58 protein-coding genes (1 of these 58 running past the window's edge) are annotated in these 57671 nt (G+C 39.3%); 32 read left to right on the top strand and 26 right to left on the bottom strand.

The window, feature by feature from the left end; all coding sequences use genetic code 11:
* Positions 1 to 212 precede the first annotated feature (212 nt).
* Positions 213 to 1118 (bottom strand): HD-GYP domain-containing protein, encoded by a 906-nt coding sequence (locus FXW34_RS19820; protein WP_147535791.1) that lies wholly within the window; start codon positions 1116 to 1118, stop codon positions 213 to 215.
* A gap of 507 nt (positions 1119 to 1625) precedes the next feature.
* A complete protein-coding gene (locus FXW34_RS19825; RefSeq protein ID WP_147535792.1) occupies positions 1626 to 2015 on the bottom strand; it encodes a thiol-disulfide oxidoreductase DCC family protein in 390 nt (129 codons plus the stop codon).
* 204 nt (positions 2016 to 2219) lie between these two features.
* Between FXW34_RS19825 and FXW34_RS19830 the strand changes: the two genes are divergently transcribed.
* The 7 genes from FXW34_RS19830 (at position 2220) to FXW34_RS19860 (ending at position 8388) form a co-directional block, all read left to right on the top strand.
* Positions 2220 to 3092 (top strand): YitT family protein, encoded by an 873-nt coding sequence (locus FXW34_RS19830; protein ID WP_147535793.1) that lies wholly within the window; start codon positions 2220 to 2222, stop codon positions 3090 to 3092.
* Positions 3093 to 3273: 181 nt separating this feature from the next.
* A complete protein-coding gene (locus FXW34_RS19835; protein WP_147535794.1) occupies positions 3274 to 4140 on the top strand; it encodes a sugar diacid recognition domain-containing protein in 867 nt (288 codons plus the stop codon).
* A gap of 375 nt (positions 4141 to 4515) precedes the next feature.
* Complete coding sequence (locus FXW34_RS19840) at positions 4516 to 5118, top strand: transposase (protein ID WP_246141229.1); 603 nt, start codon at positions 4516 to 4518, stop codon at positions 5116 to 5118.
* A gap of 147 nt (positions 5119 to 5265) precedes the next feature.
* Complete coding sequence (locus tag FXW34_RS19845) at positions 5266 to 6045, top strand: TIM barrel protein (protein ID WP_147535795.1); 780 nt, start codon at positions 5266 to 5268, stop codon at positions 6043 to 6045.
* 141 nt (positions 6046 to 6186) lie between these two features.
* Positions 6187 to 6753: a hypothetical protein gene (locus FXW34_RS19850; protein WP_147535796.1), complete on the top strand. Its 567-nt coding sequence runs from the start codon at positions 6187 to 6189 to the stop codon at positions 6751 to 6753.
* A 295-nt stretch (positions 6754 to 7048) separates the two neighbouring features.
* Entirely contained in the window at positions 7049 to 7744 is a 696-nt protein-coding gene (locus FXW34_RS19855; protein ID WP_147535797.1) for a cell wall anchor protein, read from the top strand.
* A gap of 14 nt (positions 7745 to 7758) precedes the next feature.
* Positions 7759 to 8388, top strand: coding sequence for a class D sortase (locus FXW34_RS19860; RefSeq protein ID WP_147535798.1), 630 nt, complete (start codon positions 7759 to 7761; stop codon positions 8386 to 8388).
* 198 nt (positions 8389 to 8586) lie between these two features.
* Here the strand turns inward: FXW34_RS19860 and FXW34_RS19865 are convergent, their stop codons facing one another.
* Together FXW34_RS19865 and FXW34_RS19870 are read right to left on the bottom strand one after the other, a co-directional pair.
* A complete protein-coding gene (locus FXW34_RS19865; protein WP_187119042.1) occupies positions 8587 to 9609 on the bottom strand; it encodes an LCP family protein in 1023 nt (340 codons plus the stop codon).
* Positions 9610 to 9750: 141 nt separating this feature from the next.
* The gene (locus FXW34_RS19870) at positions 9751 to 10863 is read right to left on the bottom strand and encodes a diguanylate cyclase (protein ID WP_147535799.1); all 1113 of its coding nucleotides are present in this window, start codon (positions 10861 to 10863) and stop codon (positions 9751 to 9753) included.
* Between the two features lie 205 nt (positions 10864 to 11068).
* On the opposite strand from FXW34_RS19870, the gene ilvB reads away from it, so the two are divergent.
* Positions 11069 to 12796, top strand: coding sequence for a biosynthetic-type acetolactate synthase large subunit (ilvB, locus tag FXW34_RS19875; RefSeq protein WP_246141230.1), 1728 nt, complete (start codon positions 11069 to 11071; stop codon positions 12794 to 12796).
* An 18-nt stretch (positions 12797 to 12814) separates the two neighbouring features.
* Here ilvB and FXW34_RS19880 read toward each other — a convergent pair whose 3' ends face one another.
* A complete protein-coding gene (locus tag FXW34_RS19880) occupies positions 12815 to 14509 on the bottom strand; it encodes a hypothetical protein (RefSeq protein ID WP_147535800.1) in 1695 nt (564 codons plus the stop codon).
* Positions 14510 to 14745: 236 nt separating this feature from the next.
* Positions 14746 to 15090 (bottom strand): PilZ domain-containing protein, encoded by a 345-nt coding sequence (locus FXW34_RS19885; protein WP_187119044.1) that lies wholly within the window; start codon positions 15088 to 15090, stop codon positions 14746 to 14748.
* A gap of 249 nt (positions 15091 to 15339) precedes the next feature.
* Here FXW34_RS19885 and FXW34_RS19890 point away from each other — a divergent pair, with 249 nt between their 5' ends.
* Entirely contained in the window at positions 15340 to 15591 is a 252-nt protein-coding gene (locus FXW34_RS19890; protein WP_147535802.1) for a hypothetical protein, read from the top strand.
* Positions 15592 to 15719: 128 nt separating this feature from the next.
* Here the strand turns inward: FXW34_RS19890 and FXW34_RS19895 are convergent, their stop codons facing one another.
* Positions 15720 to 16673, bottom strand: a complete 954-nt coding sequence (locus tag FXW34_RS19895) for an HD-GYP domain-containing protein (protein WP_147535803.1) — start codon at positions 16671 to 16673, stop codon at positions 15720 to 15722.
* Between the two features lie 689 nt (positions 16674 to 17362).
* Between FXW34_RS19895 and FXW34_RS19900 the strand changes: the two genes are divergently transcribed.
* The 3 genes from FXW34_RS19900 (at position 17363) to FXW34_RS19905 (ending at position 18971) form a co-directional block, all read left to right on the top strand.
* Positions 17363 to 17746, top strand: coding sequence for a hypothetical protein (locus tag FXW34_RS19900; RefSeq protein WP_147535804.1), 384 nt, complete (start codon positions 17363 to 17365; stop codon positions 17744 to 17746).
* Between the two features lie 11 nt (positions 17747 to 17757).
* The gene (locus FXW34_RS23095; RefSeq protein WP_187119045.1) at positions 17758 to 17907 is read left to right on the top strand and encodes a hypothetical protein; all 150 of its coding nucleotides are present in this window, start codon (positions 17758 to 17760) and stop codon (positions 17905 to 17907) included.
* Between the two features lie 608 nt (positions 17908 to 18515).
* Positions 18516 to 18971: a hypothetical protein gene (locus tag FXW34_RS19905; RefSeq protein ID WP_147535805.1), complete on the top strand. Its 456-nt coding sequence runs from the start codon at positions 18516 to 18518 to the stop codon at positions 18969 to 18971.
* 323 nt (positions 18972 to 19294) lie between these two features.
* On the opposite strand, the gene FXW34_RS19910 is transcribed toward FXW34_RS19905, so the two are convergent.
* From FXW34_RS19910 to FXW34_RS19920, 3 genes are all read right to left on the bottom strand, one after another.
* Entirely contained in the window at positions 19295 to 19552 is a 258-nt protein-coding gene (locus tag FXW34_RS19910; RefSeq protein WP_147535806.1) for a DUF7662 domain-containing protein, read from the bottom strand.
* 101 nt (positions 19553 to 19653) lie between these two features.
* Positions 19654 to 20409, bottom strand: coding sequence for a YwaF family protein (locus FXW34_RS19915; RefSeq protein ID WP_147535807.1), 756 nt, complete (start codon positions 20407 to 20409; stop codon positions 19654 to 19656).
* Between the two features lie 285 nt (positions 20410 to 20694).
* Positions 20695 to 21072, bottom strand: coding sequence for a BC1872 family protein (locus tag FXW34_RS19920; RefSeq protein WP_342780882.1), 378 nt, complete (start codon positions 21070 to 21072; stop codon positions 20695 to 20697).
* 245 nt (positions 21073 to 21317) lie between these two features.
* On the opposite strand from FXW34_RS19920, the gene hprK reads away from it, so the two are divergent.
* Positions 21318 to 22235, top strand: coding sequence for an HPr(Ser) kinase/phosphatase (gene hprK, locus FXW34_RS19925; RefSeq protein ID WP_147535808.1), 918 nt, complete (start codon positions 21318 to 21320; stop codon positions 22233 to 22235).
* Between the two features lie 78 nt (positions 22236 to 22313).
* On the opposite strand, the gene FXW34_RS19930 is transcribed toward hprK, so the two are convergent.
* The 3 genes from FXW34_RS19930 to FXW34_RS19940 form a co-directional block, all read right to left on the bottom strand.
* Positions 22314 to 22907 carry a DUF2238 domain-containing protein gene (locus FXW34_RS19930; protein WP_147535809.1) on the bottom strand — a complete coding sequence of 198 codons (594 nt, stop codon included), beginning with the start codon at positions 22905 to 22907 and terminating at the stop codon, positions 22314 to 22316.
* 336 nt (positions 22908 to 23243) lie between these two features.
* Entirely contained in the window at positions 23244 to 24338 is a 1095-nt protein-coding gene (locus tag FXW34_RS19935) for a putative glycoside hydrolase (protein ID WP_425457453.1), read from the bottom strand.
* Between the two features lie 846 nt (positions 24339 to 25184).
* Positions 25185 to 26093 (bottom strand): nuclease-related domain-containing protein, encoded by a 909-nt coding sequence (locus FXW34_RS19940; protein WP_147535810.1) that lies wholly within the window; start codon positions 26091 to 26093, stop codon positions 25185 to 25187.
* 184 nt (positions 26094 to 26277) lie between these two features.
* Between FXW34_RS19940 and galE the strand changes: the two genes are divergently transcribed.
* From galE to FXW34_RS19965, 4 genes are all read left to right on the top strand, one after another.
* On the top strand, positions 26278 to 27288 hold the full coding sequence (galE, locus tag FXW34_RS19945) for a UDP-glucose 4-epimerase GalE (protein ID WP_147535811.1): 1011 nt from the start codon (positions 26278 to 26280) through the stop codon (positions 27286 to 27288).
* A gap of 581 nt (positions 27289 to 27869) precedes the next feature.
* Positions 27870 to 28085, top strand: a complete 216-nt coding sequence (locus FXW34_RS19955) for a FeoA family protein (RefSeq protein WP_147535813.1) — start codon at positions 27870 to 27872, stop codon at positions 28083 to 28085.
* 174 nt (positions 28086 to 28259) lie between these two features.
* Positions 28260 to 30206 carry a ferrous iron transport protein B gene (gene feoB, locus FXW34_RS19960; protein ID WP_147535814.1) on the top strand — a complete coding sequence of 649 codons (1947 nt, stop codon included), beginning with the start codon at positions 28260 to 28262 and terminating at the stop codon, positions 30204 to 30206.
* Positions 30203 to 30343, top strand: a complete 141-nt coding sequence (locus FXW34_RS19965; protein WP_187119046.1) for a FeoB-associated Cys-rich membrane protein — start codon at positions 30203 to 30205, stop codon at positions 30341 to 30343. The genes feoB and FXW34_RS19965 overlap by 4 nt, the downstream gene beginning before the upstream one ends.
* A 1269-nt stretch (positions 30344 to 31612) precedes the next feature.
* On the opposite strand, the gene FXW34_RS19970 is transcribed toward FXW34_RS19965, so the two are convergent.
* Complete coding sequence (locus FXW34_RS19970; protein ID WP_246141232.1) at positions 31613 to 32227, bottom strand: glucosaminidase domain-containing protein; 615 nt, start codon at positions 32225 to 32227, stop codon at positions 31613 to 31615.
* A 318-nt stretch (positions 32228 to 32545) separates the two neighbouring features.
* Here FXW34_RS19970 and FXW34_RS19975 point away from each other — a divergent pair, with 318 nt between their 5' ends.
* Positions 32546 to 33232, top strand: a complete 687-nt coding sequence (locus FXW34_RS19975; protein ID WP_147535817.1) for a TVP38/TMEM64 family protein — start codon at positions 32546 to 32548, stop codon at positions 33230 to 33232.
* 15 nt (positions 33233 to 33247) lie between these two features.
* Here FXW34_RS19975 and FXW34_RS19980 read toward each other — a convergent pair whose 3' ends face one another.
* The 4 genes from FXW34_RS19980 to FXW34_RS19995 form a co-directional block, all read right to left on the bottom strand.
* A complete protein-coding gene (locus FXW34_RS19980; protein ID WP_147535818.1) occupies positions 33248 to 34348 on the bottom strand; it encodes a GerAB/ArcD/ProY family transporter in 1101 nt (366 codons plus the stop codon).
* Positions 34349 to 34497: 149 nt separating this feature from the next.
* On the bottom strand, positions 34498 to 34905 hold the full coding sequence (locus FXW34_RS19985) for a DUF5655 domain-containing protein (RefSeq protein ID WP_147535819.1): 408 nt from the start codon (positions 34903 to 34905) through the stop codon (positions 34498 to 34500).
* A gap of 138 nt (positions 34906 to 35043) precedes the next feature.
* Entirely contained in the window at positions 35044 to 35607 is a 564-nt protein-coding gene (locus FXW34_RS19990) for an endolytic transglycosylase MltG (protein ID WP_147535820.1), read from the bottom strand.
* Positions 35597 to 35971, bottom strand: a complete 375-nt coding sequence (locus FXW34_RS19995) for a hypothetical protein (RefSeq protein WP_246141234.1) — start codon at positions 35969 to 35971, stop codon at positions 35597 to 35599. The genes FXW34_RS19990 and FXW34_RS19995 overlap by 11 nt, the downstream gene beginning before the upstream one ends.
* Positions 35972 to 36256: 285 nt before the next feature.
* Here FXW34_RS19995 and FXW34_RS20000 point away from each other — a divergent pair, with 285 nt between their 5' ends.
* Both FXW34_RS20000 and FXW34_RS20005 read left to right on the top strand, forming a co-directional pair.
* Positions 36257 to 36550, top strand: a complete 294-nt coding sequence (locus FXW34_RS20000; protein WP_147535821.1) for a hypothetical protein — start codon at positions 36257 to 36259, stop codon at positions 36548 to 36550.
* A gap of 223 nt (positions 36551 to 36773) precedes the next feature.
* Complete coding sequence (locus FXW34_RS20005) at positions 36774 to 37217, top strand: hypothetical protein (RefSeq protein WP_147535822.1); 444 nt, start codon at positions 36774 to 36776, stop codon at positions 37215 to 37217.
* A gap of 91 nt (positions 37218 to 37308) precedes the next feature.
* Here FXW34_RS20005 and FXW34_RS20010 read toward each other — a convergent pair whose 3' ends face one another.
* Positions 37309 to 37755 (bottom strand): DUF6376 family protein, encoded by a 447-nt coding sequence (locus tag FXW34_RS20010; protein WP_147535823.1) that lies wholly within the window; start codon positions 37753 to 37755, stop codon positions 37309 to 37311.
* Positions 37756 to 37933: 178 nt separating this feature from the next.
* Between FXW34_RS20010 and FXW34_RS23100 the strand changes: the two genes are divergently transcribed.
* A complete protein-coding gene (locus FXW34_RS23100; RefSeq protein ID WP_187119047.1) occupies positions 37934 to 38089 on the top strand; it encodes a hypothetical protein in 156 nt (51 codons plus the stop codon).
* Between the two features lie 579 nt (positions 38090 to 38668).
* Here FXW34_RS23100 and FXW34_RS20015 read toward each other — a convergent pair.
* Positions 38669 to 38959 carry a c-type cytochrome gene (locus tag FXW34_RS20015; RefSeq protein WP_147535824.1) on the bottom strand — a complete coding sequence of 97 codons (291 nt, stop codon included), beginning with the start codon at positions 38957 to 38959 and terminating at the stop codon, positions 38669 to 38671.
* 311 nt (positions 38960 to 39270) lie between these two features.
* On the opposite strand from FXW34_RS20015, the gene FXW34_RS20020 reads away from it, so the two are divergent.
* Positions 39271 to 40455, top strand: a complete 1185-nt coding sequence (locus FXW34_RS20020; protein WP_147535825.1) for an SGNH/GDSL hydrolase family protein — start codon at positions 39271 to 39273, stop codon at positions 40453 to 40455.
* Between the two features lie 174 nt (positions 40456 to 40629).
* Here FXW34_RS20020 and FXW34_RS20025 read toward each other — a convergent pair whose 3' ends face one another.
* The gene (locus tag FXW34_RS20025; protein ID WP_147535826.1) at positions 40630 to 41613 is read right to left on the bottom strand and encodes a response regulator; all 984 of its coding nucleotides are present in this window, start codon (positions 41611 to 41613) and stop codon (positions 40630 to 40632) included.
* Positions 41614 to 41621: 8 nt separating this feature from the next.
* The gene (locus FXW34_RS20030) at positions 41622 to 42893 is read right to left on the bottom strand and encodes a sensor histidine kinase (protein ID WP_147535827.1); all 1272 of its coding nucleotides are present in this window, start codon (positions 42891 to 42893) and stop codon (positions 41622 to 41624) included.
* 361 nt (positions 42894 to 43254) lie between these two features.
* Here FXW34_RS20030 and FXW34_RS20035 point away from each other — a divergent pair, with 361 nt between their 5' ends.
* From FXW34_RS20035 to sdhB, 5 genes are all read left to right on the top strand, one after another.
* Positions 43255 to 44568 carry an anaerobic C4-dicarboxylate transporter family protein gene (locus tag FXW34_RS20035; RefSeq protein WP_147535828.1) on the top strand — a complete coding sequence of 438 codons (1314 nt, stop codon included), beginning with the start codon at positions 43255 to 43257 and terminating at the stop codon, positions 44566 to 44568.
* A 285-nt stretch (positions 44569 to 44853) separates the two neighbouring features.
* A complete protein-coding gene (aspA, locus tag FXW34_RS20040) occupies positions 44854 to 46311 on the top strand; it encodes an aspartate ammonia-lyase (protein ID WP_425457454.1) in 1458 nt (485 codons plus the stop codon).
* A gap of 201 nt (positions 46312 to 46512) precedes the next feature.
* A complete protein-coding gene (locus FXW34_RS20045; RefSeq protein ID WP_147535830.1) occupies positions 46513 to 47127 on the top strand; it encodes a succinate dehydrogenase cytochrome b558 subunit in 615 nt (204 codons plus the stop codon).
* Between the two features lie 53 nt (positions 47128 to 47180).
* Positions 47181 to 48944, top strand: a complete 1764-nt coding sequence (gene sdhA, locus FXW34_RS20050; protein ID WP_147535831.1) for a succinate dehydrogenase flavoprotein subunit — start codon at positions 47181 to 47183, stop codon at positions 48942 to 48944.
* A 2-nt stretch (positions 48945 to 48946) separates the two neighbouring features.
* Positions 48947 to 49699, top strand: coding sequence for a succinate dehydrogenase iron-sulfur subunit (gene sdhB / locus FXW34_RS20055; RefSeq protein WP_147535832.1), 753 nt, complete (start codon positions 48947 to 48949; stop codon positions 49697 to 49699).
* A gap of 55 nt (positions 49700 to 49754) precedes the next feature.
* On the opposite strand, the gene FXW34_RS20060 is transcribed toward sdhB, so the two are convergent.
* Entirely contained in the window at positions 49755 to 49943 is a 189-nt protein-coding gene (locus tag FXW34_RS20060; protein ID WP_147535833.1) for a YgaP family membrane protein, read from the bottom strand.
* Positions 49944 to 50024: 81 nt separating this feature from the next.
* Complete coding sequence (locus FXW34_RS20065) at positions 50025 to 50678, bottom strand: Crp/Fnr family transcriptional regulator (protein ID WP_147535834.1); 654 nt, start codon at positions 50676 to 50678, stop codon at positions 50025 to 50027.
* 176 nt (positions 50679 to 50854) lie between these two features.
* Between FXW34_RS20065 and FXW34_RS20070 the strand changes: the two genes are divergently transcribed.
* Positions 50855 to 51331: a CBO0543 family protein gene (locus FXW34_RS20070; protein ID WP_147535835.1), complete on the top strand. Its 477-nt coding sequence runs from the start codon at positions 50855 to 50857 to the stop codon at positions 51329 to 51331.
* 44 nt (positions 51332 to 51375) lie between these two features.
* Here the strand turns inward: FXW34_RS20070 and FXW34_RS20075 are convergent, their stop codons facing one another.
* Positions 51376 to 51669, bottom strand: a complete 294-nt coding sequence (locus FXW34_RS20075; RefSeq protein WP_147535836.1) for a c-type cytochrome — start codon at positions 51667 to 51669, stop codon at positions 51376 to 51378.
* 247 nt (positions 51670 to 51916) lie between these two features.
* Positions 51917 to 52414: a 2-oxo-4-hydroxy-4-carboxy-5-ureidoimidazoline decarboxylase gene (uraD, locus tag FXW34_RS20080; protein ID WP_147535837.1), complete on the bottom strand. Its 498-nt coding sequence runs from the start codon at positions 52412 to 52414 to the stop codon at positions 51917 to 51919.
* Between the two features lie 248 nt (positions 52415 to 52662).
* Here uraD and FXW34_RS20085 point away from each other — a divergent pair, with 248 nt between their 5' ends.
* From FXW34_RS20085 to FXW34_RS20100, 4 genes are all read left to right on the top strand, one after another.
* Entirely contained in the window at positions 52663 to 54144 is a 1482-nt protein-coding gene (locus tag FXW34_RS20085; RefSeq protein ID WP_147535838.1) for an LPXTG cell wall anchor domain-containing protein, read from the top strand.
* Positions 54145 to 54389: 245 nt separating this feature from the next.
* Positions 54390 to 56177, top strand: a complete 1788-nt coding sequence (locus tag FXW34_RS20090; RefSeq protein ID WP_147535839.1) for a hypothetical protein — start codon at positions 54390 to 54392, stop codon at positions 56175 to 56177.
* 165 nt (positions 56178 to 56342) lie between these two features.
* Positions 56343 to 56855 (top strand): hypothetical protein, encoded by a 513-nt coding sequence (locus tag FXW34_RS20095; RefSeq protein ID WP_147535840.1) that lies wholly within the window; start codon positions 56343 to 56345, stop codon positions 56853 to 56855.
* A gap of 240 nt (positions 56856 to 57095) precedes the next feature.
* Positions 57096 to 57671: the 5' portion of a dicarboxylate/amino acid:cation symporter gene (locus FXW34_RS20100; RefSeq protein ID WP_147535853.1), read on the top strand. It continues 699 nt past the right edge of the window; 576 of the gene's 1275 nt are visible here — the first part of the coding sequence; the start codon lies at positions 57096 to 57098; its stop codon lies off the right edge, out of view.

Below are 57671 nucleotides of genomic sequence, written 5' to 3' on the forward strand. Positions count from 1 at the left end.
AGGAGCTCTAAAATAATTTCTGTGATGGTTGAACCTTCCTAAAAATGGAAAATGGGGGTTTTACTTAAAATCGGTCTTTTTTAAAGAAAAAGGGTGGTTGACTTATTTACCATTATACGCTGTCACCACCCGAATTTTCTTGTTTCACAGGTTCATGATGATGTTTCACGAAAAAACTGTTAATCAAACGTTTGATTAACAGTTTTTTTCGTTTAAGGTTGGTTTTTGCTGTTGCTGTTGCATTTAATTAGTGCTCGCAGGAATACGTCAGCAAGGTCGGGGTCAAATTGTTTTCCTTTATTTTTCTCAATTTCCAGAATGGCTTCATTAAACAGCTTGTGCTTTTTATAAACGCGAGTCGAGGTCATTGCATCAAATGAATCTGCGAGGGCCATAATTCTTGCTGAAATGGGGATTTGTTCTCCTTTTAGCCCATTTGGATAACCTTTCCCATCATACCGTTCATGATGGGATTGGACCATATCTAGTATTCCGTCGTTTTTGAAGGAGGTAATGTATTTCAATGTCTCATAGCCAATGTTAGTATGTAACTTGATATAAGCATATTCCTCATCTGTTAATTTACCGGGCTTGTTTAATATAGATTCTGGGATGCCAATCTTCCCAATATCGTGTAGTAATCCACCACAATATATGTCATCGCATTGTTTTTTGGAAAGCTTCATTTCTTTGGCGATTGTGAGGGCATAATTCGCAACATTTTCTGAGTGGTTTCCTGTGTAGTGATCGCGAGAATCTAGTGATTTTGCTAGGGAGAGGATAAACTCCTTTTTTTGTTGCTGCAGCGCTAAATGCTGTCGCACCACTTCACTCGAAATATACGTGACAACTAAGTAAACAAACAATCGTATAGCGATTGCGCTTAAATTATCATATTCACCGCTAAGCATAATTCGAATGAACACTCCAACCGTAGTAATAAGAAACAAAACCCACTTTGGTTTGTCTGAGAAACCAATACCTAGGAATATCACCGTTAATATAAAGAGCGAATTAAATTCAGTCTCAAAATAGGTTAATAGGGGAACAGCGAAAAAGAAAATTATAGATAGAATTCGAAATACCTTTTGGCTTTCAGCCGAAAAATGTAAATTCATACCCAACCATCCTCACTCTATAAATCTATTTCACAAAAACAAAAATAGCAAAAAAGCGACCATATACTATACAGTTTAGCATAAAAGTGCCTGTCACCACCCGAATTTTATCGAATTATGTCGAATAATCACATTTTATTAAATTGGGAGTTTTATCTTTGAAGTAAATATAATATTGTGATAATATTGTGTTAACAAAAAGTTCACTTGTTTTACACATAAAAGACAAATTAAAATATTGATTTTGTTGTTTGGTATAGATGAGTGGCGTTGTTAAACTTTGTTTGATAAGAGGGCCGGAAAGCCCTTTTTCCGAAAATCGAATAATCTTGGGAACTTCGATTTTCATATTTCGTGTTTTACAATTTTCTTGTTTTATTTGTTTTTTTGATTCACCTTTTTGAAAACCTCTCTATTACTTGAGTTGGCCATATGGTCAACTTCTTTTTTTGTTTATCTCACCTATTGGGCAATAAGCCCTCCATTACCATTGATGGTAGCTTCACTTTACAAAAATCGTTTTCTTATTTCTGGGGAAGGTATCTCGCAAATTTCTTTTTTGCCAAACCATTTATATCTGTTATTCGCGATAATTGTGTAAAGATAGTCTCTAAATGGCTTCGGGACAATAAGGAGCATATAGAGTATCTTCCATGCGCCTATTAGGTTTTTGCACACTAAAAGGGCGGCTGTTGATTTAATGTAGCAACGATTATCCTTAATAAGAACAAAACTATTTATGTTTTTTGGCAACTTATACGCATTAAGTAATTCTTTCCCGATATCACTTTGTAACGAAGCAAATACGAAGATGCCCTTTGGATCCCTATTAATAATGAAGCGAACAATGGAGTCGCAAAAATTACACGCGCCATCAAATAAAATAATTTTTTGCATCGGTGCCTGTCACCACCCGAATTTTGTCGATTTATGTTCGTTTTTGGGGTTGCGGTTGAGGGACTGTGTTTGTTTTACTAATAAGTAAGATTTTTATTATAATTTATTTTGTGCATTTTTATTAATGTTAAAATAGATTAGATGTGTTTGTTGGGGATAGAAGTTATGAACGTACGAAAACTGGTTTGAAATGAGGAGATTATTATGAGTACGATTGCAAAACAAAAGACTAGTAAGATTAAATTTGCTTCTAAAGCATTACTAGTAATCATCGGTGCCTTTATAACAGCATATGGCCTAGAAGCGGTATTAATCCCAAATAATGTATCAGATGGTGGTGTCACTGGCCTAAGTATCGTAGGTTCACAACTGAGTGACCTTCCACTAGGAGCGCTTATCGCTGTTTTGAATATACCTTTCATCTTTTTAGGATATAAGCAAATAGGAAGGTCTTTTGCTATTTTTTCAGTGATCGGGATTATATCACTAGCAGTTGGTACGATGCTTATGCACCATATACCAACTATTATTGAGGGAGATACCTTATTAATCACTGTTGTAGGCGGAATTATCATCGGTTTTGGAATGGGTTTGGCATTGCGTAATGGCGGAGCGTTAGATGGAATTGATATGTTGGCAGTTCTGCTTTCACGTAAATTACCTTTTGGGACAAGTGATCTTATTTTATTTTTGAACATGTTTGTGTTTATAGTTGTATCGTTTGTATTTGGACTTCAAGGTGCTATTTTATCAGGAATGGCTTACTTTATCGCATCAAAAGTCATCCATATTGTTGAGGAAGGTTTAAGCGGTTCTAAGACATTTAAAATTATCACTAAAGAACCTGAATTAATGGTTGAAGTGATTCGTGAACGTTTAGGTCGTGGCGCGACATACAACGAGGTTCTAGGCGGGTATTCAAACGAGAAATTTAGAGAAATCAGTTGCGTCATTAACCGTCTAGAAGAAAGTAAAATGAAAGAAATCATCGCTGAAATTGACCCCAATGCATTCATTACAATCTACGACGTAGCAGAAGTAAGAGGCGGAAGCTTCAAAAAGCAAAATATCCACTAAGGTGCCTGTCACGCCCCGAATTTTGTCGAATTTGTTATAGTGCCTGTCACGCCCCGAATTTTCGGTATTTTATTGTGATTTTCATCATAATCAAATACACAGAACTTTAGTAGAATGGTGAAATGTATAACTGTTTTTATTTTTCACAAAACATGTTCTTTATGGGGTGAGAATTTAAGAAATGGAAGGTTTATTGACAGCTGAGTTTGCACAACATATTTGCCAAATTGTTAGTGAAGAAACTGGATACCGCTTGATTTTTGTAGATAAAGAAGGCACCATTTTTGCTGCATATGATCAAGAACGAATCGGTGATTTTCATTCAGTTGGAAAAAAGGTAATGGACGGGCTTGTTGATGAAGGCGTTGTAACAACCGAAGAAGCTGCCGTGCTTAAAGAGAAGTTGGGGGATAAAGCACCTCGAGCAGGCATTAACATGCCGGTTGTTTATAACGGAAAACGCTTAGCAAATTTAGGCGTTGGCGGGGATCCAGACGCTATTCGTCCTATTTTAGGCTTAACTCGTAGAACCATTTCTTTGTACCTCGAAAATAAAGAGATGCTTGACCATCTGACGGGAACGATAGAGGGCATAAACCGGAATTTACAAGAAATGTTAACGAAAACTGAAGAAGTGATGATTGATGCTAAAGAGGTTGAAAAGCTGTCAGTTGTAACGCAAAATACTACAGAAGCTTCTATTGAAAAGGTAAAAAGCATGGAAGAAGTCATCAAAATTCTAAAACAAGTTGGCTTGCAAAGTAAAATCCTTGGTTTGAACGCTGGAATTGAGGCTGTAAGGGTAGGACAGGCTGGACAAGGCTTTGCGGTTGTAGCAAGGGAAATTGGCAAGCTTGCCACGGAAAGCGAGACTTCGATTGTTCACGTTTCAGGAATTCTCAAAGAAATTCAAGATATTTTCCAAACTATTCAGGACCAAGTTAAAGCAAATAGTAACATTATCGAAAAACAAACAAGCTCCATGCTCGAAATGGAAAAACTCATCGGTGTCGTAGAAAAAGCCATGGCCGGACTAATGATTAAATAGGGTGCCTGTCACCGCCCGAATTTTGTCGAATATTTTTTGGGGGAGGGGCTGTTTTCTCCCTCATTTTTTTGTTTTAAGCAGGATTTTCCCACTTTTTTATCGAAAAGATATTATTATTAAGAAATAATAATAGCCACAAAGTATCATATGCCGCAGTCTTCTTTCTTCTCCTGTTATTTCTATTCTCCCTTTTGGCTTTCCATTTAACTAAGCATTTTACAAACTTCCTTGAGTCTTACACCTTCTGAATCTTGATTTTTCTAGCTAGCTATCTAATCAAAATAATATAAAAAAGAAAGAATAGGTGGTATGTTTATGTTTGCCGATGTATTATGTGATTCTTGCGCTCAATTTAGAATGGGGAGGGGATGGTAGATGCCACGGAAGAAAGTAATTTGGGAACCTGATCGATTTTTTCATATTACAAGTCGCGGTAATCGTCGCGAGCCGCTATTTCGATGTTCTTCTGATTTTGAGACGTTTTTCTATATTCTTGACCAACTCCATGAGAAAACTCCGTTTGAACTTGCCGCGTATTGTTTAATGACCAATCATTTCCACATGCAAATGCGCTCCACAGAGGTTCCAATCTCTAAGCTAATGTCCCATATTAATAAAAGGTACGCAAATTATTTTAATAATAAATATGAGTTGACCGGTCATGTTTATGAGAAGCGTTATAGTGGTAGGCTCATTCGGGATGAAGAGGGGATGTTAAAGGTTAGTCGCTATATTCATATGAACCCGATTGAGGCAAATATCGTAAGTCACCCGCAATTATATCCCTACAGCAGCTATCACTTCTATATGGACCCTGAATTGCCCCAGCCTCCTTACTTGAACATTCACGCGGTACTAAACCTTTATACAGGTACAATCGAAGAAAAAGTATGGAAGTATTTCGAGGAGGTGCCTGTCACCACCCGAAATTTGTCGAATATTGAGCAGGTTTGCCTGGAGACTCAGGACAACCCGTAAAACCCGTAAAACCCGTAAAACCCGTAAAACCCGTAAAACCTGCAAAACTCTACGCTCCTTCCGCACCTCGAATAATCTTTTCGGCATATTCATCACGATACTTGTATAGGAATCAAAGATAATAAATTTCTTTGAGGGGCGTCTTAAATGAAAAATATTCGCTTGAAATCAGCGTTGCAGGCTGACCAAATTGCTGATCGGCTAAAATACAGACCAGAAATTTTAGAAATCCAACTTAATGAAGAGGATTTATACTGCCCTCAGGTAGTTGTTGACTATATTAGGGATTTCAAGTCGCGGGGGATCAAAGTATATCTCCATCATCCGACTCGATTCCGGGGGCGGTACATGGACATCATTAGTTCCAGCAGGGAAATGCGGGATTATTATGATTGGTCAAGTAAAGAAATCGCGAGCATTTGTAAACAGGAGCAAGTAAAATGCATTATCCATTGTCACTATGCCCAATCGGAGAGTAGCTTGTATAGTGGTCGTGCGGAAAGGCTTGCTTTGAGAAAAAGAGTGGAAGGGATTCTCGCTATTTGTGATAGGTCATTTCTGTGGGAAGACACAATTAGAGGGATATTTTCAGCGGAAAATCCGTATTTATTTTCTGAGATTGTTGGGCCATTAGACTTGTCTCTTAATATTGATATTAGTCATTCATTTATTGCCTTAAGGGGGAGCAATGCGCGATTAAGAAGGCATTTGGATATATTTGCGCCGCATGCTCGTTATTATCATATTGTTGATTCTAAAGGACAGAATCATGACGGACTCCCATTAGGTCAAGGGAGGATTGATTGGGAAATGGTGAAATCATACGTTGGCGACACTGATTTTATTTTTGAAATCGACCTGAAGTGCTCTGACTACAAAGATTGTATACCAATGATAGAAAGTGCAGAGTACTGGAACCGAATCTAAAATGCCAAACGCGGTGCCTGTCACCGCCCGAAATTTGTCGATAATTTTGCGCATTTTTAGGGATTATATGCTATAATACCTTGGGTTTTAAAAATTATAAAATTTGGAATTTTCAACAAAAATTGGGGATTGGGAATGTAAATGACTAAATACGAGCTTCACTATGTAATAAACGAAATATTAGACATTACTATGAAATACGATGAGATGATGAAAAAGGCTAGGGATGTCCGGTATCGATATCGTGACACATATGTTAAAAGATCATTACTATTTATTATTATTTTGGTTTATCTCTGGGGTACCAAGTACCATTCATTTTCAGGTGATTTAATTCTGCAAAGTCTTTGTTTAACAGGGATTATTGGTTTACCTTTATATTGTCTATATAGAGTTTGGGCTTCATGGAAAAGACGAGAATCTCAGAAACAATCAGAAGATCTTAAAGCTAAAGCGAAAATTTACTTAGAAGAGTCTCTTGAAAATGCTATGCTCCCTAAGATTTACTGTGAAACTAAGATATTAAGGAAATTTCTATTTTATATAGAAGGTCATCTTGCTGAGAACCTCAAAGATTGTGCCAATTTGTATCATAGTGAAAAACAGTATGAAAAATTACATATAGAAATAGAATACATAAAATGGCGATTAGACCAGGTGCCTGTCACCACCCGAAATTTGTCGAATGAAAAAGGTGAATCTTTATGATTTGCCTATTTTTTTTTGCAATTTTGTAGGGATGGTTGCGTTGATGTTATATTGATAAATAATTATTCCGTTTTGTGATATTTTATACAATAAAATAGATTAGATGAAAGTATCGTTAGTATAGGTAGTATGGACTAATTATTATGATGGCTAACTGAGTCTTAATATGGGGAAAATCTAGGCAAATTAGGATTTTTTGATTATTTTATTACAAATAATTTCCTTATGTTATATTGATAAAATATTTGAAAAATGCTATTGTAGGATAGAGAAACTATTCATAAGGAGCGAAATCATGGAGCTAAATAAACTGATCAAGAAAATGGCGATTATTACAGTTTGTGGCGTTGGTATTACTGCGTTTTCACCTACTTTTGCTGATGCAGCGACACCAGCAGATGAAAATGCGAAAAAGTTAGTAGAGGCATTAAAAGTACTGGAAGTTGACCAAGTAGATTATTTGTATGCTTACATGCAATCTGTGAAATTAACAGATGGCGAGTATAATAGTATTGTTGCGAATGCAGAGAAAGTTGCAGCAATCCTTAAGAGTGTTAGCAGCCCAACTGCATTAACGGATGCAAACAGAGCAGAAATTGGCCGTTTATTCCTAGATAGTGCTCAGAAAGCTCATATTAAAATTGCGTTTGTTGATAAAACCGGCAAAACAATTGATTTAACAAGTTATAGCTTTGATAAAGGACTTAAATTGCAAATTATGGATTTAAACGGGAAGATTTTAGCAACGATTGATCCGGATAAGAGCGATTTAAACGCTGATATTCTCGCTAGCAAAGTTGCTGCGTTAAAAACAGCTGTTACTGCTAAAGTTGAACTAGATAAGACTGGTAAATTCACTCCAATTCCAGAAGGCGAATTACCAAATACTGCATCTGACCTTCCGTTAAACATTGCGTTAGGTGGATTATTAATTGCAATGGGTGTAGTAACGTTAAAGCCTGCTTTAAAGATTGCTAGAAAAGCGAACTAATTTTGGCAGACATCATGAGAAAAAAAAAGCGAAAAAGATTTAAGAAGAGATGGCTGGTTCTTATAGTCCCGGTTTCACTTATTGTTGTTGGGATTTTGGTAATGGTCACATTTTATTGGGATTTAACGAAGCAAACAGTATTGTTGACGAAAACTGTTGTGGCTCCGTATGAACCTGATCCAACAGCAAGAGAGTTCGAACATGAAACTTGGCCAACCTTACCGGTGCCAGGTGAAAATCTCGGTGAGTTAAAGATTCCTTCATTGGAATTGGCCTATCCGGTCGTTCAGGGAACACATGATGAAGAATTGAAAATGGGTATTGGCCATTATGCTGGAAGTCTGCTGCCTGGACAAGGCGGAAATGTCCTTCTCAGCGGTCACCGTGACACAGTGTTTAAGAAACTTGAAAACCTAAAGGAAGGCGACCAAATTGTCTTTTCTACGCCTTATGGTGATTATGTTTATGAGGCTGTAGAGTTCCAAATTGTCGGGGCTGACGACAAAACCGTTGCGGTTCCGAAAGACTATGAAACTCTAACTCTTACAACTTGTTACCCATTCGACTTTATTGGAGACGCTCCTGATCGCTATATAGTATATACAAAGTTCCTGTCAAAGACAGAAACTGCAGCTATTAATTAGACAAAGCATCCTAGCGATAGGATGCTTTTTTGGTGAGCTGCTCGGTGCCAGCTGCTCGGTGCCTGGCACCGCCCGAAAAATCTTGTTTCACGAGGATGTTTCACAAGTTAAGTTAAGTTAACTGCCGTGAATGTATGAATTGTGTCTTTGATAATCCGCTTGCCAAGCCACGGTGCTGTAGTGAGCTCGATTAATCTACTATTGAAAGCTGCCCGTTACTTCCTTGATTTTTTGTGGATTAACGACGATTTGAGAGTTTTTTGCCTTTAAAACATCGTCGTACATGGTTTGAACCGTACCGGTAATTTGTTGGTAATTTAGCTGTTTGTCAAGGTCGATATCTTTCACGGCCAAACCTAAGCTAATCATATCGGTTGTTGTCATATTTGTAGCTATTACGTATTCTGAAGAGGTTTTTATTAATGCAGGAAGTTTGGTTACTTGCCCGGGGCTTAGCGCTTTTTTTGCTATCCCTTTTAATGCCTCAACTTGCAGCTGCTGGCGACCATACTCTCCGTTTTTTAATGAATAGCGTTCGGTCACAACCTCAGTCACCATATTTCCATCTAAAGTTTGCATACCGGCTGGGATTACTTTGTTTAAATTTTCATGATTCCATGGATGTGTTAACGTAACTTCAAATGGAATGTTCATTTCAATTTCTCCGACTGAATCAATCATCGCTTGGAACCCAGTGTAATTGGTTTCCACATAATAATTAATTGGTACCCCCATTAGTTTACTTACTGCTGCTACAGCAGCTTCAATTCCTTGTTGTGCACCGTGCTTCGCCTGCATTATGTATTGAACACTGGTTAGTTTTGTAAAACCAAAGCTATCGAGATGAACGCGCGTATCTCGTGGAATGCTCACAGCATTGAATTTATTTTTTTCTAAATTTACATGAACGAGAATCATTGAATCAGAGTGACCAACCTGTTCATCCTTCCGTTGATCAGAACCAATCAGCAGAAGGTTAAATACTGGCGTGTTAATCTTAACCTCCTTTGTTTCTTCATCAAGCTTTTTTTGCTCTGGAATATCTTTTTTTGCCACGTTCATTACTTTCGTGCCAGTCTCTGCTTCAATAACCGGGACCGTCGTAAAATGATTTTCAGGCTTTAACTGATTAAACTCATAGACGATTCCAGCCATGACCACAAGCAACATTACTAATAAACTAAACCCAAACATCATCCACTTTCGATTTCTATTTTTCATAAAAACCTCCATTATCAGTGCAAATGCCTTTAAAAAGAATAGATGAATGTTAGTTTTTCCCAAAAAGGTAGAATTAATGTGCCTGTCACCGCCCGAAAAATCTTGTTTCACGGTTGTTGTTTCACAAAAATAGCGTAGCTGTTAGTCAGCTACGCTTGTGAGTTCCTGTGATGTGGTTAGATTAAATACACATACTTTGTTTCGTCCCGTTCGTTTTGCTTGATACAAAGCTTTATCAGCATCTTCAAGTAATGATTCGATATCTGGCGTTGTTTCATCAAAACTTGCTACGCCGATTGAGATAGTTATATAGATAATCTCTCCTGAACTTAGTGTGAAGGGGTATTTTTCAACCGTTTCTCTAATATTCTCGCTAATCTCCATGGCGCGTTTCAGAGGACAATCGAGCAGGATGATTGAAAATTCCTCACCGCCATTTCGACTAACGATGTCATACGATCGTGCTGCGTTCATTAAAATCATTCCTAAATCTTTCAAAACAATGTCGCCCTCTTTATGTCCATATGTATCATTAATTTTTTTGAAAAAATCAATATCGATATAGAGGAGGGACAGCTTTTCATTCTTAGACTCCATTTTGCTAATAATGCTATTAAATGTATCATTGAACCTTCTGAAATTATTTAAGCCGGTTAATCCATCAGTCGTTGATTCAGATTTATAACGGTGAAAAAGATCTTGGCTATTTCGAATATATTCCAAAATGTAAAAAGCAATGTAGCCAGCTAAAAAAGAAATAATCCAATAGCTAGGGATTAAGATAAATAATGTATTAACATCTTTAATTAAGTAGCAAAAAGCGATGGAATAAAGGATATTAGAAACTACTAACATGAGAAACCTTCTCAAATTTTTAGTGACTTTTGTATTTGAAATAAGGCTTGTACTAATCGTTATGGAAACGATTAGTGGAACAGCAACAAAGGAGGATATGTTATATCCTATGAAGAAACGACCAATGATGATGAGTATCGTCGCGATAAATGCCGGGATTGCCCCGCCAAAAAAAGAAAGCAAGATAATAGGGATATGTCGTAAGTCGATGATTGTATCACCTATACTCATACTATACTGCATAAGGACATTACTTAATAAACCACCAAAAACACCTAATAAAATTTTCCTTTTAAGGTCCGAGGACTTATTAAGTGGTGTGGCGTTATTTACTTGTGTATAAATAAATATCAATGATGTCATGATTCCTAAATTCGCAAGCAGCTCTTTAATAATCATCAAAATCACCTAAATAAAATAGTATATATAATAAATTTTAATCTATAAACCGCCTAGAATATTGTGCGAAATTTGTCGATTTGGTGCCTGTCACCACCCGATTTTTCTTTATTTTCGAAAGAGATAGTTTTTTTATGACATAACTCACTTACAAACCTTATCTGATAATTTAAACTATTAAAAAACCAAAGATAGGATGAGTTGCTTGATAGAATTAGACTTATGTGAGATGACAGGTGCGGATTTATTGATTGAAACATTGGCGCAACAAGGGATTGGTGATGTTTTTGGCTGCCAAAGCGATGGAATGTTGCCATTTTATCAGAAGCTAACCAATTTCCCTTATTTTAATTATATTCAACTGAAGCATGAGCAGGCTGCGGTTCATGCGGCTGATGGTTATGCCCGCTCAACGGGAAAGCCAGGGGTTGTACTTTTAAGTTCAGCGGCAGGGGTAGTGAGTGGGGTTACGGGAATTGCGACGGCTTATAGTGATTCCGTTCCGCTTGTCGTTATCACGGGACAGTATGATTTTAATAAAACGAGTGATGGAGCAAGTGCAAGTGCCGATTATAATTTTTCGGGAATAAATGTTCCGATTACAAAGCATATTTATCATGTAACGTCCGGGGATAATTTGCAAGAGGTTGTCCAACTGGCCTTCCATGTTGCAACGGAGGGGAGGCCGGGACCGGTAGTGGTAGAACTATCGGGGGAAGTATTAACGAGCCTGGTGTGCCCGAGCGTCCTTGAGTTTCCAGAGCCAAAGAAACGATCAATACCACTAAATCAAAATGCATTCGCAAAAGCAGTTGAGTTGATTGAAGCAGCCGAGATGCCGGTCATATTCATTGGTGGTGGCACAAATATTTCTGGTGGGTCTGAGGTGTTAAGAGAAATCGTGGCAAGGACGGGAATTCCAGTCGTGAGTTCAATGATGGGACTTGGTGTTATGAATGGGTCAGACCAAAGTCACCTTGGGATGCTTGGGATGCATGGCACATTCGCATCAAACAAGGCGGTCCATCGCTGTGATTTGTTGGTGGCGGTTGGCGTGCGTTTCAGCGACCGTGTGACCGGGAAGATTAGCGGATTTTCGCCAAAATCAAAAAAAATCCATGTTGATATTGATCCGGCGGAGATTAATAAAATCATTCCAGTTGATTTGCCGATTGTAAGTGACGCTAAGGATTTTCTTGATTTTGTAAAAGAGAACTTGGATTTTGATCACGTTCGTAGTCGAATTAAGAACTGGGCACGCGAAACTTCAGAAATGAAACGCGTTGTTCCGCGGTTTGATCAATCGAAGAGCATTTTGAATCCGAAAAATGTGATTAAACTGCTTGATGAGTACTCTGGGGAGGATGCGATTGTCGTGACCGATGTAGGCCAGCACCAAATATGGGCAGCCAACCATTATAAGTTTACGAAGCCGAGATCGCTTGTTACGTCAGGAGGGCTTGGGACAATGGGTTTTGGGCTGCCGGCTGCAATTGGTGCGATGATTGGAAATCCGACGAGGAATGTGATTTGTGTATCGGGTGACGGCAGCTTTCAAATGAATTTACAGGAGCTGATTACGGCAGTGGCTTATAGGCTGCCGATAAAAATAGCGATAATGAACAACGGTTACTTAGGTATGGTGCGGCAATGGCAGGAAATGTTCTATGATCGTCGTTATTCATCGGTGAAAATTACTTCGCCGGATTTCGTTACCCTCGCTGAGGCATACGGAGCGGTCGGGCTTCAAGCAAGGGATGAAGTAGAAGCACGGGAGATTATCACAAAAGCATTCCAAATCGACGGACCGGTGCTGATGGAATTCAACGTCATTGAAGAAGAAAACGTCTATCCAATCGTCCCACCAAACCAAAGCAACGCCAACTTGATACTAGGTGCCTGTCACCACCCGAATTTTGTCGAATCAAAATAATAGATTGGCAATGACCTTTTATCTCTGTGGAGATGGAAGGTCATTTTCTTCTAGTTTTAGGGCCATTTCAGTTGTTGTTATTTCCGGTAAAACGTCAATTTCGCTCTTTGCCTCGCCAGCAAGTTCTGAGCAAACCTCATCCTTCACCTCGCCAGCAAGTTCTGAGCAAACCTCGCACTTCGTCTCACCAGGAAGTTCTGCACAAACTAAGCTCTTCGCCTCACTGGGAAATTGTGCATATGAGTCCCCAATCGCCTCGCCAGCAGTTTCTGAGCAAACCTCGCACTTCGTCTCGCCAGGAAGTTCTGCACAAACTATGCTCTTCGCCTCAATGGGAAATTGTGCATATGAGTCCCCGATCACCTCGTCAGCAAGTTCTGAGCATACCTCGCACTTCGTCTCGCCAGGAAGTTCTGCACAAACTATGCTCTTCGCCTCAATGGGAAATTGTGCATATGAGTCCCCGATCGTCTCGTCGGCAAGTTCAGAGCAAACCTCGCACTTCGCCTCGCCAGCAAGTTCTGAGCAAACTAAGCTCTTCGCTTCACTGGGGAATTGTGCATATGAGTCCCCGATCGCCTCGCCAGCAAGTTCTGAGCAAACCTCATCCTTCGCTCCGCCAGCAAGTTCTGAGCAAACCTCGCACTTCGTCTCGCCAGGAAGTTCTGCACAAACTATGCTCTTCGCCTCAATGGGAAATTGTGCATATGAGTCCCCGATCACCTCGTCAGCAAGTTCTGAGCATACCTCATCCTTCGCTACGCCAGCAAGTTCTGAGCATACCTCGTACTTCGCCTCGCCAGCAAGTTCTGAGCATACCTCTCCGTTCATCTCATCAGCAACCTCATCAGCAACCTCTTCAGCAACTTCATCAGGTGCATTATCAACCAACTCGTCAGTTAATTCTCCACTTACTTCAGGAGACGTATCTCCAGCTACACCGAAACCATCCTCTCCTTTTCCAGCTTGGATTGTTTCCGCTGCCGCAGAACAATCTTTATTTTTCCGAAAAGAAGGGAGTTTCCATGGATAGGGGTTGTAGCCGAATAGTAGCGTGATGACAAATGTGACAGGGACGAGATAGTCGATGATTAGGAAGCCCGGGTAAGTTCCTTCGAGAATTGAGGAATTTCCCTTTGCTTCTGTGACGAAATAGAAATCCAAGCCAACTAGTGCGGTATAACTTAGGATGGTGATTGCGAGAATTCGGAAGGGCTTAATGTTTTTGACAGCTGTATGGTAGACAATTGGCAATAGAAACGGGATTACAAAGTAAATAATGAAGCCGAAGCCATCAGGTGCGGACTCTACCCATAAGTGAGTAGAAAGTAGTAAAAATGATGCAGCAAATAGAGCGTTCTGCGCAACACCACGTAACCAGCTGAGTCCGAAATATGGCAGCTTGGCTAGTAGCATGCTGACGAGAATGGTTGTTGTCTCTAGTCTCGATAATGAGAATAAGCCAAGATTGAAGTCGATGAGAACATTGGCTGGGACTAGCTTCACTAATAAAATACTGATAGGAATGGCGGTGGCTATTGAAATGATGAAGTGCAGCCAGATATTTTTAGGGAATTTGATTAGGAAAGGGACTAATGCAATGGCTATTAATACAGGCATATAAAGAGAGAGGAAAAAGTCGTTGTAGGCTCCAAGAAATAGGCAAAACGAATAACCCACAAATAAGGAGATTATTTTATTACCAAGACTCAACGCAAATCCCTCCTATTCATTAAACAACGGAAATATATCTATATGTATATAGAAGAAACCTAAAGATATTACAAATTAATGGGTGCCTGTCACCGCCCGAAAAATCTTGTTTCACGGGTGTGTTTCACGGGATGGGGATTAATGGTGATGAATAGGGGGGGGAGGTTATGTATAATCATCATGTTTACGAGGAGAAAATAAAAAACACCTATACTCTCGAGGTTTAGTAGGTGTTTTTATATTTTACTTCCATATAAAGCACGATTTCCGACGTAGTTGAAATCAAACTTCAAACCATATTCAAATGCTTCGTTTGCTATTTTTCTTTTCCTAATGATTTTTCCAAACAGGACGAGGTCTTTTCCATCGATGTTTATATTGATTTTATAAATTGCGATGTAATTTACAGGAAAGTCGAGCTTACTCACAAACCGCAAGCCCCCAGCACTTATATCGATTACTAGTATGCCTGCTTCGTTTCGTATATGGAAATCAGTATGATATGAATGCGTCTCCAGTTCTAATGTAGCCTGGATCCCATTTGTGATGTTTAACCGATCGAATTCCCTTCGACTAGTCACGCGAATACTCCTCTCGACGTTATTTTGAAATATTATATCATTTTTATGTAAATAAATCAGCGACGAACAAATGCATAGAAAAATGAAATTACCATGGATACTGTCCGCTTTTTCTTAATAATAATTAGAAGATGAGAGAACATAATGAAGAATAATTGTGCTAAAAGTTGTACTACTTGGAAAGTTAGGTTTGATATACTTTAACTGTAAAATAATTCAAAAAAATCAATATAAGGGGGAGTTGATATTATGGAATTTATTACTTTAGCTATAAACATTGCCATAGTTGTTTTCTTAGTAATTGATGCACCAAAGTTTGGAAAAAATCCGATTCTTTGGGGTGTACTTGGCTTCATTTTTAGCGCGATTGCCTTAGGGATTTATCTCATTAAAACTGGAAGAACAGCATGGGGTTGGGTCATTACTATAGTTTGCGGGATTGGATATATATTCGTCCTATTTATCATCGGACTATTCTCGTTACTTCTATTTTTCTTATAGGTGCCTGTCACCACCCGAATTTTGTCGAATGAAAAATCAGCATTTCCCGGTTTTCAAAAAACATTTGGGAGAATGCTGATTTTTTTACATTCAACTAAATCAACACATATATCAATACAACTCATTTTTTAATTCAATTTATTCTCAAATGAGCGAAGAAATTTCGCCCGGGGAAGTCGCTTTAATATTGATTGACCTTCATTTTCAAGGATTTCTAAAAAGATATCAGTGATGTACGGGTCAAATTGAGTACAGCGATTGTCGGCAATTTCCGCCTTTGCGTAACTTAAGTCAAGCGCATTCCTATAGGTGCGCTTGCTCGTCATTGCGTCAAACGAATCTGCAACACAAAGGATTCTGGCTGCCAAGGGGATTTCCTCACCCTTAAGGCCTGCTGGATAACCTTTTCCATCAAATCGCTCATGGTGGTAGCGAACCATCTCTAAAACCCCAAGCTCCGCAAACGAAGAAATGTGCATAATCATGTTATAACCAAGCTCAGGGTGCAGTTTAATCTGCTCAAACTCTTCTAGTGTTAACTTTGTTGGTTTTTTCAGAATGGTTTCGGAAATACCGATTTTCCCGATATCATGCAGCAACCCGCCGATATAAATAGCATTGCACTCTTCCTTTGAGAATTTGAGTTTTTTGGCAATCATTAATGCATACTTGGCAACATTTTCTGAATGTTGGCCAGTATAAGTGTCCCTTGAACCGAGCGAATTCGATAGGGCGGTGACTAAATCGTTTTTTAATTTTTGAATATGCAAGAATTGTTTTGTAATGGTATAGGCAAAGAAGGTAATCGATACATAGATTAATAAATTAACAAATAAGGCTGTTGTACTTTCGGGATTTCCTAAAATGAATATTTGTACGCTCAATCCAAGGCAGCTAGCGACCAGTACATACCAACCAGGATAGTTCCATAGGCTAATCCCCAAGGTGACAAAGGTGAAGATATAGAGGGAGCTGTATTCAGGATTCCAATACGTAATGAGTGGTACAGCGATAATCAATATAAACAAAAGGTAACGGAGCAGCTTAAATAACTTTGGGGTAGGGGAATTGTAGTCGGCCATGATGAACACCTCTGTTGTTTATATTTCAAATATTATAAACAGGATAATGTATTGAATCTATTTTTGCAGTTGAAAAAGTCTCAGTTTTCAAGAAAAGGTGCCTGTCACCACCCGAATTTTGTCGAAGAAATCTTCATAACTTCCACACAAGTTCCTCATAAGTTCTTCATACGAGATTAGTATTATTAAGACAAGAAGAACACAGGGTTTTGAAACGCAACGCAACACCGGCTCTTCATCACTTTTTTAACAATCATTTACTTATAGCAGGGTCGGAAAACCCTTGCCAGGAAAGTCGATACTAACAGGACCCTCGATTTTCCACCTTAGTGCTAAACGTTAACACTAAGAAGTTTTACTCGTTAAGCTTAAGTTTTAAACCTTTCTAAAATAAATCTCTCTTTTTGAAAGCTGACCATCGGGTTGGCTTATTTTTTTATTCCCCAAACCCATATTAAGTCCCATATTCAAAGTCCCATATTCAAACCTAATCTAGGCGTATTTACTCAAATAAACAATAATAAAAAGTTCTTTATTGAGAACCTCTAAACATTGTTGTATAATCAAAAACGAACATTAATGTAGCACTTTGTGATTAATCGAACAAAGTAGATTAAAGCTGTGCATCTAACTCCGTGAAGACTAGGTCAGTCAGTCTTCAGTATTACTGGCAAAGGAGTTGTAAGGTTTTGAAAAAACGGGTAACTGGGTTGGCAATATTGACAATCATATTTCTTTTTACTTTAAATATGTCCGTCCAAGCAAATCTAAGTAGAACCGTTCCTATGGCAGAACATACACATACTAAAGGTTTACAACCTCAATCAAAGGAACAACATGTAAATCGAATTGCACATGCAGGTTATGAGCTCGGGAAAAGTGGAGCGGAGTATAAGCTTCCAACTAAATTTGAAAGATCAGAAAAAGTTTTCAAAACATCTTACAAAAAAGGCTATCAAGAATACAAGTTAAGAAAAGAAAGTAACTTAAAAATCGCCAACATTGGCGCCGGGTTGCTATTTTTCGTCTGGTTGTGTCGCCGATTTTATGTGGCTAGAAAAATGATAAGTTAGGGGTAATTGGAATGGGAGTTTATCGGAAAATTTGTTACATAATTGAAGATATCATCGTAAAACTTTTAGGGAAAAATCAACCTCAAGCAGAGCTTAGATCGAAAGTTGAACAATACCGAAGCATATCTGAAGAGCAAAACCTTCATAACTCGGTCTTTTAATAAAGCGCATACATAACAAACCTCAGCTAGCCAAAACCAAAAATCCTACCAACAATTCATTTAAACATAAAAAAAGCTGGCCAGTGGTCAGCTCTCGGTCTTATGTATATTGCCACAATGGTATTCTAATTTTCTGTACCACTTTTGCCAATTTGTTCGTCATTCTTAATCGACCGTCTCGTCTTTCCGCATCTTACACATTTACCAGAATAATAGTCGATTTTATGTTTCTTTTGTAAAAAACATATAATTGCACCAAGCTTCAAGTAAGCTCCCCCCCTTTACAATCTACCTAGCTCCATTAATGTAGTTCATTCTATTTAAAGGGTAATTGTTCTAATTACCAGTTTTTTTATCAGATTAATGCCAAAATTAGTTTACTGCTAAATAATAAAGATAGCAATATAGTTTGCTAAAAATTTGGAATAATTTTAATGATAAGTTATTTTAATAAAACAATATATTTATTGGCAACGAAACAAACCTGATTCAGAAAATAAATGCCACTAAAAGGAGTTGGAATAATTTACAATTAATTCAGAAAATTGTAAAATTATTATAGGTATACGTTTTATAAGTCACTAGATTTAATTAAGGGGATAGCACACATGAGATATTATGAGTTATTAGTCGCTATTTTTGAGAAAGAAATTGGACATTTAATAGAAGAAAATAGATTTCATAATGAATTTGGCGGAGTACTGACTGCGAAATTCTTATATCAAAATAGAATTTGTGTGAGCATGATGTTCGTTGAAATTAAGAAAGGTGTATGGGTCATTCACCATGATTTTTCGATGGAGGAGCCGTTCCTATTGAAAAAAGTACTATATCTCTGTGAAAGAATTGAAAGAATTGGTGATACGAAGCGGACGACCATATTGTTGTCTGAGGATTTACAAGACGTCAAGCGCCAAAACATCATTACAACTATCATCAAAGCCGGCATTCAAAACTTTTTTAACTTATTTACATTATTTGTTTCACCCGTCCTTGCTGTACAAAAAGAACGCCCAAGTGAAACTGACATCACGATTCCGATAAAAGAAACAGCGAAATCCTAAGAATGAAGCCGAAAATAAAAATCTTCACAACTTCCACATAAGTTCCTCATAAGTTCTCCATACGAACTTTGTATTATTAACTCAAGAAGAACAAAACAAAGTTCTTCAATCATCTAATTAACAATAATCTTAATATATCAGGGTCGGAAAACCCTGGCATTTGAAAATCGATAATAATAGGACCCTCGATTTTCGCCCTTAGCACTAATGAAGTGTTAAGCTCAGTACCACCTTTTGCTGTAAAATCTATAAAACCTCTCTATTACATAGCTGGCCATGGGCCGGCTTATTTTTTTGTATTGATAAAAACAAAAACCATTCCTTTATATTTTTCGAAACTCCACATAATCCCCAATTCGCACATCACAAACCTCAAAGCCTGCTGTAACCCAACCGGCTGCATGCGATCCATTAATCCGACTGTTTACCCACCAACAATGATACTTGTAGGCAGCTTCAGGTAAAGCATCTCCAAGGATGATTTCGATTTGTTGAAAGGACAGAAATATAGTGGGGTCTGTTTGTCTAGTTAAATATATTTGTAATGGTAGATAACAATCTGCGACTGCGCTACTGATCATCTTTTGCTCCTAACTCCTCACAAGCACGAGGATTTTTTTACTAATGGTTTTGCCGGATTTTTCAATATGTATACGTACTTTGTGAGGTTGTGGCGAACGGATTAGACGGTTTGATCTTGATTAGGAGAACTTCCCTCGGATCGAGTCGCAGGGCCTGCTTTCTTTTTTCGGAAAATTAACCAAGCAACCTGACTCAAAATAATCACGAGTACTTCCATGGAAAGAATGTACCACGGATAGGGACCTAGATAATCCAGCAGGCTGAAATGATTGGGTTTGCCGCTAAGGTACCAATAGTTGCCGCCCGTCAGAGCATTGACCAGCATAATGAACGGCATTAGGAGGTTCAAAAATAAAAATAGCTTTACTGTCGACCAAAAAGTCGGTCGGTATCCCTTTACCCAAGTGAAATAAAACGCGACCCAAACAATCATTAAATGAGTATAGAAAAAGTGAAAGTAGCGAAAATGCGGAAAATCGTAATGGAGTGAAGGGAAGAAGATGGACTGGGTGCAGCCAAGAATGGCTGTAAAAAAGACCAGCTCGTATATATGTCTTGATTTTCGAATCAGCAAAATAACGGTTAACACGAGGCTAATGCTACAAAGTTCAAGTTGGACCGAATGACTGGCATCCCAGTTTCCATTCACATACATCCAAACATGATAGGTTACTTCAATCAAAACCAAGCTAGAGGCAACTGCATATTCCCATGCTTTAGTGAGAGATTCCCTCAGCCTGTCTTGAAAAATAAAAATGAATAACGATACTAATATAAAGGTGAGCATGACAAATAAATGACTTGCAGAATACATTTCGAAGCGAAAAGGCTGAGAACTGCCGCCAAACCATCCCATTATCATCACCCCTAACTCTATTTTAGCATTATGTGCTCGGCCTAGAACAAAAAAGTGAGGTCGGATTTGATTGAATTTCGCATAAAATAATCCCCATCCTTTGGGAAGATGGGGATTAGCTATAGGGTATTAGGTTATTTGGGTTGTTCCTAATTATTAAAAGTATTAATTATGACTTTAATGCTTTATAAACTTTATTTACGACTTTTTGGTTATTGGGCTTAAGACAGTGATGATAAGCAATTTCATGTTGATAAAGAAACATCGAACGGTTCAGTCAGGTACCTAGCACATTTTTTGCCAAAGTCTAGAGCTTTGGGCAATGGACGTTTGCTCAATAAGGTTGTAAGCGGCATTTGTAATGGCCTGTGGCAGTGAATCACCAGTAGCACGAACATCGTTAAAGCAAGCTTCAGAAACACCATTTGTTTTATATTGGAATCCATACTCTTCTAATTTTTTTACAATTAACATGGCATGATCGTGGTTCTCTTCGGGCTGAAATTCTGAATCATGAATGAATTGATTATTTTCGTAGTCATACCAGCGATCCCATCTGTTTAATTTCCAGCCAAAAATTCTTCTAGCAATAGAATCTGTTTTGTTCATTTTATTTACCCCTTTGTAAAAAGTTTTATTTTCCCCATCCCATTGTTCTAACAAATCACATCACCAAAGGCTTTAATACTATATTCACCAAAAACGTTTATGTTGTATAACAGTTTACTAATTGTTGTTTATTATATAACACGTTCGCGAAACTGACCACAATTTTTTGAAAATTTTTTTAAAAAAATAAAAATAATTTTTCTGTGAGCAAAAATGAAGCTTTTTTAACTGTATTTTGAGAAAATTAAGTCATCCTCGTGATAAAATAATAAGAGTAGTAACATTGGGGAGTGAACACATTGAAAACTATTACAATTGAAGATTTAGCTCAACGGTTTTCATTGAAGGTGTTAGCAGGGGAAAGTCATTTAGGCCGAAAAGTTACCAAAACTCAATCGCACAGACCTGGTTTAGAATTCATCGGTTTCTTCGACTTTTTTCCGATGGAACAAGTGCAAATTTTGGGTAAAAATGAAATTACATATTTATACACTTTGACAAAGGAAGAACGCCGCATGCGCGTTAGCAATATCGTCAAATATCATCCACCATGCTTTATCGTTACTGACCATCAAGAGGATCGCCTTTTTTATATGAGGGAATTTTGTGAGAAGGAAGGAATTCCTTTACTTTTTACTTGTGAACCTACTTATGAATTCGCTTCCAAACTTGATGCCTATTTAGTTAAAGCGCTCGCACCAGAAATTGCGATTCATGGGGTTTGTCTCAATGTGTTTGGGATGGGGATTTTACTGCGCGGTAAATCAGGCATCGGCAAAAGTGAAACCGCTCACACGCTAATAGGACGAGGCCATCGCCTTGTCGCTGACGATATCGTTGTCTTAAAAAAGCTGAGTCCGCAAACATTACTTGGAACGCATAACGGAACAAATCGCGAATTTCTTGCACTGCGCAGCATCGGCTTATTAAACGTCGCACGGATGTACGGACGCAAGGCCTATCAAGAGGAAACGCGTATCGCCCTCGATATCGAGCTAACCACTTGGGAAAAAAATAGCTTAAATAACGACCTTGAAGTAGAAGCAAAAATGTCGGAATACATGGGTGTTCAAATTCCCCGCATCGAAATCCAGCTCCAGGCTGGACGTGACGTCGTTGGCTTAATCGAAGCTGCCGCCAATAATTTTTATTTAAAGCAGCAGGGCTACAGCGCAGCTGATGAATTTATGAAACGCCTTGAATCAGAAGAAAATTAAATTTGTGAAATATGGAAGGCAGCTGTCCCAGAGGGGCAGCTGCCTAATTATTACGTTATTCATCATGTCTAAACTCCTTTAATAGGCGGGCACTGTCTTTTTTAATTTTATTTTCGTCCGAATCGCCGACCACATGGCAACAAGCAGTCCGCCGCCACTATCGGCAATCAAATCAATCATCGTATCGCGATTGCCACCGCCTTGTAGCGTTTGATTGAAAAATTCATCAGAACTAAATTCGTATATTTCCCAAACTACCCCGCCTAATACTGCGAAGGCTATGACAAAAATAAATACAAACCAAGGGGAAATATGCTTGTCAGCTTCGCGATGGATGAGGCGTTCATACAAAGCAACCCCGGCAAAACCAAGAATCGCCCCGCTAATTAAATGCATGAATGTATCCCACCAGCCATTGCCATACCAGCCTAAAATCGAGCCCAAATATTGCGAGCCAACCAAGAATATCAAGTAGGAAACAATTAATGGCATATTAAATTTAAGCTTTGTGAAAAAAGCCAATAAAAGTGGTATGGCACCGCAACCAACCCCACTAGCTGCAACAACAGCCTTGAACGATTCATCCCTCATAAAATAAAAAATAGCAACCGATCCCATAAATAAAACGTATAGCAAGCAAAGTCCGATAACGAGCTTTCGATTGTGATTCATCATGTCACCACCTATTTTTATTGTCGTCATAATAACCGTATTTTTCCGCTTATCTATATTTTTATTATAAGATGTGGTGTGGCTTTCCGCTCTTATTAACTTATTATTGGTTGAAAATCGACAAACTCTCATTACTATTTTTAATAAAAGCTTGAAGGATAAGGCTTTACTTGAGTTTAATCAAACCTTTGATTGAAACGGGTTTCCCGGGAAATTAGTCGAAATAAGTGGGAGAGTTGTAGAATTTGAAAAATAAAGATAGAGCCAGGCTCCACCATAATCAACGGAATGCGTCTGGCTCTATTTAAGTTGGGTGGTGGTGCTGGATTTCCAGCTTCATTTAAATGGCGTGTAATCCACCCCCGGAGTGTACACGTTTTTACTATTCCAAAGTAAATATTCGTGAATTCCCTGGTCATGAAGTGCGCGAATCTGGTCCTCAACTTCCTTCTTCCCATAAATCAGGTAATTTCCTTTACCAAGCCACGGGGCGGTGAAATCCTGCAGCCAAGGTCGCGATTTCGGCGGATGTTTTAATTTGCTTAATTTTTCCTTTTCAACGCGCGCGTATTCATGAACAAGCTTGTAAGGCTCAAGATCCGGCTTTTGGAGCCCGAAAATCCCGGACCAATGACTAGGATAAATCATCGACGAAATAATATCGATGTTCTTGGAGATTTTTAGGAAGTCTTGACCAATTCCTGGTGCCTTTTCAATCACTGTCGTATTTCCAAACGTATCAACGGACATTTTGACATCATAAGGCTCTAATCGTTTTTTTGCCATCTTCACAAATTCTGTCACGGCGTCAATTCTATGCTGACCTTGGTTTCCTGTGCTGTGCGGTTTATAGTATGTAAGTTCACTCTCAAACTGCTCAAATTTTTCTGGAAACCTCACATAATCGAATTGAATCTCCTTGAAGCCTAGCTTCGCTGCTTCAATCGCAATGCCAATATTATAATCCCAAACCTCCTTCAGAAAGGGGTTAGTAAATGAATCACCGCGACTATTTTTCCAAAGGTTATCCCCCTTTTTAAACGAATAACTCGGCTCCTTTTGCGACAGCACGCTGTCTTTAAAAACAACAATCCGCGCAATCGGATAAATATTATGCTTTTCTAAGGTTTTCATAAGCTCTTCTGGATTGGTAATATACGGATGGCTATTCGCATGATAGGCTGATATTTTCGAAGGCTCAAAGGTAATATGGCCCCAATCATCCTTAATATCAATCACCATCGCATTTAATTCAGTATCCTTAACGAGATTAACCAATTGAGTAAACTTTGGCCCTTTTGTGTTGCTGGCTTGAACGTAAATCCCTCTAATTGGCTCCTCCGATGTTGCCTCGTTTTGGGCATGTATCTCCTTTGGAACCATTGCTGTAAAAATAAAAATGGCAAATAGAAACCATATCTTTTTTCTCACAAAACACACTCTCCAGTAGTATATATTTCCAATTATCATGTGCAAAAGAGCGCGGGTTCATTCGTGGAAGTGGAGAAGTTTGCGATTTTTTTTGGGGGGATGGTTGATTCTCAAAAGGATCCCTTATGAGCCAAAACACGAGGGATAATTATAGAAAATGGCTCATAGAAGGCCTCTATGAACCAAAACAAAAGCAAAAATCAAACCAAGTGTCCCAAAGAGAGTCTCTATGAGCCAAAACACGAGGGATAATTATAGAAAATGGCTCATAGAAGGCCTCTATGAACCAAAACAAATGCAAAAATCAAACCAAGTGTCCCAAAGAGAGTCTCTATGAGCCAAAACACGAGGGATAATTATAGAAAATGGCTCATAGAAGACCTCTATGAGCCAAAACAAAAGCAATAATCAAACCAAGTGTCCCAAAGAGAGTCTCTATGAGCCAAAACTCGGGGGAAAATTATAGAAAATGGCTCATAGAAGGACTCTATGAGCCAAAACAAAAGCAAAAATCAAACCAAGTGTCCCATAGAGAGTCTCTATGAGCCAAAACACGAGGGATAATTATAGAAAATGGCTCATAGAAAGCCTCTATGAGCCAAAACAAAAGCAAAAATCAAACCAAGTGTCCCATAGAGAGTCTCTATGAGCCAAAACTCGGGGGAAAATTATAGAAAATGGCTCATAGAAGGCCTCTATGAGCCAAATCTCGAGAGATAATTATAGAAAATGGCACATAGAAAGCCCGTGAGCCAAAACAATAGAAACCATATGCCAAAATCCACTTAAAGCTGTCCCCACCTCTACAGTAGGAAAAGTATACTAGTAATTGATTGTTGAGTTTACTTATATAAAATAAACATGCTTTCCATAGCCCATTTTTTTGAAATGTTTATTCAAAATTCTCATAACCCTCTTCCTTCCACCTTCCACCCCACACCACTCATAAACCAACTTAGTCGTGATTTTCAACTCTGGAAATAGCAAGCGAATTTCCTCCACACATCGCAAAACCGCAGTTCCCAATTCTTCCTCAAACCCGCAATTATTACAAACCAAGTTCCGTCCTCCCGAAGACACGAAAAAGGACCCGCAACGTCCGCAGCAAAACCCCTTTCTCATGCCATTAAAATCATATGAAAATGGCAATTCAAAGGGAGGATTCGCGATATGACGCTCTAAAAGAAATTGTGCTATGCGGTGGTGGCCATCATTTAGGACGGAAGGCAGCCCACTCAAATTGTGTAAATATTGATTTAATTGCGGTAGATAAATAATGGGTTTGTCTTGTGGAGCATCGTATAAAAAGAATTCAGGATGATTAAAGATGACATTTCCATCAATCGATAAATGGAAGCCGTGTTTTTGGAGTAATTGGGAAAGAAGAGTCTTACATCGGCTCAATTGGTGGAGGGGGTTTTTGATTTTTTTCCTGGTGGTTATATTGCGAAATTCACCATCTTCATAATAGTAATTGCCTTGATAGTACTTTACTTCGCAAACAACAATACATTTTTGGGTAATGATTAATGTGTCGATTTGAAATTTATTGCCGTCATAGTCGAGGAACAAGTCTCTCAGAATTAAGAATTTTTCAGCCAGCCAAGCCGAGGATTCATCAAAACGCAATTCACCTTCGTAGCCTTTTTGGAGGATAGATAGGCGATGCTTTGCATCGTCTGGTATTTCCATTCGCAAATTCAAAAGTTTAAGGACCGTTAATTCAGTACGTTCAACACGTTCGTTTAATAGCATATTCCACTTCCTTTCTGGGATTCTATCTTTATTTTAAAGAAAAAAAGAAAGATAGGTGTACGAGTATTGTGTGAATTGTGTGACAACAAACAACTCATGGCCATCAGCCCTGACCGACATTTCTTTCCAATCTTAGCCATAGAATGTTATAATCGTATGTGAGATTTTGATGGGAGGTAGTAACTTGGCGATTTTAGTGACAGGCGGAGCTGGCTATATCGGAAGCCACACTTGTGTGGAGCTGCTTAACGCTGATTATGAAATAATAGTAGTAGATAATTTAGATAATAGTAAGCCAGAGGCGTTAAAGCGGGTTAAGGAACTAACTGGCAAGGAATTCAAGTTCTACGAAACGGACTTGCTCGATCGTGAGGGGCTTGAAAAGGTATTTGAGGAAAACCAAATCGAAGCCGTCATCCACTTTGCGGGCTTGAAGGCGGTAGGTGAGTCTGTGGCACTTCCGCTCAAATACTATCATAACAATATCACGGGAACATTAGTCCTTTGTGAAGTAATGAGCAAATATAACGTAAAGAATCTCGTATTTAGCTCGTCGGCGACAGTATACGGAATGCCTGAAGAAGTGCCGATTTCTGAAAGTTTTCCATTAGGAGCAACAAATCCTTACGGCCGCACGAAGCTAATGATTGAGGAGATCTTGCGCGATTTGTATGTTTCCGACAATGACTGGAGTATCGCTTTATTGCGCTATTTCAATCCAATTGGTGCGCATGAAAGTGGCCGAATTGGCGAGGATCCGAACGGAATTCCAAACAATCTAATGCCTTTCATTACTCAAGTGGCGGTAGGAAAGCTACAGGAGCTTAAGGTATTTGGCAGTGATTACAATACAGTTGATGGAACAGGGGTTAGAGATTATATTCACGTTGTTGACCTTGCTAAAGGCCACCTTAAAGCCCTTGAGAAAATCGTAACAAACAAAGGCGCTGAAAGCTATAATCTAGGAACTGGTCGTGGCTATAGCGTACTTGAAGTCGTAAAAGCATTCGAAAAAGCATCTGGAAAAACGATTCCATATGCAATCGTCGACCGCCGCCCTGGCGATGTTGCCGAGTGTTACGCGAACCCGGAAAAGGCGAAGCAAGAGTTGGGTTGGAGCGCGGAAAAGGGAATCGAGGAAATGTGTGTGGATTCCTGGAGATGGCAATCAAACAACCTAAATGGCTATGAATAATTAGTAAAGGAGGGTCAATTTGAGCCCTCCTTTTTTCTTTTAAAAATAAAGCAGACCGCCGCGCCGGATAAAAAACTAGTCAGTTATGATAGGCGGTTCCGGTTTCGATGTTGAGTTGAAGTAGAGTCAAACTTCTGCACAAAATTACAACGTTGACAGGCACGGCCCAGCGTAACTTTTGATTTGGTGTCTCGATAATAAACCTCATTAAAGCCGCATATTGAACATTCTACCTCGTGAATCGCTTCCCGTGGACCAAATAACGCATCAAGCAGTAGCTCAAAATACATCAAAATCCCCCCATCGTAACCCAAAAACGAATTAATATTTTTATATCAAAAATTACTAGGAGAAACAGTCGGAATTTGGATAATTTTTCAAAAAGAAGTTCGACGTTATTTTTACCCTAGGCATTGCAATTCGTACATGTTGTTATACCCATACTCTTGTCACGATGTTGTCAAATTCGTAATAGTCATAAAATTTTCACCGGATATTTTATTGAAATAATGTATTGGTGATGATAATCTTTATCAATAAGAGAAGCTTTTGAAAACAGATTATAAAAGTAGGTGAATAATATGATTTTATCAAAAGCAAAGATCGGCCAAACAGTTGTGGTTAAAAGCGTTGAAGGAAAAGACAAGATGAAGAAATTCCTATTTTCCTTAGGCTGCTATGAAGGCGAAGAAATCACCCTTATTTCAATTCTAGCAGGTAATTATGTTGTGAATATTAAAGATAGCCGCTACGCACTGGATGCAAATATGGCAAAATCAATCCTGATTCAAGCATAATTCTGCAATTCAATGAGACTTTAAAGCTAATGTTAAGATGAACATGACTCTGTAATCTACCAAACCAATAATATGCTATGAATCGTAGCATATTTTTATTTTCAACATAAATGATAATGATTTTCAATATCAACAAAACAACATCAAAATAGTAGAAATGAGGAGAGGCGCATCATGAAAATCGCTTTGGCGGGCAATCCGAATTGCGGGAAAACGACGGTATTCAATGCCATTACAGGAAGATCAGAAGCGGTAGGAAACTGGTCTGGTGTTACGGTATCAGCAAAAGAAGCAGGACTGAAGAAAAAGTACAATCCCGAAGGTCGCGAAATCACTATCGTTGATCTACCAGGGGCATACTCGATTTCTCCTTTTACTGGAGAGGAAGCGATTACCTCTGATTTCATTAAGGAAAAGGATCCAGATGTCATTATAAATATTGTAGATGGAGCAAATGTAAGCCGAAGCTTATTTTTCACAACGCAGCTCCTTGAGTTAGGGGTTCCGGTTGTTATTGCACTAAATAAAAATGACATCGTTTCCAAACGAGGAGATAAAATTGATGTTGCGGCGTTAAGCAGTGCCTTAAGTTGTCCTGTCATTCCTGTTGCCGCTACGCTAGAGGAAGGCTTACCGGAATTACTAGCGAGTGCAATTGAACATGGAGAAGCGCAGAGCTTTATCGCACCGCCGTCATTAGCGAGTATTGATACAGATACAGCCAGACAAAAGCTGGTTGATCAAATTGTCAATAAATGTCTTGTCAAAGTGCGTGTAGCGAACCAAATCACTCTTTCGGATAAAATAGACCGCATTGTTGCTCACAAATGGTTGGGATTACCGATTTTCTTTGGAATTATGTGGGCTGTGTTCTCTCTATCGATTGAAGGAGTCGGCGGATATTTTTCAGCTTACTTAAACGAGACACTATTTGGAGAAATCGTTCCGAATGCTGCGAACAGCTTTTTTGAAAACCTAGGTGTTGACCCGTTATTGCAGGCGGTTATCGTTGATGGGGCAATCGGTGGGGCTGGCGCTGTCATTGGCTTCTTACCGCTCATCATGGTGTTGTTTTTCTGCTTATCGCTATTAGAGGATTCTGGTTACATGGCGAGGGTGGCCGTGGTCATGGATCGATTTTTCAAAAAGATTGGCCTTTCTGGAAAATCAATTATCCCAATGATCGTTGGTTCTGGCTGCGGAATTCCGGGTGTTATGGCAACAAGAACAATTGAAGATATTAATGAAAAAAGAATGACAACAATTCTGACGCCATTTGTTCCGTGTGGGGCGAAGCTACCAATCATCGCGCTATTCGCAGCTGTATTTTTCCCTGAAAATACTTGGGTTGGCCCAAGCATGTATATTTTAGCGATTGTGATGATTTTACTAGGCGGATTGTTATTAAAGAAAATCTTTGTTTGGGATAGTACTTCATCGTTCATTATGGAGCTGCCAGAATACAAAATCCCAAGCTTAAAAAATGCACTCATTCAAATGTTTGATAAAGCAAAAGCGTTCATTGTTAAAGCAACAACAATTATCCTTGTTTGCAACACATTAGTTTGGTTCGCATCCACTTATAGCTGGAGCTTGAAGCCGGTTGAAGACCAAAGCTTAAGTATTCTAGCTTCGATGGGCTCGACCATTGCACCATTGTTAATCCCACTTGGATTTGTTGGCTGGCAATTGGCTGCAGCAGCAATAACTGGATTCATTGCGAAGGAGAACGTTGTCGCAACGTTCGCTGTCTTGTTAGTTGCATCTGAAGAAGCGTTACACATGCCTGGTGGCGTTATCACTGAGTTTTTCACACCAGTTACCGCATTAGCATATCTTGCTTTCAATTTATTTACACCACCTTGCTTCGCGGCAATCGGTGCGATGAACTCGGAAATGGGCTCGAAGAAATGGCTATTTAGAGGCTTGGCGTTCCAATTTGGTGTTGGCTATATGGTTGCGTTGATTATTTCCCAGGTTGGTTCACTGATTGTGTACGGCACTCCTAGTATTGGGTTCGGGCCTGCAATCGTGATTACCGTCCTAATGGCCTTATTCCTTGTTTTCATTATCAAACGTGCTGATTTCAAACGAACCCAGTTAGGAGTTGATTTATCGTGACAGCAACAATCGTCGTAGGTGTCATTTTTGCCGGAATTTTAATCTTTGCGACAAGAAAAGTCGTCTCAGATGCGAAAAATAAGAAATGTAATTGTTCTAGCTCAGGAAGCTGCTCAAGCAAAACGAAATGCAGTTAATAATTAAATAGAAGAAACTGGTAAAAAGCAGGAGGCGTTCAGCGTCTCCTGCTTTTTGTATTATTTTTGATTAATATTTTGTGGGCATTAAAGGTCTCAATGAAACAAATCATGAATGAAAAAGGCAAGAAATGATTCATGAAAGACCTCAATGAAACAAATCATGATTGAATTATGCAAGAAGTGTTTCATGAAAGGTCTCAATGAAACAAACCTTGGTTGAAAAAGGCAAGAAGTGTTTCATGGTAGGTCTCAATGAAACAAACCTTGGTTGAAAAAGGCAAGAAGTGTTTCATGAAAGGTCACCATGAAATATATCATGATTGAATTAAGTAAGAAGTGTCTAATGAAAGGCTCATGAGTTCAAAGGGAGATGGGGATTTAAGAGAAATGAACTCATGAAAGGCTCATGAGTTCAAAAGGAGATGAGGATTCAAGAGAAATGAACTCATGAAGGGCTCATGAGTTCAAAGGGAGATGGGGATTTAAGAGAAATGAACTCATGAAAGGCTCATGAGTTCAAAAGGAGATGAGGATTCAAGAGAAATGAACTCATGAAGGGCTCATGAGTTCAAAGGGAGATGGGGATTTAAGAGAAATGAACTCATGAAAGGCTCATGAGTTCAAAAGGAGACGGGGATTCAAGAGAAATGAACTCATGAAAGGCTCATGAGTTCAAAAGGGGACGATGGTTCTTGCAAAATGAACTCATAAAAGGCTCATGAGTTCAAAATGAGATGATGAATCAAGAGAAATGAACTCATGAAAGGCTCATGAGTTCAAAAGGAGATGGGGATTCAAGAGAAATGAACTCATGAAGGGCTCATGAGTTCAAAAAGAGATGATGAATCAAGAGAAATGAACTCATGAAAGGCTCATGAGTTCAAAAGGAGATGGGGATTCAAGAGAAATGAACTCATGAAGGGCTCATGAGTTCAAAAGGGGACGATGGTTCTTGCAAAATGAACTCATGAAAGGCTCATGAGTTCAAAAGGAGATGATGAATCAAGAGAAATGAACTCATGAAGGGCTCATGAGTTCAAAAGGAGATTAGAGTTCATGCAAAATGAACTCATGGCAAGCCCATACGGACAGAACCCAAGAAAAAAACCCGAGAAGTGTCCGTATGAAGAGCCCATACGGACAGAACCAAAGAAAAATTCACGAAAAATGTCCGTATAAAGAGCTAATACGGACATTTAAAGCAAGTACCTCATAAAATAAAAAATGTTCAACGCAAAACACAAATCCCATAAACAAATTCTCTCTTCAAACTCTCCCACGCATCGCCTTCAAGTCCGCAACAGCAAAATCTATAATTCTCCCATAAATAGACAGTATTGATTGCCCGTAGGTCGTTCCTGGTACGGCCCATTTGCCATTTAGTGCTGTCCAGGTTTTCGCGGTGCCCCGTGAGACTAAATGGAAGCGGGGGTCGACGACAGGGTAGGCGGTTGGTAATGACTCAGAACTTGCATAGGCAAATAAATGCTGAAGGTGGGCGAGGACACCATCTTCGGGTGTGGCGAACGATGCGCCACGTACGGGAGTTCCGGTTGCCCCGATTCCAGCGAAATTATTTTGGGTGGATCGCACATCGCCGCCGAAACGGAAATACCCAGTTTCGAGCAAGGCTTGGGAAAAAGCAATATCACCCCGAATTCCATAATAATCTCCGTATAAAACGTATAATCCACCCAATTCAACCGCACTCGGATTAATTGATTTTGCGTATTTATTAAGATGCTCAGGAGAAATTAATGTCGGACCTAATATTGAAATAGCAGTATAGTTGGAGAAGTTTCCACCACTGCTACCACCAGCACCACCGCCCTTGCCACCAGTGTCTCCGCTCCCATCCTGACTTGGACTAAAATAAACCATCAGCATCACCTCCATTTATTAGCTTCAAGTAAATATATGCGGCGCGTTATCAGATTAATTTTTCGAAAAGGGAAAATATTTGAGATAGGATTGTCATTATTAAAATAAAATAGAACAAACTGCACTAATTCAAATAGTAAAAGCCATCAAACTTGCCATCCAAAAATTTAACAACCTGCGCAGCTCAAACATGCCAAATAGAACCATCAAAGGGTGCCCATTCCAGAAATCATAAAAATCCGTTAAATCACTAGTTCATTTTGAAATTGCACTCGTATGATATCATAAAACCATTTTTCCATACGATGAGGTGTCGTAATGACAATGCGAATGAAAGTAGTCCTTGTTATACTAGTGGTCCCGCTGTTGTTGTTCAGTTTAAATTCGGAAATTACGGAGATCATCACCGTCATGCTGTCAGGGGATCATTCTGCATTGGCCGATCTTTCGAAGGGGAGTCTTCTTCTGATACTCCTGTGCACGTTGTTGTTGATGACAATTCAAAACTTATTTACGATTATTCCGCTTATATTGTTAATATCCGTTAATATCTCATTATTTGGATTTACGGGTGGATATATTTGGAGTTGGATTGTGAGCATCGCGGGAGCAGTCGTTTCTTTTTTACTGACACGATTTTGGTTTCAGGACTTTTTTGGGAAATTTGTGGATGACAAATGGGAGCAAAAAATTGATGAGAACGGATTTTGGTTTGTTTTTATCGGAAGAATCATGCCGTTTATGCCAACCAGTGTTGTTAATATTGCTGCGGGGATTAGTTCGGTTCGCTTTATGAAGTTCTTCTATGCGACTGCAATCGGAAATTTCATATATTTCTTTTTCCTATCAGCAATCTCCCTTGGAATCCTATCCATCCCTTGGGAGAACGGGATTTATCTTGCGCTCGCCTTGTGCACGCTGATTATTTATATGCTTATCAGGAGAAGAAAAAAGAAAAGCTTGTTAATCGAGTCCTCCTCTGAATATCAAACCGAGGACTTCTAAACAAAGAGGGTGAATCTAACCCTCTTTTCCAATCATTCCGCGTAATTTTCCCACAACTAGCAGCAAAACTGGGAATAGCAGTCCATATACAGCTGCAAAGGGCGTCCAAATCGAGCCAATCACCGAGATGAAAAAAGAGGAATTGGGATAGGCAATTAACGAAAGCACAATCATCATCATACCAAATGGAAAATAAAGAATTCTGGAGTGCTTCAGCTTTAAAGCCTGCGCAAAACAAACTGTAGTGGCATAAAAACAAATAATTAATTTGAAAAATATCGTAATAATCCACAATATTGCCATGATTGCTTCAATGCGCTCTAGTATATTAGCAATATTTATTTTTGTCGCTAATATAAAGGTTGGGTATATGACTCTACCAGTCATTTCTGAGCCCATAACCAATATGCTAATAAAGGAAATGATAATCAGGATAAGGCCGCCAAATAAATAGCCGTAATAAAAGGCTTTTGTTGTTTTGTTTGTATCTTTCACGTAAGGGTAAATCATCAAAAACACGACGAGCTCCATACAAGGGGTGCCAATGTAAGGCAGCGTCCCATTAATAATTGGCTTAAAACCACCTTCAAGCATTGGTTGAATATTTTCAATTTTTGCTTGAGGAAAAATTAATATGATCAGTAAGCAAAAAAAGAAAATAGTAATTGGAAAAATAATTTCAGATGTCCTCGAAAAAGTTTCCAAGCCATAATACAGTCCAAAAATGACCACCAATATGAAAAGGATTTCAATGAACTGGATTGGCGTATCATCCAATACATGAGTTACTAAAAAATCGCCAATGTTACGGAGCACAAGTGAAGAGATGAGAAAAAAATAGGCAGAGAACATTAAGGAAATACAGAGTCCAAGCCATTTGCCGAGGATTTTCTCACTGTATTCAGCAAGGTTCATTTTTGGATAAGACTTTGCTAAAGAATTGTATATTACGATTAAAATAAAGCCAAGGCCAACCCCGATAATCGCTGCTAACCACGCATCTTGCTTCGCTTTGGCGGCTAGCGCAGAGGGCAATAATAGGATTGAACTTCCAATTACATACATTGTTACTAATACGGAGAATTGAACGTTTGAGATTTTCCCGTTTTCTAGCATAAAGAACCCCTTAGCAGCACGGCAGTGTGATTATGTTATTTTTCTTCAAAAAATAAATAAATATCCCTACATTTGAAAAATATTCCACTCAATCAAACAAAAAAAGAGAGGAATCAGCGCTGATTACCCTCTTCATTAATGGTTAGTAATTATGAAATTGCTGTTACTTTTCGTGTGCGTATTAATGAAAACGTATAAGCCTCGCACATCCAGGTAAAAACCTCTTTATCTAACTCAGCTTCACTCTCAATGATGACATGGTGGGTAAAGCGACCGGGATATGGTTCAACAATCTCTGTGAATCGTTTGTTCTTTAGACGACGTCCCACGCTAAAGGTCAGAACGATACTGTTTGGCGGTCGTTTTGAGCCGGACGGCGGATACCAGAGCCAGGCAAATTTCGCTTTTGTGCCAAACGAGATTTCGGTTTTGTGAACTTCCACTGTTGCAGGTCCAATTGATGAAATCATGCGTTCTAATGCTTGGAACAAAGAGAAATGATCATTATGATTAGAAAAGAAAGCTCGGACTTCTTCTGTATAATCAGGATCAGTCATGTCTCTCCACCTCTCTATTGATTTCATTTTTAAATGATTCTTGCAACTTTATCCTAACTCTATTCTACCACTTAAATATTCTTTCACTATACTTTTTGTAAAATCTTGATTGTTGCTTACGACTTTCAGGCGCGATGCTTATGGGAAAATTACTCCAATTATTTCGTCCATGGTCATTCCGCTTTGTACTTCATACATTCCTGGTTTAAGACCGTTTGCTAAACCGCGACGATCCACCTCTTGGGTGAATTCGAGTGCATTAGGAATGATTTTTGATTGTACGAGCGCATTGCCGACATCGATACTGGTCATCCCAGAAGCAACGAAAATGACGGTTCGGTATACAATCTTTTCTTCTGGTTGAGTTTCGGTTTTTGTTTTAGGCTCTTCTTTTTGTTTGTCTTTAGCTTTGGTTGATTTTTCACTAGCCGTTTTTGCTGCTTTTTCTGCATTGTTAGCCGCTTTTTCAGCTTTGTTCGCTTTCTTTTCGGCTGCTTCTACTGCAGCAACTTGAGCATCCCAGTCTTTCTCTGTTTTCACAACATAGCCTTCTGCAACTAGCGCAGCTTTCATTTCTTTTTCTGATAGCTTTGTTTTCGGGTTCGCTGCTGCATCATTTGGGAAAAGGTAGTATACTGCTGTGATTAAGCATGCAGCAATAAAAATACCAGCAGCAATGCTTTGCATTGTTTTAGCTGTCATGTTCAGCCTTGCCCCTTTCTGTCTTCGGCTTGATGTAAGGTGCTAGCTTCTGTTCAACATCCTCAGCAGTTAATTCATATTTACCGGCAATGCTTTCATTCGAATAACCGCGCCGATTCATGTCAATCATTTCCTTAAGATGGGTACGTTCCTCGGTATAGCCTGCTTCATGTGCTGTAATTTCTGCGTCCAACTCAAGAAAGCGCACCTGCTCTTGCAGCTTATTTATTTCATCGGTTAACGAAAATGTGATGTGATCAATTTGCTGTTGATAGTCCTTGGATGACTGCTTAGTGTTATTAATCGACAAAATGAACAGTATAATTGCAGCTAGGAATAAAATGGCTAATGTCCACTCCATCATATTTGCTCATCCTCCATATAGTTCAATTTTTTTACATTGTCCTATTATACATGGATTATGATTACATTTGGATTACAATTCGATAAAATTATACAAAACGCGACAAAAGTCCTGATTTGATAGTAAGTTATGGAAAACATTTAGGGCAAGGAGTCAAATGGTGGGTATGTTTATCTGTGAGAGTGGACCACCACCACACGAACAACTTCTCTGAATAAAACATAGCCAAGCTGAATATGTATAGTTTAATAGAATGAAAAATTTCAGAGGGTGGAGGGCGAGCGAATGAAGGTATTTCTAAGAATCATTAGCCTTTTAGTCTTGCTTGTTGGTATTTATTTGTTTGTAATTGGTGATACAGGGCTGGGCGTTATCGCAGTCATCGTGGCACTTATTCTGTTTCCGACTAAAAGTAGTGGTGGGCATGGTGCGAAGCGTTCAAAAGCGGTGAGCAGCAGTCACAGTTATTATGACCATGATGACGATGAGAGAGACGACGATGATTTTGATGATGATGATGGTAATGATGGCGGTGACTCCTCAGACGGTGGTGATTCCGGAGGGGGAAGTGATGATTAATAATTTTAATCAAAAACAAGCTCAAGTGTTGAGGGCTTGTTTTTTTATTTACTACTAATCGTCATAGTTTGTTGGCGAATTTTAGCGATATTTATTTTATTGGAATATTCTAAATTTAGTATAAAAATCTGTAAATTAAATGCCTTGCTATGGTAGAATTTTAACAGATTGCATAATATGCTCCAAAGTCTACTATAATTTAGGAGGAAGGTAACTGACTGCGATGAAGAAACTTATATTTGTATTAGTGATTATGATGCTTTCTCTAATTGGATGCTCTTCCGTTAAGGAAACGGTTTCGAAGGCTAACAAGTCAACAGGCACAGAGGAAAAAGTGGAGAAAACCGTTAAAGAGTATGTGGAATTGTCTAAGGATGAAAAGTGGGACAAGATGTATTCGTTGATTTATGATCCGAAATTCACGAAGGAAGATTGGATTGAATCAAAGGAAGCAGAGGTATTTTCTACTGAATACGAAATCAAGTCTTATAAAATCATGTCAGTTAAGAAAGATGGAAAAAAGAATTACAAGGTTCGGGTTGGTATGGAAACTACATATAAAAATGGAGACATGAAGGGTGTAATTGAACTAGCAGTTGTGCCTAAAGGTGACAGCTATCAAATCGACCTACAAAAAAGTAAGGAAGTAAGTAGTGAGAAGTTCTAACCATATAAATAAAGAAAAGCCAGGTTCAAATTCAATTTCGGATTGCTTTGAACATGGCTTTTCTCATGAGTGGGACTAAGTCGAAAGAGGACTAGTTACCTAGCTTCTTAAGCTCGTTAATTAAGCCTGACATATCATTTATGGTTTGGAAAATTTCTGTATTTTCTAGAATTGCCGGGTCGAGCTTGCCATCCTCGATTGATTCCAAGTAAAGATTAATCCCATTGAGAACGACCGTGTTATTATCGACGATTTGTTGGTGCAAATCGGCTGCAATTTCTGGTGCTTGAAGGCTATTGAATTCTTCGATTTCGTTTTTCATATCAAGTAGCATCGTTTCGAGCTCCGTGGCTGCTTGAGTATCTTCAACAGCTCGCTTGGCCAATGGTGGCGCATCGTTTGCGAAATCAGTTGCTGTATTAATAAACTCAATTGCTTGATCGATGTAAGTAACCGTGTTTTTCGCTTCGTTAATGACATTACAACCGCCAAGTAGAATGAGCATCCCTGCAAATAAGACCGTAAACCACTTTTTCACGATATCCCCTCCTTATTTTTCGGTAAAATCTATAAGCATTCTCCTCTATTGTAACAGTATTTTAAATATTCGTGCGGCGGATCTGGGCTTTTTCTCGGTTTATATATTGGAACTGGATTAATCAGGATAAAATTTATCAGCATGGAAACGCTAAAGATGGTTATGGAGGTGAGTATAATTGAAAGGTCATAAGCGCAATAATCCAGAGAGTAATACACAAAATCTTGATTCAAAACTATCTGCTAATCCGTTAGACCAGTTTTCTGATGTGGTGTATAAAACCGTAGATAATATGGTGGATGGCGATGATGAGCAACTTAAACCACAGGAATAATTTTTAATAAGATTGAGTTGATAAACCTTATGATTCTTGTAAATGGTTTTGAAATCCTGTAGCTTATGAAAAGAGCCGGGACATAAGTATTTCAGCTAAACAAAAAACCGAACAATCTTGCGAAATTCTAACTTAGAATTTCCAAATTGTTCGGTTTTTTTATTCCTTTTTATAATAGGCGCCCTGATATAACTGTGGAAATTACATTGAAGTGCCAATTTTTTTGCAAGAGGGTCTGTTAACCTTGTGTTTGAAAATAAGCGGAAGAATTACGCTTATTTTGGGAAATACCTATATTTCCCTAAAAATAACGGGAGTTTTTCCGCTTATTTCATAAAAATCACTGGATTTTGTCTTTTCGGGAGTAGTTAAGCGGAAATTCTCCTCTTATTTCAGCTCATTTAGCCCCCCTTACATACAATAACGGGAAATTCTCCTCTTATTTATTCTCATAACTACATGAAAACCAACACTGAACTTTAATATAGTCTCCATAAAATCATTCGAACTTAATAGCGGACAATTTAGTTCTGTCCCAGCTTCTTTGTGTGTAACCTTCTGTTGGAGCATTACAGCACATCATTTCGTCATCATCCACTCAGTAACTTTCTTTGCTTCAGCTTCAGAGAGCAGATTCCCTGGCATCATGCCTTTTCCTTCCATAATTAATGTGTAAAGTTCATCCTGAGTATATTTATCTGCCATATTTTTTACGGCAGGTCCTGAGGCGCCTTCTAGATTTTCTCCGTGACAGCCAACGCAGCTTTTTTTATAAAGTCCTTCAGGATCATTGGGATTAGCGGCCTGATCGTTCCCGCAGCCTCCTAAAAGTCCAATTGTGATGATTCCTAATAGTAATAGTCGTAGCATCTAAACGCCTCCATGTTTTACAAAATTGATATATTAGTTATTTGTTAAAGCAATTAATCTAATGCAACAAATAAAAATTAACTTCAGAAAAAGACACGTGAAGATTGAATTCTGTCGAAGTCTGTTGTTGCGAAATATTACTGTGATACCGCAGTTTATGATAATTTTTTGTAGTATATTTGCCCGAAAAAAAGGGTTTTGATTGGAATACGTGCAGATTTTGTAGAAGATAATTTATTGAATATTATGATTTATCAAAATATAATGAGGTCGATTACCCATAAACAAGCTTTTAGTAAGGAGGAAGAGTTTTGAAGTCTAGTAGATTTTCGATAATCTTTGCACTGGTGCTACTATTTAACGCAGTTTTTGCAGGATTTGCATTTGCAGCAGATACAGCTCCGATCACGCAAAAAAAAGTAAAAGTAGTTGCGCTAGGTGATTCGATTTCAGTTGGACCATCTACATTCCCGTATTATATTGGGGAAGAATGCAACGAAGTGACATCATTCGGAGGTAGTGGTGCGACGTCTGCATCTTTACTGGGGACGTTAACTGGAAATGTATTAAATTTCAGTAATAGCGCGAAGCAAGCTGATGTAGTCACTGTAAATATTGGGAGCAATGATTTCTTAGGAGCAACAGGTTTAGGTGCATTGTTAAACACATTAAAACCAATTGTGAACGATCCAGATGCATTAAAGACGGCATTGGCTGAAAACCAATTGACTCCGATAACTGAAGAACAACTTAACACGTACCGGATTTCCTTAACAGCAATCTTAACCATGACTGATACGCAGTCAAATGCACCGATTGTTCTTTACAACTTATACAATCCGATTGTTGTGAATGATCAGTTAGATTTAGCTGTTGATGGCAAATTGACTGAATTACATAACGTTGTAGAGCAAGAACTTTCTAAAGTCAACAATGTAATCAGTGAAGTTGGAGGTAGTACAGGAGCACGTGTCGTAGATGCCAAGTCTACTATTGCTTCAAATCCAGCGGCATTCATTCTGCCATTAGATATCCACCCAACAGCAGCAGGACACAAAGCATTAGCAAAGTTAACAGATAATGTGCTTGCTAGTTTACCAGTTCAAGAGCCAGATGAAGATTTAAATCCTTGCGGCGGTTGTGACGAAGAGCCAGTTGAAGAGCCAGAAGGCTGCACACAAACTCCACCGGAAGAAGAGGAGCCACCAGCTGAAGAACCAGGTGAAACCCCGGGCGAACAACCTGAGAATCCACCAGCTGAAGAGCCAAAGGAAAATCCAACACCACAGCCGCCTGCAACTGAACAGCCTAAGGCAGAAACACCAAAGCCTGCTCCAGTTAAAGCACATGCTAAGGTTGTTACTTCTGGAAGTGAATTACCAGACACTGCAACACCAATCTATAATTACCTAGTCATTGGACTAGCCTTAGCATTCATTGGCATGATTAGCTTTGGAATGCAGCAATATCACCAAAAAAGAAAACAAAGCATATAGTGTAGTACACTAAAGCGGAAGCGGCTTGGTCAGGGGCGACAGGCACAAGACGAGCTGGCTAGAAGGTTGTTCTTTGACCTTCTGGACTGATTGGCTTGTGACCCCGAGCCCCTAGCCGCTGGAGCTAGCAGCACACTAAAGCGGTGGGGGACAGTCCCCCACCGCTTTAGTGTGTTAAAGAGTTTCTTTGGCTTCCATGTAGAGGGCTTGGATGAATTTTTTGATGTTGATGCGTGGTGGGGCGCTGGATGAGTCGCCTTTCCCTTGCAGCTCGAGCATCTTCAGCCGTATTTGTGAGTAGTCAAAGAAAGTAGCTGCATAATGTTCAAATTTAGGGTTTGCATAATCAGTTACACCAAGTGCCGCGATGTGGTCGAAGGCTTGGTGAATGGTTCGACGGATCCGCTGCTCCCCTGCCTTTGTTTCTTTTTTAATTTCAATTGCTGTAACATTATTACCAAGCCGTTTTCTGACGATTTTTTCATATAAATCCTTCATCGAAGGTACGGACCGATTTCCCTCTGTTTCGGATTGGTACATCACACTTAGGATATCAAGTAAATCTTTATTTCCGCTTTCGCCAATAATGCCAAGCTCAAGTAACACGTTTCTACCGGAGTTAATGAGAGCGTATAAATCACCGTTACCTACACTTGTTCCTGGATGATTTCTAGTGCGAGAACTCCTATCATTTTTGAAAATCGAGCTAGATCTCGTTGTAGGGTGTGGTTCCTGCTTCTGCAGTCCCAGCCCACTTAAGGAATGTTGGATTTGCTGGATAGATTTTTGTAACAGCAGGTGTTCTGACGCCTTTTTAATAATACTGACCACTTCATGCCGATTGATAGGCTTGGTAATATAATATTCAACGCCCAGTTCGTATGCCTCGGCAATCAAATCCTTCGTTTCCACCTGAGAAATCATGATGATTTTTCCAGAAAAGGAAGGGGCAATTTCGCGAACGGTCTCAATCCCATCCCGATTTGGCATGAGCAAATCAATCAACAATAAATCAATTCCATTAGCGGCAAGGATATCTGCATAAACCTCTGAGCCATCTTCAGCCTCCCCTACAACAGTACCGAGTTCTTCGTCTTCAATGATATTGGCAAGCATCGCCCGTATTGGAACAGAATCATCTACAATAAAAAATCTCATCGGTCTAATCATCCTTTCTCCTCTAATTTCTCGATTGGTAGGTGAATCACAAAGATTGTTGAGTAACGCTCTTTGCGGTCACAATCCTCTAAAGTGATGGTTCCGCCAATTTTCTCAATCATGTCTTTTACATATGAAAGGCCAATTCCGGAAGAGGCTTTTCCGGCAGGGTCAAACTTCGTCGTGAAGCCGGGCGAAAATATTAAGTCTCGGTTTCGTGCACTAATGCCAGGACCGTTATCCTTTACCTCAATTATTAGATTATCGAGATCGATTTTTGCTTCAATATTTATTTCTCCACTTTCCACAATCGCTTCCACAGCGTTGGCAACCAAGTTATTTATCAATGACATGAGCATAAACGTGTTATATCTTGGGTGGATGCCGACAATATTGGGAATAAAGCGGATTTTTTTCTCGAGCATTGCGGCATAGCGTTCATTACCTGTAACCATCACATTGATAATCTCGTTGATTGGCATAAAACTAGCCAGTTTCTCTTTTGCCATTAGCTTGGACAGACCAGCATAAATGCGCTGGTTATCCTTTTTAATTTCGTGAATTTCTCCAGCAAATTTCAGGGCAGTTTTGGCGAATTCATGCTGCTCGTTTGCTTTTAAATCACGGTAAAAGGAATAAGCAGAACTCGTCAGTTGTTCGGTATTTTCCATTGTTTTTTTTAGCTGAATCATCTCGACATAAACATTAGAAACTTTAACAAGTATCTCTTCATTACGAAGACGCTGTGCAGATTCCGCAATGCGTGATTCTCTGATAACCAATAGGTTGAAAAATCCGAGTACGAAAAAGCTGCGAATAATCGCAATCCCTGCAATTGTAAAGGCTGTATCAAGTGTCATTGGTACATGTGAGTATAGCGAGCGGATTCCCATTTCCGTTATTGTCGCGGCAATTTCGAGTAGAACTCCGAAAAGACCGATGAGCAATGGTCGATCGTATTTTTGATTTATTTTTAAAAAATGAAACAAAGTTGCAAAAACAAAGTAATAGAAGAAAACAGGAAAATGGAGTTCTAATGCATTAAAAAAGGACATGTCCTCAAAAATCGTGCGGAGCATGATGCGGAATAAAACCACTGAGCAACCTACATAAATCCCCGAAAGAATAGGTAGGATTTGACGGGACCATAATAAAAAGAAGAAAAAGACAGGTGTTCCTAAGCTTACCCGCACATTTATCTCAAAAGGGTATAATTTCATCTCCCCTGCCAGCGGCACGGCAATTATCAATGCTATGTATAATAAAAATTTATGTTTCATTAATGCCACCTCTTCTTATGGGAAAAGCTATTTGTCGTGTAGATGACAATATCATTTTAAGGGAATTAGCAACAATTCAAACCTACAATTATGACAAATTTATTAAGTTGTCGTTTGAGCTTGTTAGTTTCTGTAGTTTTTCGTAGGTCGACTATTATCCTAAAAACAAGCAAAGAGGACAGTTTCCCCTTTCTCACAATTAAGCATTTCTGTTCTCTTGCTTGAAGTATTTTTTTAAAGAAAGAAGGTGGCTGGAGCTTTTTCAACATGATGGGCATCCTAGAATAGTCACAATGAAGCTTTAAAAATAGTTTACTGCTCTAATATTTATTATTTCTTTTCTCACTTGGAGGGAGACAACATGTTCTGGATTCAATTTCTAATCGTGCTTGCCTGTATCTTTATCGGTGCGCGGCTTGGCGGTGTAGGTCTTGGTGTAATGGGTGGTGTCGGACTTGCCATTCTGGTATTCGTGTTTGGATTACAGCCAACATCAGCACCAATCGACGTTATGTTAATGATTTTAGCAGTAGTAACTGCTGCTGGTGCTTTGCAAGCAGCAGGCGGTATGGATTACTTAGTATTCATTGCCGAAAAAGCACTTCGTAAAAATCCGAAGTGGATTACATTCATTGCACCAATGGTTACGTATATCTTCACTTTTTGTGCAGGTACAGGCCACGTTGCATATTCTGTTTTACCAGTTATCGCAGAGGTTGCTCGTGAATCTGGGGTGCGCCCAGAGCGTCCAATGTCAATCGCTGTTATTGCTTCACAACAGGCGATTACAGCTAGTCCAATCTCAGCTGCAACTGTTGCATTACTCGCTTTATTAGCAGATTTCGATATTAACTTGCTTCAAATTATGCTTATCTGTGTTCCATCAACATTTATCGCTTGTATGATCGCAGCATTCGTTGCGAGCAAAAAGGGTAAAGAGCTTAATATGGACGCTGAATATTTAAACCGTCTTGAAGCTGGTCTTGCTCCAATTAAAAAGGATAAGAAGGCTTACGCTCCAAAAGCAGGCGCTAAATTGTCAGTTATATTTTTCTTAACAGCTGCAATCCTTGTTGTACTACTTGGTTCAATCGAAGAGTTACGTCCTGGTTGGGAAGTTGAAGGGGTATTCACTCGTATGGGAATGCCTGCAGCAATCGAAATTGTTATGTTAACTATTTCAGCTTTAATGCTTATTTTCTGTAAGCCAAATGTAGATGAAATTGTAAATGGTAGCGTATTTAAAGCTGGTGCTACTGCAGTTGTAGCGATATTCGGTATTGCTTGGATGGGTGATACATTCTTCGCTGGCAACATGGAATTAATCTCTGGTAGCATTTCTGATTTAGTAACAGCAGCTCCATGGTTATTCGCAATTGCATTGTTTGCACTATCTATTCTTTTATACAGCCAAGCAGCAACAGTTCGTACACTTATGCCACTTGGAATTACACTAGGTATCAACCCGGCTTTATTGATTGCAATGTTCCCAGCTGTAAACGGATATTTCTTCATTCCAAACTATCCAACAGTTGTAGCAGCAATCAACTTCGACCGTACTGGAACTACAGGTATTGGGAAATACATCCTTAACCACAGCTTCATGGTACCAGGCTTAATCGCAACAGCTGGAGCCGTCATCATCGGTATCCTCCTAAGCATGGTCGTCCTTTAAAGCACTGGGGGCCTGTCCCCCATTGGAGTAAAGCGTTGAAGCACTGGGGGCCTGACCCCCAACGGAGTAAAGCGTTGAAGCAATGGGGAACAGTCCCCCATCACAGTAAAGCATTAAAGTTACCCTGGGGGTCAGGCGCAATGCCATGAGTGAAAACTTGCCTTTCCCCCATTTTCCGCGAGGGGACGACCCCCAAATGTTCCCCTCGCATTTTTACGATGTTTGAACTGAGCGGTAGTTCAACAAGAACTGCTGCTCTCCAATGATAAATAGGAGATGAATGAAATGAAAGAATTATTCCGCATCGAAAAAGATTTTCTAGGTGAAAAACAGGTACCGATTGACGCTTATTATGGTGTACAAACGATGCGTGCAATTGAAAACTTTCCCATCACTGGTTATCAAATTGATGAAGCATTAATTATCGCTATGGCAGTTGTAAAAAAAGCGGCTGCACTTGCAAATGCAGACATTGGTCAGTTAGACCGTGAAATTGCTGATGCGATCTCAGCAGCAGCTCAAGAAGTCGTTCAAGGTCACCTTCATGATCAATTTATCGTTGATCCAATCCAAGGTGGAGCAGGAACTTCAATCAACATGAACACGAATGAGGTTATTGCAAACCGTGCCCTTGAATTGCTTGGTGAAGCTAAAGGGAATTACAAAAAAATCAGTCCGAACTCACACGTGAATATGGCGCAGTCAACTAATGATGCTTTCCCAACTGCGATTCACTTATCTGCGTTGGCAAGATTAGATGTATTACTTGAAGCGATGTCAGAGCTTCATCAAGAGTTCATGAACAAGGCACGTGAGTTTGACGGAATCATTAAAATGGGCCGTACTCACTTACAGGACGCTGTGCCAATTCGTCTTGGTCAAGAATTTGAAGCATATGCTCGCGTCTTAGAACGTGATATCAATCGTATTGAAGCAACTCGCGAACACTTAATGGAAGTAAATATGGGTGCTACTGCAGTCGGAACAGGCTTAAATGCTGACCCTGATTACATCAAAAAGGCAGTTCAATATTTAGCAACCTTCACAGGCTATCCCTTAAAAGGCGCAGAAAATCTAGTAGATGGCACACAAAATACAGATTGCTATATTGAAGTATCCGGAGCATTAAAGATTTGTATGCTCAATATGTCTAAAATCGCTAATGATTTACGGATGATGGCATCAGGCCCACGCTGTGGCTTAGGTGAAATTAACCTGCCAGCTCGCCAACCAGGTTCATCCATCATGCCAGGAAAAGTTAACCCAGTAATGGCAGAAGTACTAAACCAAAGTGCTTTCCAAGTAGTTGGAAACGATTTAACCATCAGCATGGCTTCTGAAGCTGGCCAATTTGAATTAAATGTTATGGAACCAGTAATTGTCTTTAACCTTCTACAATCTATTAAAATCATGACTAACGTGTTTACAGTATTCCGTACCCACTGCTTAAGCGGAATTACCGCAAATGAACAACGCATGGCAGCTTATGTTGAAAATAGTGTCGGTGTTATCACAGCCATTAACCCACATGTTGGTTATGAAACGGCTGCATCTATTGCCCGTGAAGCGATTGTCAGCGGACGACCAGTTAGCGAAATCGTATTAGAGCGAGAGGTTTTAACAAAAGAGGACTTAGATGTCATTCTAAATCCATTTGAAATGACTCATCCGGGTATTTCTGGGAAAAGCTTATTGGACGCGAAAAAGAAAGAAGTTGAAGAGCAAGATCTTGTAACTTCTTGAGATAAATAATTAAGAATATTGGTGAAGCCAGCGCTAGCTACTACTAGCGTTGGCTATAAACATTATATAGACTGCTAGATTACGAGTAAAAACTTGCAAGATTTTTATGAAAATGAAATCCTGCAAGATTTTACAAAAAAGAAAACTGCAATTATGAGAAAAAACACCACTAGAAGCACAAAAAAAGGAGGCAGTAAGGCGATGGAGCGAGGAAAGAATCAGCATCTCTACCGAAAGCTTCACTCCCTGTCAGGAATCATTCCAGTTGGGATTTTCCTAATGGTTCACTTATTTGTGAACTATACAGTTACATGGGGGACAGATGCATATAACACAGCCGCAGGAGTAATGGGGAATTTACCATTTAAAATATTCTTAGAGGCATTTATTATTTTTATTCCGATGTATTTTCACGCTATTTATGGAGTTTATATTGCATTCCAAGCAAAAAACAATGTTGGTCGCTATAGCTATGTGAGAAATTGGAAATTTTATTTACAACGCTTATCTGGTGTCATTATGCTTATCTTTGTTACTTGGCATATTTGGGAAACGAAGATACAAGTAGATTTCTTTGGAGCAGAGGCCAACTTTAATTTAATGGCTGGAATCGTTGATAATCCATTGTCATTAGCTCTTTATATTATTGGAATTGTTGCTTCTGTATTCCACTTTGCTAACGGAGTTTGGACTTTCCTTATCACTTGGGGAATCACCGTTTCACCAAAATCTCAGAAGATATTCTCTTATATTTCAATCGGAATTTTTATTGTCCTATCTTATATTGGCATCCGCGCTATTCTAGCATTTGCCTAGATATGAATTATGAACGGAATTTTGTCTAACACAAAAAATGGAGGTAGACGCAGATGACGAAAGGCAAAATTGTCATTGTTGGTGGTGGTTTAGCAGGCTTAATGGCTGCTATCAAAATCGCTGAATCAGGTACAAAGGTAGATTTATTTTCGCTCGTGCCGGTAAAACGATCCCACTCTGTTTGTGCACAAGGTGGCATTAACGGTGCGGTTAATACAAAAGGGGAGAATGATTCTCCATGGGAGCATTTTGATGATTCCGTGTACGGTGGTGACTTCCTCGCGAATCAGCCCCCGGTAAAAGCTATGTGTGAGGCTGCACCAAAAATCATTCATATGTTCGATCGTATGGGAGTAATGTTTAACCGTACTCCAGAAGGTTTACTAGATTTCCGTCGCTTTGGTGGTACGCAGCACCATAGAACAGCATTTGCAGGAGCGACAACTGGTCAGCAGTTATTATATGCATTAGATGAGCAAGTACGGAAATACGAAGTAGCTGGATTAGTGGAAAAATTTGAAAGCTGGGAATTCGTATCATCTGTTATTGATAACGATGGGGTTTGTCGTGGTATTACCGCCCAAAACTTACGGACGATGGAATTGAAAGCTTTCCGTGCTGATGCCGTTATCATGGCAACAGGTGGACTTGGCGTTATTTTTGGAAAGTCAACTAACTCAACCATCAATACTGGTTATGCTGCTGCAAGATTGTACGAGCAAGGTGCTTATTTTGCAAATGGTGAATTCATCCAAATTCATCCAACTGCCATCCCTGGCGATGATAAAAATCGCTTAATGAGTGAGTCGGCACGCGGTGAAGGTGGACGTGTTTGGACATATAAAAATGGTAAACCATGGTACTTCCTTGAAGAAAAATACCCGGCTTACGGAAACCTCGTACCTCGTGATATCGCGACTCGAGAAATTTTCGATGTGTGTGTAAATCAAAAGCTGGGAATTGATGGGGAAAATAAAGTATATCTAGACCTTTCTCATATTGATTCGCATCAGCTGGATATTAAACTTGGTGGAATCATGGAGATTTATGAAAAATTCGTTGGTGAGGATCCGCGTAAGGTACCAATGAAAATTTTCCCAGGTGTGCACTATTCTATGGGCGGACTGTGGGTTGATTTTAACCAACAAACAAGCATTCCTGGTTTGTTTGCAGCTGGTGAATGCGATTATTCTCAGCACGGTGCAAACCGACTTGGTGCAAACTCGCTATTATCGGCGGTTTATGGTGGTATGGCTGCTGGTCCGGCAGCGTTGGAGTATATTAAAGGCTTAACTAAGTCAGCTGATGATGTGTCGTCAACCGTTTTTGATTGTCAAATTGACGAAGACCAACAGCGTTATAGCTCAATTTTATCGATGAATGGAAATGAAAATGCTTATCTGCTTCATAAAGAGCTTGGTGAATTAATGACCGATAATGTGACGGTTGTTCGTGAAAATAAAAAATTACAAATGACTTATGACAAGCTTCAGGATTTTGTCGAGAGATATAAGCGCATTAACATTGAGGATACGGCAAAATGGAGCAATTCGAGCACGTCATTCGTTCGCCAGCTAGAAGGAATGATTAACTTGGCACAAGTGATTACGCTTGGTGCGTTGAACCGTAATGAAAGCCGTGGTGCTCACTATAAGCCAGAGTTTCCAGATCGTAATGATGAAGATTGGTTAAAGACAACGATGGCTAAATACAATCCAAAAACTGGTCAGCCTGAGCTATCTTATGAAGCGGTTGATACTTCATTAATTAAACCGCGGAAACGGGATTATACGAAGGCGAAGAAAGGAGCGAAGTAATCATGGCGGGAAATGGCAAAACAATTAAATTGATTATTAAACGGCAAAAAGATGGAAATTCACAAGCCTATGTAGAAGAGTTTCAGGTGCCCTATCGTCCCAATATGAACATTATTTCAGCTCTCATCGAAATTCAGAGAAATCCTGTTAACGCAAAGGGCGAGGAGTCCACACCAGTCAATTGGGAGTCCGTTTGTTTGGAAGAGGTTTGCGGCGCTTGTTCAATGGTTATTAATGGTAAGCCACGCCAAGCCTGCTCATCATTAATCGACCAGCTTGAGCAACCGATTCGGATTGAGCCATTGAGTACGTTTCCGGTTATCCGGGATTTAGTGGTTGACCGCTCACGCATGTTTGATTCATTGAAAAAAGTGAAGGCGTGGGTTCCGATTGATGGAACGCATGACTTAGGTCCTGGTCCAAGAATGCCGGAAAATACACGCCAATGGGCGTATGAATTGTCCAAGTGTATGACCTGTGGCTGCTGTCTCGAGGCGTGTCCGAATGTAAATGACCATTCGCCGTTTATGGGCCCGGCGCCAATGTCTCAGGTTCGTTTGTTTAATACGCATCCAACAGGTGCGATGCATAAAGAAGAAAGATTAGACGCAATTATGGGTGAAGGCGGAATTACAACCTGTGGTAACTCACAAAACTGCGTTGAGGTTTGTCCAAAGGGAATCGAACTAACAACCTCACTAGCAGCCCTAAACCGCCAAGTCACACTATACTCATTCAAAAGATTCTTCGGTTAACGCGTTAAAGCGGTGGGGGACAGTCCCCCACCGCTTTGCTGTGTTAAAGCCGAAGTTATTTTTTGCAGGTGTTTATTTTTAGTAGTGGATAAAACGGGCAGAAGCGTATTGCTGCCGTTGCGATAAATACGATACCAAGAATCCCAAAATATTTTACATTACCATCAAGTAGGAATAACCCCAACAGAAGAACTCCCAATACGAAACGTAATACTCGATCTGTCCCACCGACATTTGCTTTCATTTTCCCAGCCCCCAAATATCTAAATTGTTAGAAATAATGATAAGCTGAGGCTTTACGTTTTTCCGTAACTAAGTCACATATTCACCTTTTTGTCATAAAGCCCTCAAGCTTTTCTCTGTCATACATCATGATTTTTCCGCGCGCTAACCGAATAATGTCATTTTTTTCGAACTGTTTCATGAGCCTGCTTATGACCTCACGAGCTGTCCCTAGCTCAGCTGCCAATTCCTCATGGGTCATATACAATGTTGACTGGTCGTAAGGAAGTTTTTCTAAAAGGTATTCTGCCACTCGTTCATCTATCCGTCTAAAACACAAATCATCAAATAGTCCCATTACATGATTGAAGCGGTTAGCTGTTGTTTGGTTAATCAGCTTCTGAAAAGATGGATACTTATTCATCCATTTAATTAATAGCTTTCTTTCAACAAGAAAGAGCTTGCAGCTTTTACTAGCGACCACATGTGCAGGGAAAGTCTGTTCCGAAAGTGTGCTTGTGATGGATAAAATGCAGACTTGCCCAGACACAGCACGGAATAAATTGATTTCTCGGCCATTCTTATTCGTTTTGTGAATCTTCACTTCGCCTTCATAAATAAACGCTGCATACTGACATGGATCACCTTCATTAAAAATGATTTGATCTGCATGAGCCTCAATATAGACAAGCTGCTCAAGTTCATCCGTTGTCAACTCTTTAAGAAAAGGAAACAATGAGAAAATAGGACGTTTCATATGCCCCCCTATGTATATTTGTTTCTTTATATTTTAAAGCAATAACCTAATGTGGACTACTAAAACATTCTTAAATATTCTCACTTCAAAAGTAAAGCCTTTTACTGGTTATATTGGAATAATTAAATCGATATTTGTTGAGAATATAACCATGTGACAGTTAGGAGTGCGTTTCATTGAGCATCAATTTTATAGTCCTCATTAGTGTTTGGTCGCTAACCATCCTAGGACTGATCCTTTGGGTTTCAAAAGATAGATTGCGGGAAGCGTGCCTAGTATTTTTTTTCAAGCAGTTTATGACTTGGATCCTAGGTTTAGTAGTGGTTGAGTGTGGATGGATTGAATATCCGGTGCGGGAGTTTTCAAAGGCGAGTGGTACAAGCTTTTCCTTCGAGTATTTTATATACCCCGCAATATGTGTCATATTCAATCTGCGCTATCCTTATCACAAAGGCAAACTACATAGAATTGGCTGGTTCCTCTTTTTTCCAACCTGGATGACAATCCTCGAGGTATTAATTGAAGAGCACACGGATCTAATTGAATATATTGAATGGTCCTGGTATTGGACATGGTTAACATTGTTAATAACGTTTTTCTTTTCAATGCACTTTTATCGCTGGTTTTTCAAAAAAAGTTCTTTAACACAGTAAAGCGGTGGGGGACTGTCCCCCACCGCTTTACTGTGTTAAATTATTTATTTGGTCATGAGCCATTCTGAGACGAGTTTGTTTTCTTCTTCTGTTAGTAGTTTTCCTGGCATCATGCCTTTACCGTCCAGCATTAGCTTTTCAAGCTCATCTGTAGTGTACTTACTCTTCATATTTAATACTGCTGGACCAGCAGCAGCTCCTTTTAAATCCGAACCGTGACAGGCTGAACATTTTTGCTCATAAAGCCCAGGTCCATCTTTAGGACCGTCAGCAGCATTAGCTGAGCAACCAGCCGTAATAATCAGGATTAGTACTGAAAGTAGCCATAATCGTTTCATGTTGTTTTCCCTCCGTAACACAGCTTTAGCATAACAATAAAGTTAAACTATTAACTCGATATAAATAAAACATTAATATTATCTTAAAATATTTAATAGCTGTGTTGCTGTCAAATTTATGGCGAAAATATGATATAATTGAAAAAATTTCCTGACTGCTAGTAACCGGAGAGAATAAACAACGTGTAAATTTAACACTAGTAACAAAAAAAGTCGTATTTCTTCCTATTATATAAAAATCTATCGGTTATTGTTTGATTTTGTCATTTAGGCGAAACCAGGCAATTTTGAAAACTTCTGCTAGTGCAATCTGAAATTCTAATGAAGCATCATTATGAAGCCGCTTTGTCATATCAGCTAGAATTATTTTTTTATCTTTTCCACGTACGGCAATGATCAGTGGGAACCCGAACTTTTGGTGATAGCGAGTATTTAGTGAAAGAAACGTTTCATATTCCTTAGAAGTAAGGTTAGTAAGTCCCGCTGCTCGCTGCTCTTTGCTTGAAGCATGACTCATCGCAATTTTTTCACCTAAATTTGGATGAGCTTCTAACAGATTTAATTGAATCGTTCGAGAGGTCCTTTGAATAATTGCTACCATAGATTGATGTAAATCATCTACGGAAGCAAAGGGGCGTTCTAAAGCTGCAGCGGCTGCAATCCATGCAGATTCTTCAAAAATATCTCCTATAACGTCAGTAAATTCATTCGTACTCATCAAGTTTAATTTTTCTATAGTTAACATACGCTTAACTTCCTCCTTCATATGGTAAAGCCTATGAGCTGTCAATTTCTAAAATTCACATCCTCTATTATTACAGAATTTTTATAAAAAATAAAATATTAAGAAAACTAAAGAAAAACAGACTTTTTTGGATAAAAATTGTTCTTTATAAAGGAAAATGACGATTATTGAACGTTTCTAAATCATGTTTTGTTCTATATAATGAACAAAACAAAACATTATTTTTTTCTAAGAAAGGAGGGTGAAGGTTGCTAAAAAAACTTTTACTAATATGTCTATTATTTAATTCAGCTACGCTAGGTTTAAATGTAGTTCAAGCGGAGGAAATTACCCCACCGGCAGGGACTGTAGCAACTTACACTGAAGATGAGTCTGCAGCACCACTGTTGGATGAAAGTACAGAAGACAATTATTCTAACAAAGAAGAAATAACCGAAGAGGATCCAGAGGTGAACCAGGACCAAACTTCTGATTCTTCAGCAGAACAGGTTCAGGATATCGAAGGAGAGTATGATTTAGTCGACCAAGATCAGACAGCAAATAACAATGTTTGCCAAGATCAAACTGTTGAGGCCACTGTTACTTGCCACGATAGTATTGAAAGTGACGTTAATGGTCAAATTGGTCAGGGACAGACGACGAATTTAACTGGTGCTCAACAACAGGAGTTTGAATCAGATGGAAACATTGACGCAGAACAATGGTTGAAGGCAAAAATTGATTCTCACCAATCACAAGAAGTCAATTATCCTTCTGGTGAAAGTGACGTTCTTAATCAAGGGACAATTGCCGAAACGGAGCAAGGTCAAATTGTAACAACTAGCGAATCGGCTGAAGTTAAGTTAGAACAAGATACAAATATCACCGTTTCCCAGCTACAGGATTTTAATCATGAGGGTGATGGAGCAGACGAGCAGGAGCAGCTAACTGAAATTGATGCTGATCAAAAAATGACAGTAGATTCAGCTGGAGCAGCTGTATTGGAGCAAGTGCAAAATGCTATTGTTGAAGGTTATTTTGTTAATACGCTTATGGAAGTGGCTGAAATAGGTGTAAAGGTTACTACCCAAAACTATGTAGAAGTAATCCAAGATGCTGCTGGAAGCTTCGTGAAATTTGCGCAAAAGATCTTTGTGAATGATCAATTGATTGACGACAGTCAGCGTACAACTGCATTAAAAGTGAAGGACATACATGGTTCATTCCAATCATATGAAGAAGAGTTTGATTGGGGTACCCTTATTGTAAAAAATGTGGCTGTGTTATTCGTGGAGGATCTTGCTACAGTAGACTACAAAGCATTATTAAAAAGCAGTCTGTCACTAATATTTGGCGCCGAGCAGATTGGTGCACCGGTTACAAAACCAATAGAGGAACCGCCTGGTGAAGACGATCAGGAAGAACCAACAACACCACCGGATGACAACAATGAAGAAGAGCCAACACCACCGGAGGAACCACCAACAACTCCAACAGACGATAATGGGACAACTCCAGATTCTGGAGAAACTCCATCTGCACCAACTGAGGTAGAAAATAATTCAGCACCACCAGTAACTCAAGTTATCGCAAAAGCTGCACCTGTTAAAACAATTGCTAAAACGACAGCTGAGGGTAACGAACTTCCAAATACTGCAACTAATCAGCATAACATTCTTTTGTTTGGAATTGCATTAATTGCTTCTGGTTCATTGTTAATTTTTCGTAAAAAAGTAAAGTTCAAAAATTAATAAAAATTTTTTTCACGGCAAAATGACTGGTAATTCAGTGTTTTGCCGTTTTTTTATCATTTTGTTCTTTAGAAAGAACAAAAAAGAGAGAGAAATAGAGCATGGTCTTTATAACGAACAAAAAAATAGGTAAATTGACCGAATATAGCTAAATTTCCGATTTTTCAAAAAATTCAACGCGGTAGTATACTAAAGCTCGGAACAGGCAATTCCAATAAAAGTTTACTTGGAGGTTGGTATCAGGTATGGGTCAAAATTACAAACAGGTAAAGAACGTACTCAATTGGAAGAAAATCATCGCAACAGGAGCTTTAGTTGGAACAATTTTAGCATCAACATCTGCGTTTGCTGCTGTTGATCAAGACAAAGTATATGGCGGAAATCATTCTGACGTAAATATTGGAGCTGGATTGTTGGTTGGTCAAACTAACATTGACAGCGTTACAGTTGCTCCATCACAAACAGCATTTGCAGCTAATTTCTCTGACCAATTACAGGCAGGTCTATTCATTCGCAACCAAGCAAATGTAGGTGCAGGGTTACTGATCGGTCAAGGCAATATTTCATCAAGCTACACTTCACAAGGTCAAGATGTAGTTGGCCGCTGGAATGACCAAACACAAGTTACTGTGGTTGGTGAATCACAAGTAAATGCAGGTCTTGGTGCATTAATCGGTCAAGTAAACATTTCTGATAACCAAGGTGAGCAAATTCAAGATGCAACAGGTAGAGCTAATGACCAAGCTTCAGGTGCAATTAACGTAACTGAGCAAACAAATGTTGGCTTAGGTGCATTAATTGGTCAAATTAAAGGTTCAAGCAACCACAACACTCAAGGTCAAGGTACATCTGGAGTTGCAAATGACCAAGGTCAAGGAATCGTTAACGGTACTGAGCAAAACAGCCTTGCTTTAGGTTTATTAATCGGCCAACTACAAGGCTCTCAAAATACAAATAGTCAATCTGAAGTTTCAGGTGGCGCATTCAATGACCAAAACCAAAGAATTGAAAATGCAACTGAACAAAATCAATTAGGTGCTGGCCTATTAATCGGTCAAGCACAAGGTACAGCTAATTATGTAACTCAAGGTTCAGGCGCATTTGGTATTGGCAATGATACTGAACAAGGTGCAACGAATGCAACTGAGCAAACTCAAGTTGGACTTGGCTTATTAGTTGGTCAAGAACAAGGTGCAATTAACGTAACGGCACAAGGCGCGATTGCTACAGGTTTAGCAAATGACGCTGAACAAGCTTCTGTTAATGCTACTGAACAAACTCAAGTAGGTGCGCTTGGTGCACTTCAATCACAAGGTTCTGAAACTGGTACAGCTCAAAGTGCGGTTGTAGAAGGCGCATTTAACGATGCTGTTCAAGTAGATGTTAACGGAACTGTGCAAACTCAACTTGGTGGCTTAGGTGCTGTACAGGAGCAATCAGCTTCAAGTGGTTCTTTACAAATGACAGATGTTGATGGATTAGCAAATGACACAGTTCAAGCTGATGTTAATTGCGTTGAGCAAACACAAGTTGGCGGACTTGGTGCAGCTCAAAGCCAATCAGCTTCTTCATCTACAGAACAGCTTGCTGATGTTGATGGCGCGTTCAACGATGCGGCTCAAGCTGATGTTAATGTAACTGAGCAAACACAAGTTGGAGCTCTTGGTGCTGACCAAGCTCAAAGCTCAGACAACACAGTTGAACAAGGTGCAATTGTTGCTGGTGTTGGTAATGATGTAGCACAAGTGGCTGCGAACGAAACTGATCAAACTCAAGCAGCTGTTGGTAATGCTGACCAAACTCAAGCTGCTGAAACAAACACTTCTCAAACTGCGGTTTCTGTAGGTGTTGGTAACGAAACAAATCAAGAAGCAGCAAACTCAATTACATTAGAGCAGTCTGCTACAGCTAATGCAGACCAAAATCAATCCGTAACAAACAATACTTCTCAAACAGCAGTAGCGTTTGGTGCTGGTATCAGCCAAAACTCATCTTCAAGCTTCACAATCGTTTCTAGCCAATCAGCTAACTAATATTGTTACAAGTTCTTCAGCCCCATCTGGTGCTTTGCTGGATGGGGCATATTTAATCTTTAAGCCTTGAGATTAAATACATGCCTTAACAAAATCGATATTTAGCAGAAAATATGTTATAGAATATCAATTATTTATTCCACAATCATTAGGAGGATTTACGGTATGTTTAAAAAGAAGGTCGGAACATTAATCGCAGTATCAGCTCTAGTAGCTGGGTTTGGACTAGCAAATGGAGCAGCAGCAGCACAAACTGACAATTCTTCAATTAGTCAAAATCAATCAGCACCATCAAATTTTTACCAAAACAAAAATACAATCGGTAATTATTCTTGGAATTGGGTAAGTGGGGTTAAAGGTGCTGGCCAAGCTCAAGCATCAACAACTGCTGGATCACAAACACAAAATGGTGACACAAGTGGTGCAGAAACAGTCTCCCAATCACAAGTAACTTCTGTTGATGTACAAGATGATCTAAACGGAAACCCACAAAAAACACAAGCAACTGGTAGCTTGAGTGACTCAGTTACAACAACAGGTCCTGCAAAAGTAACGCAACAACAAAAAAGCATCAGCACAACACTACATTTCCAAGGTACTATCAAAGGTGGACCAACATTACAAAATGCTATGACTCAATTCCATAGTCATCAATATTCATCTGCAATTTCAAAATAATTGTCTGCGATGAAACCGAATACTTATTCAAAAACATCAACCCATTCTTAGTTGAATGGGTTGTTTAAATTTGGACAGGCTGCAGTATAATCTCCCATCAATCACCCTATTTAGAAAATTCACTATTTTGCCCCCGTTGCCACCACTAATAGTGTCAAATGTCATTTACGTAAATGGTAATCTTCGGTATGCTTTTCAAAATGAAACTACATATTAAGATGTAGAAAGGCAGTGGAGATTTTGAAATCCTTTTTTAAAAATTATCGCTTCACTCTGATTCTGCTGGGGGCTATCGTAATCGGTGGAATTGCCGGCTTGGTTTATGGTACAGACACAGCAGTGGTCAAGCCGTTTGGAGATTTATTCCTCAATTTAATGTTTATGATGATTGTACCTTTAGTATTTTTCAGCATTGCCTCGGCCATTGCTAATATGAACGGGATGAAACGTCTCGGCAAAATTATGGGCAGCATCCTCGTCGTATTTTTACTAACCGCTTCGGTATCAGCCATTCTTGGTTTAGTTGGCACAACAATAATTGAACCGATTGAAAACGCCGACATTTCAAGCATTAAAGAGGTGATGAGCGCAGCAGAAGAGCCGGAAACAGAGGCGATTCCATTCTTAAGCCAGCTTGTAAACACCTTTACCGTTTCTGATTTTTCAAGCCTGTTATCGAGAAGCAACATGCTCCAACTCATTGTCTTCTCCTTACTGTTTGGGGTATCAACCGCACTGATTGGAGAAAAAGGCAAGCCTGTTGCCGACTTCCTCAACGCAGCCACTCAAGTCATGATGAAAATGGTCAACATTGTC

Source organism: Bacillus marasmi, from assembly GCF_902168435.1.
Taxonomy (GTDB): Bacteria; Bacillota; Bacilli; order Bacillales; family Cytobacillaceae; genus Bacillus_BU; species Bacillus_BU marasmi.

What these genes read in the sequence shown, in the direction of transcription:
- FXW34_RS19820 (WP_147535791.1), bottom strand. Translation starts at nt 1,118, where the DNA reads ATGAATTTACATTTTTCGGCTGAAAGCCAAAAGGTATTTCGAATTCTA.
- FXW34_RS19825 (WP_147535792.1), bottom strand. Translation starts at nt 2,015, where the DNA reads ATGCAAAAAATTATTTTATTTGATGGCGCGTGTAATTTTTGCGACTCC.
- FXW34_RS19995 (WP_246141234.1), bottom strand. Translation starts at nt 35,971, where the DNA reads ATGATGGAGTGGACATTAGCCATTTTATTCCTAGCTGCAATTATACTG.
- feoB (WP_147535814.1), top strand. Translation starts at nt 28,260, where the DNA reads ATGAAAATCGCTTTGGCGGGCAATCCGAATTGCGGGAAAACGACGGTA.
- FXW34_RS19940 (WP_147535810.1), bottom strand. Translation starts at nt 26,093, where the DNA reads ATGCTATTAAACGAACGTGTTGAACGTACTGAATTAACGGTCCTTAAA.
- FXW34_RS19975 (WP_147535817.1), top strand. Translation starts at nt 32,546, where the DNA reads ATGACAATGCGAATGAAAGTAGTCCTTGTTATACTAGTGGTCCCGCTG.
- FXW34_RS20090 (WP_147535839.1), top strand. Translation starts at nt 54,390, where the DNA reads ATGGGTCAAAATTACAAACAGGTAAAGAACGTACTCAATTGGAAGAAA.
- FXW34_RS19870 (WP_147535799.1), bottom strand. Translation starts at nt 10,863, where the DNA reads ATGATTATTAAAGAGCTGCTTGCGAATTTAGGAATCATGACATCATTG.
- sdhB (WP_147535832.1), top strand. Translation starts at nt 48,947, where the DNA reads ATGGCGGGAAATGGCAAAACAATTAAATTGATTATTAAACGGCAAAAA.
- FXW34_RS19985 (WP_147535819.1), bottom strand. Translation starts at nt 34,905, where the DNA reads ATGACTGATCCTGATTATACAGAAGAAGTCCGAGCTTTCTTTTCTAAT.
- FXW34_RS19865 (WP_187119042.1), bottom strand. Translation starts at nt 9,609, where the DNA reads ATGAAAAATAGAAATCGAAAGTGGATGATGTTTGGGTTTAGTTTATTA.
- FXW34_RS19895 (WP_147535803.1), bottom strand. Translation starts at nt 16,673, where the DNA reads ATGGCCGACTACAATTCCCCTACCCCAAAGTTATTTAAGCTGCTCCGT.
- FXW34_RS19980 (WP_147535818.1), bottom strand. Translation starts at nt 34,348, where the DNA reads ATGCTAGAAAACGGGAAAATCTCAAACGTTCAATTCTCCGTATTAGTA.
- FXW34_RS20045 (WP_147535830.1), top strand. Translation starts at nt 46,513, where the DNA reads ATGGAGCGAGGAAAGAATCAGCATCTCTACCGAAAGCTTCACTCCCTG.
- FXW34_RS20025 (WP_147535826.1), bottom strand. Translation starts at nt 41,613, where the DNA reads ATGAGATTTTTTATTGTAGATGATTCTGTTCCAATACGGGCGATGCTT.
- FXW34_RS19845 (WP_147535795.1), top strand. Translation starts at nt 5,266, where the DNA reads ATGAAAAATATTCGCTTGAAATCAGCGTTGCAGGCTGACCAAATTGCT.
- FXW34_RS20065 (WP_147535834.1), bottom strand. Translation starts at nt 50,678, where the DNA reads ATGAAACGTCCTATTTTCTCATTGTTTCCTTTTCTTAAAGAGTTGACA.
- FXW34_RS19840 (WP_246141229.1), top strand. Translation starts at nt 4,516, where the DNA reads ATGCCACGGAAGAAAGTAATTTGGGAACCTGATCGATTTTTTCATATT.
- FXW34_RS19990 (WP_147535820.1), bottom strand. Translation starts at nt 35,607, where the DNA reads ATGACAGCTAAAACAATGCAAAGCATTGCTGCTGGTATTTTTATTGCT.
- FXW34_RS20000 (WP_147535821.1), top strand. Translation starts at nt 36,257, where the DNA reads ATGAAGGTATTTCTAAGAATCATTAGCCTTTTAGTCTTGCTTGTTGGT.
- FXW34_RS19830 (WP_147535793.1), top strand. Translation starts at nt 2,220, where the DNA reads ATGAGTACGATTGCAAAACAAAAGACTAGTAAGATTAAATTTGCTTCT.
- FXW34_RS20095 (WP_147535840.1), top strand. Translation starts at nt 56,343, where the DNA reads ATGTTTAAAAAGAAGGTCGGAACATTAATCGCAGTATCAGCTCTAGTA.
- FXW34_RS20030 (WP_147535827.1), bottom strand. Translation starts at nt 42,893, where the DNA reads ATGAAACATAAATTTTTATTATACATAGCATTGATAATTGCCGTGCCG.
- FXW34_RS19855 (WP_147535797.1), top strand. Translation starts at nt 7,049, where the DNA reads ATGGAGCTAAATAAACTGATCAAGAAAATGGCGATTATTACAGTTTGT.
- FXW34_RS19835 (WP_147535794.1), top strand. Translation starts at nt 3,274, where the DNA reads ATGGAAGGTTTATTGACAGCTGAGTTTGCACAACATATTTGCCAAATT.
- FXW34_RS20075 (WP_147535836.1), bottom strand. Translation starts at nt 51,669, where the DNA reads ATGAAACGATTATGGCTACTTTCAGTACTAATCCTGATTATTACGGCT.
- FXW34_RS19930 (WP_147535809.1), bottom strand. Translation starts at nt 22,907, where the DNA reads ATGAATCACAATCGAAAGCTCGTTATCGGACTTTGCTTGCTATACGTT.
- FXW34_RS20035 (WP_147535828.1), top strand. Translation starts at nt 43,255, where the DNA reads ATGTTCTGGATTCAATTTCTAATCGTGCTTGCCTGTATCTTTATCGGT.
- FXW34_RS19915 (WP_147535807.1), bottom strand. Translation starts at nt 20,409, where the DNA reads ATGGGATGGTTTGGCGGCAGTTCTCAGCCTTTTCGCTTCGAAATGTAT.
- uraD (WP_147535837.1), bottom strand. Translation starts at nt 52,414, where the DNA reads ATGTTAACTATAGAAAAATTAAACTTGATGAGTACGAATGAATTTACT.
- sdhA (WP_147535831.1), top strand. Translation starts at nt 47,181, where the DNA reads ATGACGAAAGGCAAAATTGTCATTGTTGGTGGTGGTTTAGCAGGCTTA.
- FXW34_RS19910 (WP_147535806.1), bottom strand. Translation starts at nt 19,552, where the DNA reads ATGATCAGTAGCGCAGTCGCAGATTGTTATCTACCATTACAAATATAT.
- FXW34_RS20060 (WP_147535833.1), bottom strand. Translation starts at nt 49,943, where the DNA reads ATGAAAGCAAATGTCGGTGGGACAGATCGAGTATTACGTTTCGTATTG.
- FXW34_RS23095 (WP_187119045.1), top strand. Translation starts at nt 17,758, where the DNA reads ATGGGAGTTTATCGGAAAATTTGTTACATAATTGAAGATATCATCGTA.
- FXW34_RS20015 (WP_147535824.1), bottom strand. Translation starts at nt 38,959, where the DNA reads ATGCTACGACTATTACTATTAGGAATCATCACAATTGGACTTTTAGGA.
- FXW34_RS19970 (WP_246141232.1), bottom strand. Translation starts at nt 32,227, where the DNA reads ATGGTTTATTTTAGTCCAAGTCAGGATGGGAGCGGAGACACTGGTGGC.
- FXW34_RS19860 (WP_147535798.1), top strand. Translation starts at nt 7,759, where the DNA reads ATGAGAAAAAAAAAGCGAAAAAGATTTAAGAAGAGATGGCTGGTTCTT.
- aspA (WP_425457454.1), top strand. Translation starts at nt 44,854, where the DNA reads ATGAAAGAATTATTCCGCATCGAAAAAGATTTTCTAGGTGAAAAACAG.
- FXW34_RS19955 (WP_147535813.1), top strand. Translation starts at nt 27,870, where the DNA reads ATGATTTTATCAAAAGCAAAGATCGGCCAAACAGTTGTGGTTAAAAGC.
- FXW34_RS19905 (WP_147535805.1), top strand. Translation starts at nt 18,516, where the DNA reads ATGAGATATTATGAGTTATTAGTCGCTATTTTTGAGAAAGAAATTGGA.
- FXW34_RS19850 (WP_147535796.1), top strand. Translation starts at nt 6,187, where the DNA reads ATGACTAAATACGAGCTTCACTATGTAATAAACGAAATATTAGACATT.
- FXW34_RS20005 (WP_147535822.1), top strand. Translation starts at nt 36,774, where the DNA reads ATGAAGAAACTTATATTTGTATTAGTGATTATGATGCTTTCTCTAATT.
- FXW34_RS19890 (WP_147535802.1), top strand. Translation starts at nt 15,340, where the DNA reads ATGGAATTTATTACTTTAGCTATAAACATTGCCATAGTTGTTTTCTTA.